This is a genomic window from Streptomyces sp. NPDC054883 (assembly GCF_053610645.1).
In genome coordinates, this window is record NZ_JBSGYT010000057.1 from 1 (window position 1) to 51,340 (window position 51,340).

The following is a 51,340-nucleotide window of genomic DNA, read 5'->3' on the forward strand; positions in this document are numbered from 1 at the left end:
CGATCCGCAAACACCGGCGAAGCCTCCAGCAGCCCCGCACCCATCCCCACCCACTGCGTCCCCTGCCCCGGGAAGACCAGTACGCGACGGCCGGTCTCACCCGCCACCCCGTGTACGGCGGACCGTTCCAGGCGGGTCAGGAATTCCTCGCGGTCGGCCGCCAGGACCACGGCCCGGTGGCCGAAGGTCGTGCGGGCGGCGGCGAGGGTCCAGGCCACGTCGGGGAGGGCCAGCTCCGGGCCGTGCTCGACGCGCGCGCTGAGCTGGGCGGCCTGGTCGCGGAGGCCTTCGGCGGTGCGGCCGGAGACGACGAAGGGGAGCACGGGCAGCCGTCGGCCCGGTACGGCCGCTTCCGCCGCCGGGGCCTCTTCGAGGACGAGGTGGGCGTTGGTGCCGCCCATGCCGAAGGAGGAGACGCCCGCGAGGCGGCGCCGGCCGGGCTCCTCGTTCCACGGTTCCAGCTCGGTCTGGACGCGCAGGTTCAGCTCGTCGAGCGGGATGCCGGGGTTGGCGCTCGTGTAGTTGAGGCTCGGCGGGAGTTCCCCTTCGCGGACGGTGAGCGCGGCCTTGAGGAGGCCGACGAGTCCGGCCGCGCCCTCGAGGTGGCCGACGTTGGTCTTGGCGGAGCCGACCGCGAGGGGGGCCGCGGCGCGGGCTCCGGTCCGGGCCGTGCCGAGGACGGCGCCGAGGGCCGCGGCTTCGACGGGGTCGCCCGCGCGGGTGCCGGTGCCGTGGAGTTCCACGAAGCGGACGTCGCCGGGCCGGACGCCGGCCCGGTCGTAGGCCTCGCGGAGCACCGCTTCCTGGGCGGCCCGGTCGGGGGTGGTCAGGCTCGGCCCGCCGCCGTCGTTGTTGACGGCGCCGCCCTTGATGACGGCGTGCACGGGGTCGCCGTCGGCGAGGGCCCGGCGCAGTGGCTTGAGTACGACGGCGGCTCCGCCCTCGCCGCGTACGTAGCCGTTGGCGCGGGCGTCGAAGGTGTAGCAGCGGCCGTCCGGGGACAGCGCCCCCATGAGCTCCATGACGGAGGTGCTCTCGTCGGCCAGGATGAGGCTGACCCCGCCCACGACGGCGAGTTCCGTCTCCCCTCGGCGCAGGCTCTCGCAGGCGAGGTGGACGGCGACGAGCGAGGAGGACTGGGCGGTGTCGACGGCCATGCTGGGGCCGCGCAGGCCGAGGAGGTAGGAGAGGCGGTTGGCGGCCATGGCGCGGTGCCGGCCGGCCGCGCTGTAGCCGCCGGCGGAGCCTTCGGTGCGCTGGGCGAGGGTGGCGTAGTCGTCGGAGGCGATGGCGACGTACACCCCGGTGCGGGTGCCGGAGAGCCGGGCGGGGACGATGCCCGCGTGTTCCAGTGCCTCCCAGCCGAGTTCGAGTACGAGTCGCTGCTGGGGGTCGGTGGCGGCTGCCTGGGCCGGGCTCATCCCGAAGAATTCGGCGTCGAATTCCCCGTGGTGGTCCAGGGCCGCGCGCCAGGTGCCGTCCTTTTGCCGGGAGACGGACTGGCGGCCGGTGCGGAGCAGTTGCCAGAATTCTTCCGGGTTCGCCGCTCCGGGCAGTCGGCAGGACATCCCCACGACGGCTATGTCGTTTTCACCAACGTGCTGCTCACCGGTCTTGGGGGTCATTGCTTCTCCATGGCCAGGGACGAGACGAAAATGTGCAGGATTCGCAAGCTGTGAAGGACGCCGGAGCGTGGAGGGCGCGAGTACGCAGCGGGCCGGGCGCGCGCCCCGGACGGTTACCAGGCGACGGGGAGTTCCACCGGTCCTCGGACGAGCATTCCCTCGTGCCAGGCGAGTTCGTCGGCGGGGACCGCGAGCCGCAGTCCGGGGAGCCGGGTGACGAGGGCTTCGAGGGCGCACTGGAGTTCGGCGCGGGCCAGTGGTGCGCCGAGGCAGTAGTGGGGGCCCTGGCCGAAGGCGATGTGCGGGTTGTCGGCGCGGTCGAGGACGAGGTCGGAGGCGTTCTCGAAGACGCTCTCGTCGCGGTTGGCGGAGGCGAGGGAGTAGACGACGGCTTCACCGGCGCGGATGGTGACGCCGCCGATCTCCACGTCTTCGGTGGCGATCCGGGTGGGGCCGACGCTGGCCCAGAGGGGGACGACGCGCAGGAGTTCCTCGACGGCGGAGGGGACGAGTTCGGGCCGGGCGCGCAGTTCCTCGTACCGGCTGCGGTCGCGCAGCAGGAGGGCGACGTGGCCGGCGAGCTGTCCGGCGGTGGTCTCGTGCCCGCCGATGAGCATGCCGCCCACCAGCATGAGCAGTTCGTTCTCGCTGAGCTTCTCGCCTTCGTCGTGGGCTTCGACGAGGGCGCTGAGCAGGTCGTCTTCGGGTTGGGCGCGGCGTTCGGCGACGTAGCCGCGCAGGTAGTCGGCGTACTGCTCGGCGGCTTCGGCGACTTCCTGTTCGGTGTAGCGGCTGGTGGACATGAGGGCTTCGGTGAAGGCGCGGAAGACGTGCCGGTCCCCGTGCGGGATGCCGAGCATTTCGCAGATGACGGCGGTGGGCAGCGGCAGGGCGAGGCGCTGGACGAGGTCGGCGGGGCCGCCTTCGGCGACGAGTGCGTCGATGAGTCCGTGGGTGATCTCGGCGATGCGGGGGCGCAGCTCGGCGACGCGGCGGGCGGTGAAGGCGCGGGAGACCAGTCGGCGCAGGCGGGCGTGGCTCTCGGGCGGCATGCCCATAAGGCCGACGGAGTCCAGGCCGCGCGGGGCGGCGCGGGGGACCTCGCGGTCGGCGCCGGCGTGCATGCTCAGCCGCGGGTCGGCCGAGGCCTTCTTGATGTCGGCGTGCCGGGTGAGGAGCCAGGCTTCGCCGCCATAGGGCATGAGCACCCGGGCCACCGGCTCACCGGCCCGCAGTTCGGCGTACGCCGGGTCGAGTTCGAGGTCGACGCGGTCACCGAAGGGGTACGTCCGGACGGATCCGGAAGCGGCGGCATGAGGGCAGGTCATGGCTGGATCTCCTCTGTACGGGACCTTTGCCACCCAACAACAGTGCGCCGTGGTCTCCGCGAGGATGAATGGGAGTATGTCAACTCGGGCGTATTCGCTTTGGGCGGTCGAGCGCCGGTCGAGTCGAATTCCATGGGGAATTGAGAACTCCGGCACAGGGTCGCGGCCACGAGGTCGACCCGTCGGACACTGTGTCAAGTCCGTACTTGCGCCCTGCGGCCGGTCCCCCGTAATTTCCGTTGCATCGACAAGCCATATCCATTTTTGCTTCGAAAGGCTGGCTCGATGGCGCATATCGCCTTCTTCATTCTCCCTGCGGCGGGTCATGTGAATCCGACGCTGTCCGTGGCGCGGGAGCTCGTCGCGCGCGGCCACCGGGTCAGCTACGCCCTGTCGGAGAACTACGCCGAACGGGTGCTCGCGACGGGCGCGGAGTTCCTCCCGTACCCGATGGACCAGGACCGGTTCCTGGCGACGATGGTGCCGCAGCAGGACTCGGCCGCGTACACGGACCAGCAGGAGTTCGTGAACATGATGAAGTGGATGCTGGAGCTGACGCGGCAGACCCTTCCGGCGTTCGAGGCGCACTTCGAGGACGCGCGGCCGGACGTGTTCGTGTGCGATCCGTCCTCGTTCTGGAGCGGGCACATCCTCGCGGCGAAGTGGGGTGTCCCCGTCATCCGCAGCACGCCCACGTACGTGGCGAACGAGCACTGGTCGCTGCACCCGCCGGTGGACACGGCCGAGGAGCAGCAGGAGGACCCGGAGACGGGCGAGCTGTTCGGTGTGGTCGCGGAGCTGCTGGCCGAGCACGGCGTGGACAAGAGCATCGGCGCGTTCGCCGACGACGTCCACTCGGGGCCGGCGCTGGTGTACCTGCCGCGCGCGTTCCAGTACGCGGGGGAAACGTTCGGCGAGGAGGTCGGGTTCGTCGGCCCTTGTACGAGCGCGAACAGCTTCCACGGCGCGTGGGAGGCCCCGGCCACGGGCCGGCCGCTGGCACTGATCAGTCTGGGCACCCTGTACAACAAGCAGCCCTCCTTCTTCCGCGCCTGCGTCGAGGCCTTCGCGGACCTCGACTGGGACGTGGTGATCGCGCACGCCGGCGGAGTGGATCCCGCGGAGCTGGGTGAGGTTCCGGCGCACGTGCGCGTGCACGAGTTCGTACCGCAGGGCGAGGTGCTGCGGCACGCCACCTTGATGATCAACCACGGAGGTACGAGCACGGTGCTCCAGGCCGTCTCCGAGGGAGTGCCGGTGATCTGCGTGCCGCAGATGGCCGAGCTGCACGCGACCGCGACGCGGGTGGAGCAGCTGGGTGTGGGCGCCAAGATCCTGCGCAAGGACATCTCGCCGGAGCTGATCCGCGAGACCGTCCTCGCGGTCGCCGGTGACGCGAAGGTGCGCGACGCGGTGGCCCGGCTGCGCCACGAGATCGAGTCGGCGGGCGGTCCCACGGCCGCCGCGGACGCGATCGAGCGGCTGGTGGCGCCCGTGCCCGCCGCCGCCTGACCCCCGCGCCCTGGCCGGCGCCCCTCCCCCTCCTCCCTCCCGCCCCCCACTTCTGCCGTACCAGAGCTGAGGAAGCCGACATGACGACACAGACCACGGACCTCGCCGCCCAGGACGAGGCCGCCCTGGACGGGGCGCCGGCCGCCGAGGCGCCGCACCCGCTGGCCCAGCCGGAGGGCGCCAACGCCGAGCAGCTGCTGGAGTGGTTCGCGCGCGCCCGTGCCGAGGCGCCCGTCTTCTACGACGCGACGCGCTTCGCGTGGCAGGTCTTCTCGTACGAGGACTACAACACCGTCTCCACGAACCCACAGATCTTCTCCTCGGACTTCTCGCCGGTCTTCCCGGTCCCGGAGGAGCTGGCCCTGCTGATGGGTCCGGGTACCTTCGGCGGCATCGACCCGCCCAAGCACGGTCCGCTGCGCCGGCTGGTCAGCCAGGCGTTCACCCCGCGCCGGATGGCCGCGCTGGAACCGCGGATCGAGGAGATCACCCGGGAGCTGCTCGCGGGTCTGGGCGGCCGGACGGAGATCGACGCGGTCACGGACCTCGCGTATCCGCTGCCGGTGACGGTGATCGCGGAGCTGCTGGGGGTGCCGGCGGCGGACCAGGACCTGTTCCGCGAGTGGGTCGACGTCATCCTCAACAACGAGGGGATGGAGTACCCGAACCTGCCGGACGACTTCGCGGAGACGATGGGTCCGGCCATCAAGGAGTGGGCGGCGTACCTGTACGCGAAGATCGCCGAGAAGCGGGCGGAGCCGACCGACGACCTGATGAGCGGGCTCATCGAGTCCGAGGTCGAGGGCCGGCGGCTGACGGACGAGGAGATCGTCAACATCGTGGCACTGCTGCTGACGGCGGGCCACATCTCCAGTGCCACGCTGCTGGGCAACCTGCTCATCGTGCTGGACCGGCACCCCGAGGCGCAGGCCGAGCTGCGCGCCGACCGTTCGCTGATCCCGGGCGCCATCGAGGAGACGCTGCGTTTCCGGGGCCCGTTCAACAACATATTCCGGCTGCTGACGCAGGACACCGACATCCTGGGCGTGCCGATGAAGGCCGGTCAGATGGTGACGGCGTGGAGCGCCTCGGCCAACCGTGACGGCGCGCAGTTCCCGGACCCGGACACCTTCGACATCCGCCGGTCCGCGAACAAGCACATGGCGTTCGGGCACGGCATCCACCACTGCCTGGGCGCGTTCCTGGCGCGGATCGAGGCCAAGGTCTTCCTGAACCTGTTCTTCGACACGTTCTCCGCGTTCTCGGTGGGCCACGACGAGGCGCAGTTCTACGAGGCCGACGAGCTGACCGCCCGCCATCTGCCGGTCTCCGTCGTCCGCGGCTGAGGCGTCCGCGCCGAGGAACCCGACCGGGTCCGGACCAGGCAACGAGGGAGCGCGATCGCATGTCCGTGGGCATCACCACAGAAGCGAAGGTGGGCAGGGTCAAACCCTGCGCCTTCATCGACTTGGAGCAGCACAACGACGAGCGGGGCAACCTGTCCGTCGTGGAGTCCGAATGGACGGCGGGCTTCCCGATCCGGCGGGTGTACTACCTGCACGACCCGGACCCGGGTTCCTCGCGGGGCGGTCACGCGCACCGGGCGCTGGAGCAGCTGATCATCGCCGTGCACGGCAGTTTCACGATCACCGTGGACGACGGCGAGCGCCGGGCCCGGTACGAGCTGGACGACGCCGGCCGGGGCCTGTACGTCGGCCCGATGGTGTGGCGCGACCTCAGCGGCTTCTCCGAGGGCGCGGTCGCCCTGGTCCTGGCCTCGCTGCACTACGACGAGGCGGACTACTACCGCGACTACGAGGAGTTCCTGGCCGACGCGCGGAGGCCGGGGTGACGGCGACGGCGGTGCCGCGGAGCGCCGCGCCGACGCAGCACCGCGTCCCCTTCCACGACCTGCGGGACCTGCACGCGCTGGACGGGGTACGGGAGGAACTCGACGCTGCGGTGCTGCGGGTGACCCGGTCCGGCCGGTACCTGCTGGGGGCGGAACTGGCCGCCTTCGAGGAGGAGTTCGCGCGGTATTGCGAGAACGCGCACTGCGTGGGACTGGGCAGCGGCCTGGACGCCCTGGAGCTGACGCTGCGGGCGCTGGGGATCGGGGAGGGTGACGAGGTCGTCGTCCCCGGGCACACCTTCATCGCGACGTGGCTGGCGGTGTCCGCGACCGGTGCCCGCCCGGTGCCGGTTGAGCCGGAGCCGGATTCGTTCCTGATCGACCCGGAGCGGCTGGCGGCCGCGATCGGCCCGCGCACCAAGGCGGTCATGCCGGTGCACACGTACGGGCACCCGGTGGACCTGGACGCGATCGACGCCGTGACCGCGCCCCGCGGCATCCCGGTCGTGGAGGACGCGGCGCAGGCGCACGGGGCCCGCTACCGGGGCCGGCGCATCGGCTCCCGCTACGCGGCGGCGTTCAGCTTCTACCCGGGCAAGAACCTGGGCGCGCTGGGCGACGGCGGCGCCGTGGTCACCGCCGACCGGGAGCTGGCGGAGCGGATCCGGTTGCTGCGCAACTACGGCTCCCGCGAGAAGTACCGGCACGAGGCGCGCGGCACCAACTCCCGCCTGGACGAGATCCAGGCGGCGGCGCTGCGCGTGAAGCTGCCCCGGCTGGACGGCTGGAACGCCCGCCGGGACGCCGTCGCCGCCCGTTACGGCGAGGGGCTCGCCGGCCTGCCCGGGATCACCGTCCCGGCCGTCCGCTCCTGGGCGGGGCCGGTCTGGCACCAGTACGTACTGCGCACGCCGCACCGCGACCGGCTGCGGCGTGCGCTGACCGGCGCCGGGGTGGAGAGCCTGGTCCACTACCCGGTCGCCGTCCACCGGTCGGATGCCTACGCGGGCACCGTCGCCGGCGAGCTGCCCCACTCCGAGCGTCTGGCCGCCGAGGTGCTGAGCCTGCCCATGGGGCCGCAGCTGACCGCGAAGGACGTAGAGACCGTCATCACGGCGGTCCGTGACGCCACGGAGAGCAGCCATGATTGAGGTTCCGTCCCTTCCCTCCCTCCCGTCCGTGTCGACGCTCGGCGGCGGCGGACCGCGCCGGCCGCTCAAGGGCATCGTCCTGGCCGGCGGGAGCGGCACCCGGCTGCGGCCGCTGACCGGGACGCTGTCGAAGCAGCTCCTGCCGGTGTACGACAAGCCGATGATCTACTACCCGCTGTCGGTGCTGATGCTGGCCGGCATCCGGGACATCCAGATCATCTCGGCCAAGAACCACCTGGAGATGTTCCGGGCCCTGCTCGGCGACGGCTCCCAGCTCGGCCTCGACCTCAACTACGCGGAGCAGGACGAGCCGCGCGGCATCGCGGAGGCCTTCCTCATCGGCGAGGAGCACATCGGCGACAGCCCGGTGGCGCTGATCCTGGGGGACAACGTCTTCCACGGCCCCGGTTTCTCCTCGCTGATCTCGCAGGCCGCCAGGCGGCTGGACGGCTGTGAGCTCTTCGGGTACCCGGTCCAGGACCCGCAGCGCTACGGCGTCGGCGAGGTGGACTCCGAAGGGCGGCTGGTGTCGCTGGTGGAGAAGCCGGTCAAGCCGCGCTCCAACCTCGCGGTCACCGGCCTGTACCTGTACGACAACGACGTGGTGGAGATCGCCCGCGGGCTGACCCCGTCGGCACGCGGCGAGCTGGAGATCACCGACGTCAACCGGGTCTACCTGGCGCAGGGCCGGGCCCGCCTCAACGAGCTGGGCCGCGGCTTCGCCTGGCTGGACATGGGCACGCACGACTCGCTGCTACAGGCCGGGCAGTACGTCCAGCTGCTGGAGCAGCGCCAGGGCGAGCGGATCGCGTGCGTCGAGGAGATCGCCCTGCGGATGGGGTTCATCAGCCACGAGCAGTGTTTCGCGCTCGGCCGCGAACTCGGCGACTCCAGCTACGGCAACTACGTGCGCCAGCTCGCCGGCCGGGCCGCGGCGGGCAAGGGGGCCGACTCCCCCGCCGCCTGAGCGCCCTCCAGGCCCCTCTCCCACCGCCCAACCCGTTCGCGGAAAGGCCTCTTCCACATGCGTGTCCTGGTGACCGGAGGTGCGGGCTTCATCGGCTCCCACTTCGTCAGAGAGCTGCTCGCCGGGTCCTACCCGGACCTGGGCGAGGGCGAGGTGGTGGTGCTGGACGCCCTCACCTACGCCGGGAACCTCGCGAGTCTCGACCCGGTGCGGGACCATCCCCGGCTGCGGTTCGTGCACGGTGACATCTGCGACGCCGGTCTGGTCGCCGGGCTGATGGCCGGGACCGCTCTGGTGGTGCACTTCGCCGCCGAGTCGCACGTCGACCGCTCGATCGCCGACGCCTCGGAGTTCGTACGGACCAACGTGCTCGGCACCCAGACGCTGCTCCAGGCCGCCGTCACCGCCGGTGTGGGCCGCTTCGTGCACGTCTCCACCGACGAGGTGTACGGGTCGATCGAGACGGGGTCGTGGCCGGAGGAGCACCCGCTGGCGCCCAACTCGCCGTACGCGGCCTCCAAGGCCGCCTCCGACCTCCTCGCGCTCGCCTGCCACCGCACGCACGGGCTGGAGGTGTGCGTGACGCGCTGCTCCAACAACTACGGCCCGTACCAGTTCCCCGAGAAGGCCATCCCGCTGTTCACCACCAACCTGATCGACGGGCTGGACGTCCCGCTGTACGGGGACGGCGGCAACAGCCGCGACTGGCTGCACGTCGACGACCACTGCCGCGGGATCGCGCTGGTCGCGGTCAAGGGCCGGCCCGGCGAGGTGTACAACATCGGCGGCGGCACCGAGCTGACCAACCTGGAGCTGACCGGGCGGCTGCTGGAGCTGTGCGGGCGCGACGCCTCCGCCGTGCGGCGGGTCGCGGACCGGGCGGCGCACGACCGCCGGTACTCGGTGGACATCGCGAAGATCGCCGCGGAGCTCGGGTACGCGCCGCGCGTACCGTTCGCCCGCGGGCTGGCCGGGACGGTGGCCTGGTACCGGGACAACCGCGCGTGGTGGGAGCCGCTGAAAGCGCGGGCGGCGCTGCCGGCGGCGCGCGGGGAGCGGCGGGCGGGGTCCCATGCGGATCGATGAGACCGTCCTGCCCGGTGCCTACCGGATCGTCCCCGACCGGATCGAGGACGAGCGCGGCCACTTCTACGAGGCCGCCCGGCACAGCCTGCTGACCAGCGAGACGGGCCTGGAGTTCACCGTCCGGCAGGTCAACAACTCCGTCTCGCGCCGCGGCACGCTGCGCGGCGTGCACTGCAACGACGTGCCCCCGGACGCGAGCAAGCTCGTCACCTGTGTGCGCGGGTCCGTCCTCGACTTCATGGTGGACCTGCGCGTCGGTTCGCCGGCCTTCGGCCGGCACGTCATGACCCGGCTGGACGCCGAGGACGGCACCGCCCTGTACCTGCCCGGCGGCATCGGCCACGCCTTCCTCGCCCTGGAGGACGGCGCCTGCGTGAACTACCTGCTGTCCGCGGAGTACGTACCCGGCGCGATGGTCGACCTCGACGCCCTGGACCCCGAACTGGCCCTGCCCTGGGGGCTGACCGGGCCTCCCGTCCGGTCCCCGAAGGACGCGGCGGCACCCTCGCTCGCCGAGGTCGTGGCGTCCGGCCGGCTGCCCCGCTACACGCCTCCCGAGGAGCTGAACCGACCGTGACCCTGCCCACCGCCACGCGCGCCCCGGCCGTCACCCGCGACGCGTGGCTGCGCCGCTTCCGCCCGCTCGACTCCGCGGCCGTGCGGCTGGTGTGCTTCCCGCACGCGGGCGGCTCGGCCAGCTCCTACCTCCGCTTCGCCGCCGCACTCGCACCCCGCGGGGTCGAGGTGCTGACCGTGCAGTACCCGGGCCGCCAGGAGCGCCGCTCCGAGCCCTTCGCGCGGAGCGTGGAGGAGCTGGTCGAGGCGCTGCTGCCGGAGCTCCGGCAGTGGACCGGCCGGCCGTTCGCGCTGTTCGGGCACAGTCTGGGCGCCACGCTCGCGTACGAGACCGCCCGGCGGCTGGCCGCGTACGGCGAAGCGCCCGTGCACCTGTTCCTGTCGGGCCGCCGGGCGCCGACCGTACCGCACCGCGACACCGGGCACCTGCTGGACGACGGGGAGCTGATCGCCATGATCTCCCGGTTGCAGGGCACCGATCCGGCGCTGCTCCAGGACGAGGAGCTGCTGCGCATGGTGCTGCCCGCGATCCGCAGCGACTACGAGATGGCGGGCGCGTACGTCCACCGGCCGGGGGCGGCGCTGCGGATGCCGGTGACGGTCCTGACCGGCGACAGCGACCCGAACGTCCCCGTCGGGGACGCCCAGCGCTGGTCGGACGTGGCGGCCGGGGACTTCCGGCTGTGGGTGATGCCCGGTGGGCACTTCTTCCTCAACGACCGTACGGAATCCGTCTGCACCATCATCGAGGAGGCGCTGGAGCATGCTCACTGACACGGCGGCCCGGGCCGCCGACCGGGTGGAGACCGCACGCCGCCTGCTCGTTTCGGCCCGTACCCCGGACAGTCCGGCCATGCCGGTCGGGCAGGTGCCGCCGTGGCTGGCGCAGCGGGCCCGCGCGGGGGAGTTCCGGGTCACGCGGGTGCCGTTCGAGCGGTTGCGGGGCTGGTACTTCGAGGAGGGGACGGGGGACCTGCGGCACGAGTCGGGCCGCTTCTTCGCCGTCGAAGGGCTCCACGTGCACGCCGACGGGCTGCCCGCCGGGGGCTGGAAGCAGCCGATCATCGTGCAGCCGGAGGTGGGCCTGCTGGGCATCGTCGCCCGGGAGATCGACGGCGTCCTGCACTTCCTGATGCAGGCCAAGATGGAGCCCGGCAACATCAACACGCTCCAGCTCTCGCCGACCGTCCAGGCCACCCGCAGCAACTTCACGGGCGTGCACAAGGGCCGCCCCATCCCCTACCTCGACCTGTTCCTGCGGCGCGGGCGGGCCAGGGTGCTGGTGGACGTGCTCCAGTCCGAGCAGGCCGACTGGTTCCTCGCCAAACGCAACCGCAACATGATCATCGAGGTGGACGAGGACATCGAGGCGGGGCCCGAGTTCCGCTGGCTGACCTTCGGGCAGCTGCTGCGGCTGCTGCACCTGGACAACGTCGTCAACATGGACACCCGCTCCATCCTCGCCTGCCTGCCCACGGCCGGCGCCGGTGACGGCACGGCCGCCGACCCGGTGCTGCGCTCCTTCCACGACCCGTCGGCCGCCGCCCGGCACACCATGCCGGAGATCCTCAGCTGGCTCACCGGCATCCGGGCGCTGCGCGAACTGGTCCAGCGCCGGATCCCGTTGGACGCGGTCGCCGAGGACGGCTGGCGGCGCACCGGCGAGGAGATCGGCCACGACAGCGGCCGGCGCTTCCGCGTCATCGGGGCCGACATCCGCGCCAGCAACCGCGAGGTGGCCTGCTGGTCGCAGCCGCTGATCCAGCCGCAGGTGCCGGGGCTGATGGCGCTGGTCGTGAAGCGGATCGGCGGCACCCTGCACGCGCTGGTACAGGCCCGCGTCGACGTCGGCCACCTCAACGTGGCCGAACTCGCCCCGACCGTCCACTGCCGTCCGGCGGACCACACCGGTCCGGGCGGGCAGCCCTTCCCGCCGTTCCTCGCGGACGTGCTGGCCGCCCCGGCCGGCCGCGTCCGCTACGACGCCGTGCAGTCCGAGGAAGGCGGCCGCTTCTACCACGCGGAGAACCGGTACACGATCGTCGAGGCGCCCGACACGTTCGCCGAGGATGTCCCGGAGGACTACGCCTGGCTTACGTTCGCCCAGCTCACCGAGCTGCTCGCGTACGGCAACCAGCTCAATGTCGAACTGCGCACGCTGGTGGTGTGCGCCCACACGCTGTACTGAGGGACGCCCATGCCCACTCCCGTGCGCCTCGGCCTCCTCGGCTGCGGCGACATCGCCGCCCGCCGGACGCTGCCCGCGCTGCTGCGGACCCCGGAGCTCACGCTCGTCGCCGTCGCCGCCCGCGACCCCGCGCGGGCCGAGGCGTTCGCGCAGCGGTTCGGCGGGACGGCCGCCGCCTCCTACGAGGCGCTGCTGGAGCGGCCCGACGTCGAGGCCGTCTACCTGTGCCTGCCGACGATGCTGCACGCCCGGTGGGCGGAGCGGGCGCTGCGCGCGGGCAAGCACGTCCTCGTCGAGAAGCCGCTGGCCACCGGCGCGGCGGACGCCGAGCGGCTGTTCCGGCTCGCCGGACGGCGTTCGCTGGTCCTGCTGGAGAACTTCATGTTCCTCCACCACGCCACCCAGCGGACCGTGTCCGGGCTGCTGGCCTCCGGCAGGCTCGGCACGGTCCGCACCGTGTCGGCGGCGTTCACCATCCCGCCCCGCCCGGACGGCGACACCCGCCACGATCCCGCGGTCGGCGGCGGGGCGCTGCTCGACAACGGCGTCTACCCGCTGCGGGCCGCCCTGCGCTTCCTCGGCGGCGGCCTGTCCGTGGCCGGGGCCGTGCTGCGCCGCAGCGAGCGGTACGGCGTGGACCTCTCCGGCTCCGTGCTGCTGGCCGCGTCCGACGGGGCCGCGGCGCACGTCCGGTTCGGGATGGAGCACCACTACCGGTCCTGGTACGAGGTCCAGGGCAGCGCGGGCACCCTGTCCGTCGACCACGTGTACACGACGGCCCCCGAGCACGCGCCGGTCGTCCGCCTCGCCGTCGGCACGGACCACGGCGAACTGCGCGTCCCCGCCGAGGACCACTTCGAGTCGGTGCTGCGGTACTTCGCCGGCGCCGTCCGGGACGGCGGCGCGCCCGGCCTGCCGCTGCTCGGCGAAGAGTCGCGGCGGCAGGCCGCCCTGCTGGACGAGGTCCGCGGGGCGGCCCGCCACGTCACGGTGTGAGCGTCACGGCGCGAACGGTGCCCCGTCGCGCAGTTCGAGGTGTGTTCCCGTGAAGCCGCGCCGCATCCGCCGGTCGTGCGTGACGGTGACCACCGCGCCCGTGTACTGCGCGAGGGCCTCCTCCAGCTCCTCCACCAGCAGCGGGGACAGGTGGTTGGTGGGCTCGTCCAGCAGCAGCAGGTCCACCGGCCGGGTCACCAGGCGCGCCACGTCGATGCGGCGGCGCTGGCCCACCGACAGCGAGCCGACCGGCAGCTCCAGCTCCGCCTCGCGGAACAGGCCCAGCGCCAGCAGCTGTCCGGCGTACTCGTCGGGGTGTCCGGGCCGGCCCTCGGCGAACTCGGCGAGCACCGAGCGCCGGGGGTGCTTGGGCGTCTCGTCCTGGCGCAGCCAGCCGATGTGCGCGGCCCGGCGTACGGTGCCGCGGTCGGGGGTCAGGTCCCCGGCGAGCACCCGCAGCAGGGTGCTCTTGCCCGCGCCGTTCGGCCCGGTGACCAGGAGCCGTTCGCCCTGGGCGATGCTCAGCGCGTCGATGCGCAGCCGGCCGGTGACCTCGACGCCGGAGATTTCGGTGAGGGCCCCGTCCGGTGCTGGGCCGACCGCCGGGCCGCCGGTCGCCGCGTCGGCCGCCGCCGCGTTCCCGACGGTGAGGGAGGCGGTGAAGCGCAGCGGCTCGGGCGGGGCGGGGACGGGGTTCTCCCGCAGCCTGCGCAGCCGTTCGTTGGCGTTGCGGGCCTTGCCCGAGGTGGCCGTGGAGGAGGACCGGGCGCGGTGGTGCTCGGAGCCGCTGAACGCCCAGGGGCCCTTCGCGGCGATCGAGGCGAGCATCCGGCCGGCGTTCTCGGCGAGCTTCTCCTGGCGGGCGATCTCCTGGAGGTGGTCCTCGTACTCCTGCTCCCAGCGGGCGCGGGCGGCGGCCTTGGCCGTCAGGTAGCCCTGGTAGCCGTTGCCGTAGCGGTTGACGGTGCGCCGGTCGGGGTCGACTTCCAGGATGGCGGAGGTGACGGCTTCCAGGAACGCCCGGTCGTGGGTGATGACGACGACGGTGCCCCGGTGGTCGCGCAGCCGCTTCTCCAGCCAGTCGACGGCCTGGTCGTCCAGGTCGTTCGTCGGCTCGTCGAGCAGCAGCAGTTCGGGGGCGGCGGCCAGGGTGGCGGCCAGCGCCAGGCGCGAACGCTCCCCGCCGGACAGGGTGTCGACGGCCCGGGCCCGGTCGAGGCCGGGCAGGCCCAGGCCGTGCAGGGCGGCGTCGGCGCGGGCGTCCGCCTCGTAGCCGCCGCGCGCCTCGAACTCGGCGAGCAGGTCGCCGTAGGTCTGCAGGAGCCGGGGGTCGTCGTCGACGAGCGCGTCCTCCGCCTCGTGCAGCCGGCGCTCGACGTCCCGCAGGTCCGCGAACGCCCGGTCCAGTACGTCCTTGACGGTGGCGCCGGCGGGCAGCTCCAGGCGCTGGGGCAGGTAGCCCGTCCCGCCGGGCGCGGCGACGGTCACGTCGCCGTTGTCGGCGCTCTCGACGCCGGCGATGAGCCGCAGCAGCGTCGACTTGCCCGAACCGTTGTCCCCGATGACGCCGGCCTTCTCGCCCGGCTTCACCGTCAGCGACACCCGGTCCAGCACCACGTGGTCGTCGTAGCGTTTGGTGACCTCGTCCAGCGAGAGCTGGGAGTGCGCCAGGGACGCGGTGGGTGAGGACATTCGCATAGACATGCTCCTGGTCGTGCGGGTCGGTCCACGGCCGACCCTGTCCCGGGACGCTCGAGCCGCAGTGGACCGGGGCTGGAATACGGGTAGGGGCAGCGGGCGGGCCTCGGCGGCGGGCTCAGGCGGCGGCCCCGCCGCCGGCGACCGTCTCGTACAGGCCCGGCTCGGGCGCGGCCAGTTCGGCGAGTTCCTCGCTGAGCCTGCGGTAGCCGTCTTCTGCGACGGCGGCCCGGTGGGCGTCGGCGTCCTTCCAGACGGACAGCTCCACGAAGACGTCCGCGGCGCCGACGAGGCGCAGCGTCTGGTGGCTGACGCAGCCGGGCTGGGCGCTGAGGAAGCGCGTGAGCCGGCTCCTGGTCGCGAGGAACCGTCCGAGGTCGCCGTGGACGCTGAGCTTGTTGACGAAGGTCACCATGGTGGTCGCTCCTGTCGGGGTTCGGTGCGCGCGGGGCGCGTTCGGCGGGGCCGGGTCAGCTCCCCGGGATGAGGACGCGGACGGCGGATTCCGCGTACCGGCGGGCGCGGTGGAGGGTGGCGGTGCTCGTCGCACCCAGGGTGCGCCGTACGTGGTCGCGGGCCTGGGCGAGGTCGACGCCGGGGCCGAGGAGCCGCTCGATGTCCTCCTCGCGCAGCAGGACGCTGTGCCGGGCCACGGCGGTCAGTCCGCTCTCGTCGGGGATCAGCGACCATTCGCCGGTGTGCGCGGCGAGCGGCAGCGGGCTCCGGGTCTCCTTGAAGACGATCCGCCCGGCGTACGGGAAGCAGACCCGCACGGATTCGGCGGTGTGGGTACGGCCGTCCGCCCCTCGGGTGTCGAGGCTCAGCAGCTGTACGCCGGTGCGGTCCTCGCAGACGTCGGCGCGGATGACGTCGGGCAGGTGGGCGGGCCAGTCCGCGGCCCCGTAGAGGAACTCGTAGACGAGTTCGGCGGGGCCGTGGACGCGCACGGAGTCCTCGAAGGTGAGCAGCAGGTCGTCCAGCCGGGTCCAGCGTTCGGCGGTCTCCTTGAGCCGGGCCAGTTCCGCGCCGCTGTTGGCGTCGGTGGCCCGGGTGACCCAGTCGGCGTCGGCCTCGTTGTCGTCCGCGACGGTGAACTGGTGCAGCAGGGTCAGCCGGGACCGCTCGGGGCCCAGCTCGTCGACGGCCCAGCGGCCGCCCATGGAAGTCGCGGGCGGCGCCGGGACCTCCTGCCGGAAGTCGATGGTCCGGGCGGCGCTGTCCAGGGAGCGGCGGGAGATCCAGGAGGTGACGGTGCCGCCCGCGGTGGCCCACATGCCGAAGCGGTCGTGGGTCCCGTCGAAGTCCAGCCGTTCGACGTGGATGCTCGGCGGGACGAACAGCGGCCACTGGGTGGTGTCCGCGAGCAGCGCGTAGACCACTCCGGCGGGCGCCGCCACCTCCACCGCGTACGACGTGCGACGCACACGCTCACCTGACATCGGCTCACACCTCTCTCGACCCCCGGCCTCCGACCATCGCGGGACGTACCGGAGAGCGGGTCGACGGTGCCTCGAACCGCGCTCGGGTGCCGGCGCGCTACGCGGCGAAGAGGTCGAAGGTGGAGGAGCGGCGCGGCCCGGCGATGACGTCGAGGGCGGGGTCGACGGTCAGCATCGCCTGGTGCAGCCGCTGGAGCTGGGGGCTGGGTTCGACGCCGAGCTCCTCCACGAGCCGGGCGCGCAGCCGGCGGTACACATCGAGGGCGGTGGCCTGCCGGCCGGAGCGGTAGAGGGCGACCATCGCCTGCGAGTGCAGGCCCTCGTGCTGCGGGTGGCGGGCGATCAGCCCGGTGAGTTCCACGATGAGTTCGGCGTGCCGGCCGAGCCGCAGGTCGACGTCGATGCGCCGCTCCAGCGTCACCAGCCGGCTCTCCTCCAGCCGCAGGACCTCGATGCCGAGGACGGGCCCCACGTGTACGTCGACCAGCGCCGGGCCCTGCCACAGGGCGAGCGCCTCGCGCAGCCGGGCCGCCGCGCCCGCGTCGTCACCGGCGTCGAAGGCCTGCTGGCCGGCCCGGACGAGGCTCTCGTACGCGTGGACGTCGACGGAATCGGGGGCGATCTGGAGCAGGTAGCCGCCGTGCCGGGTGGCGATGACGTCCTTGGCCCCGGCGGTGGTGCCGGGGCCCATGGCCGTGCCCAGGCGGCGGCGCAGCTGGAGGATGTAGGTCTGGAGCGTGGTCAGGGCGCTCTGCGGGAGTTCCGTCCGCCAGAGCTCCTCCATGAGGGTGGGAACGGGGACCACCCGTCCCGGATACAGGGACAGGAGCGCCAGTATCTGGCGCGGTTTCCCGGCCGTCGGAACGATCGAGCCGCCGTTGACCTCGGCACTCAACGGACCCAGAACCTGAATCTTCACGGTTTCCTCCGCACCTGGTCGCACTCCGTCGATTTTCGGTCTCGGTGGTCGAACGGTAGCGAAGCGCCGGGCCGCTTCCCGGAATGATCCAGCGCCTTTCCAGGGATTCTCGACCGGGCCTTCGGGAAAGCGACCACACAGACGATGACCTGCGAGATCATCGGGGTTGGGAGCCACTGGGAGACGGAGCTCCACGCCGTGTCAATTCTTCCGGCGGTTTTCTCCGGATTGTGAAAAGTGGCGGGCGTCTGGTCCGGGAACGCCTCTAGCCTGTCCGGAACCGTCCCCTCTATTCGCAAGGGAATTCACGTGGACGAGATCGTCAATGCCCTGCTCTCCGACGACGCGGCGGCGGCCGACTTCGCGGCGCTGGCGCTGCCGGATTCCTACCGCGGGAACGTGGTGCGCCGGGACGAGACGGACATGTTCGAGGGAATGGCCTCGGCGGACAAGGACCCGCGCAAGTCCCTGCGCCTCCAGGACGTCCCGACCCCGCAGCCGGGGCCCGGCGAGGCGCTGGTCGCCGTCATGGCGAGCGCCGTCAACTACAACACGGTGTGGAGCTCGATCTTCGAGCCGCTGCCGACGTTCGGCTTCCTGGAGCGCTACGGGCGCCTGTCGGAGCTCACCAAGCGCCACGACCTCCCGTACCACGTCCTGGGTTCGGACCTGGCGGGCGTCGTGCTGCGCACGGGTCCGGGCGTCAACCGGTGGAAGGCGGGCGACCGCGTCGTCGCGCACTGCCTGTCGGTGGAGCTGGAGTCCGCCGACGGGCACGGTGACACGATGCTCGATCCGGAGCAGCGCATCTGGGGCTTCGAGACCAACTTCGGCGGTCTGGCGGAGCTGGCGCTCGTGAAGTCGAACCAGCTGATGCCCAAGCCGGAGCACCTGACCTGGGAGGAGGCCGCCTCGCCGGGCCTGGTGAACTCCACCGCCTACCGCCAGCTGGTCTCCCGCAACGGCGCCGGCATGAAGCAGGGCGACAACGTCCTGGTCTGGGGCGCGAGCGGCGGCCTCGGCTCGTACGCCACGCAGCTGGCGCTGGCCGGCGGCGCGAACCCGATCTGTGTCGTCTCCAGCCCGGAGAAGGCAGCCATCTGCGAGGCGATGGGCGCGGAGGCGGTCATCGACCGCAACGCCGAGGGCTACAGGTTCTGGAAGGACGAGCACACCCAGGACCCGCGCGAGTGGAAGCGCTTCGGCAAGCGCATCCGCGAGCTGACCGGCGGCGAAGACGTGGACATCGTGTTCGAGCACCCGGGCCGCGAGACCTTCGGCGCATCGGTCTACGTCACCCGCAAGGGCGGCACGATCGTCACCTGCGCCTCCACCTCGGGGTTCCGGCACGAGTACGACAACCGCTACCTGTGGATGTCCCTCAAGCGGATCATCGGCTCCCATTTCGCGAACTACCGCGAGGCGTGGGAGGCCAACCGCCTGATCGCCAAGGGCAAGATCCACCCCACCCTGTCGAAGGTGTACTCCCTGGAGGAGACCGGCCAGGCCGCCTACGAGGTCCACGCCAACCTCCACCAGGGCAAGGTCGGCGTCCTCGGCCTGGCCCCGGAGGAGGGCCTGGGCGTGCGCGACCACGAGCTCCGCGCGAAGCACCTGGACGCCATCAACCGCTTCCGCCCGCAGCCCGCCCCGCGGTAGCCCGCCGGCCGGTTCAGCCGACGCGGACCAGCCGTTCGTCGGGGTTCTGGACGGGCGCGGCGGGCTGGGCGGGTGCGGACCCGGCAGCGGCGGCCGCTTCCGGACCGGCCATGAGGATCGAGCGCTGGAGCCGGCGCAGCGCCACGGACGGCTCGATGCCGAGTTCGCGCACGAGGGTGGCGCGCAGCCGCTGGTACACGTCGAGCGCTTCGCCGCGGCGGCCGGAACGGTGCAGGGCGAGCATGAACTGGCCGTGCAGGTTCTCGTGGGTGCGGTAGCGGCTGGCCAGCACGGTCAGTTCGGCGAGCAGCTCGCGGTGCCGGCCCAGCCGCAGGTCCGCCTCGATGCGCTGGTCGAGGGCGCACAGCCGGGTCTCCTCCAGGCGGCGGCACTCCATGTCCAGCTGTACGCCGCCCGTCACGTCGGCGAACGCGGGCCCGGACCACAGGGCCAGCGCCTCGCGCAGCAGCCGCGCCGCGCCGGGGTGGTCGCCGGCGTCCATGGCCCGGTAGCCGAGGCCCGCGAGCCGGTCGAACTCGCGGACGTCGCTGGTGCCGCCGTTGCTGTCGAGCAGGTAACCGCCGGGCAGGGTGACGAGGACGTCCTTCGCCGTCCGGCTGCCGTCGCCGCCCCGTTCGAGGGCGGTGGTGATCAGGGACCGGAGCTGGAGCACGTACGTCTGCAGGGTGGTGCGGGCGCTGCGCGGCGGTTCGCCGGCCCACAGTTCCTCGATGAGGGCCGACACGGGCACGACCTGGTCGGCGTGCAGGGCCAGGAGTGCCAGGACCTGCCGCGGCTTGAGGGCGGTCGGCGTGATGGAGACTCCGTGCTCCCGCACCGCCAGTGTGCCAAGTACTTCGATGTCCACGCGTACTCCCCTGTCCGTGGATGAGCCTGCCTCAGTAAAAAACAGGCCCCACGGTTTGTCAATATCAAACCAACTGCGCCGTTTTCATCTGGGGTTATCGTGTGGCACGCGGCTCGGCACTCGACATCCGCCCGCAGGGCACTTCACAACAGCCCCAGCAGGGCGATCGATCCCGCCTGATGGACACTCAAAAACAGACCGTCAGGTCTGTATTCCGGTGCGCTCAGGACATGAGAAAGGGCGGCGGGACACCCGCCGCCCTTCCCGCCGCCTCCCGCGCCGCCGGTCACGGCCGGTCGGCGGCCTCCTTCGCCGGGGCCGCCACGGGCGCGGGGCGCGCGCCGCGGGTACGGGACACCGCCACACCGCCGAGGCAGATCGCGCCGCCCAGCAGGGTCAGCCAGCCGGGCACCTCGTCCAGGACGAGCCAGGCGATCAGCACCACCACGGCGGGCACCGCGTACGTGGTCGCGCCCATCTTCCCGGCCGTGGTGCGCGACAGCGCGTACGTCCAGGTGGTGAAGGCCAGGGCGGTCGGGAAGAGGCCCAGGTAGACCATGTTGAGCGTGGCGGTCAGCGGCGCCTCGGGGAGCTGCGAGAACAGCTGCCCGGCGAACGGCAGGGTGGCCGCCGTACCGACGAAGCAGCCGTACGTGGTCACCTGGAGCGGACTCGCGTGCCGCAGCGCCGGCTTCTGCGAGACCACCCCGGCCCCGTAGGTGAGCGCGGCGAGCAGACAGAGCAGCACCCCGGACAGGGAGGAGCCGCCGCCCTTGGAGGTGGACATCCCCACGACGGCCGCGCCGACGAAGGAGACGGCCATCCCGGCCAGCAGCATCGGCGGGAAACCCTCCTTGAGGATCCACCCGCTCAGCAGGGCGATGACGATGGGACCGATGTTGACGATCATCGCCGCCGTGCCGGCGTCGACACCCTGCTCGCCCCAGTTCAGCGCCACCATGTAGAGCCCGAACCACAGCACGCCGGAGGCGAGGATCCCCGGCCAGGCCTGCCGTGCCGGCAGCGGCACCCGTTTGACCAGCAGCACCGCGCCGAGTGCGATCGAAGCGGTCAGGAGCCTGCCCAGAGCCAGGGCGCCGGGCCCGAAGTGCTGGGCCGAGGCACGGATGGAGACGAATGCGGAGGCCCACATCACGACGGTGACTGCAGCCGCTGTGAGGGCACGGTGATCGGTTCTGGGAGCGCCAGCCGTTTGATCCATGCGAGCAACGTACCGACGCCCGGCCACCGTGCCCAGGTCGTCACTCCCGATCCGGCCACCGGTGGGAGGCCCCGGCTACCCCGGCGGACCGGCCGGCGCCGGACGGGCGGCGGTGAAGGCCGCCAGGTCCGCTACGAGGGCCCGGATCACCGCCTCGCGCCGGTCGTTGAGGTAGAAGTGGCCGCCCGGGAAGGAGCGGAAGGTGAAGGCGCCCTCGGTCAGCTCCCGCCAGGCCATGGCCTCAGCGACGCTGACGCGCGGGTCGGACTCGCCGGTCAGCACGCTGACGGGCGTGCGCAGCGGCGGACCCGGCTCGTGCCGGTAGGCCGCGACCGCCTTGTAGTCGCCGCGCAGCGCCGGCAGGATCAGCTCCCGGAACGCCGGATCGGCCAGCAGCCGGGCGTCGGTCCCGGCCAGTGCGGTCAGCGTCCCGATCAGGGCGTCGTCGCCCTGGAGGTGGACCTCCTCCTCCCGGTGCAGGAGCGCCGAGCGGCGCCCGGAGAGGACCAGTCCGCGCGGGCCCGTGCCGCAGCGCTCAAGGCGGCGCGTCAGCTCGTAGCCGACCAGCGCGCCCATGCTGTGCCCGAACACCGTCAACGGCCGTTCCCGCCAGGGCCGCAGGGCCTGCGCCACCCCGTCGACCAGGGCGCCGATGTGCTCGGGCACCGGCTCCCCGAGCCGCTCCTGGCGGCCGGGGTACTGGGCGATGAGCACCTCGGCGTGCGCGGACAGCGCCGGGGAGAACGGGCGGTAGTAGGCGGCGTTCCCCCCCGCGTGCGGCAGCACCAGCAGGACGGGTGCGTCCGGTGCGGGCGGTCCGGCGTCGAAACGGCGCAGCCAGGCACTGCCCGTGGCCCGGGCGGCGCGGTGCAGCCCGTTCACCGTCCCTCCCCCGGCCGGCCGTCGGCCCCGTCCGCGAGCAGCAGCCTCTTCTGCGGCTTGCCCATGGCGTTGCGCGGCAGCGACGCGACGAAGCGCACCTCGCGGGGGCGTTTGTGCACCGACAGGTGCGCGGCGACGAAGTCGGTGAGTTCGGCGCCGGTGACGCCCTCGGCGACGACGAAGGCCACGATGCGCTGCCCGAGGTCCGCGTCCGGGACGCCGACCACGGCGGCCTCGCTGACCTTGGGGTGGTCGAGCAGGGCGTTCTCGATCTCGCCCGCGCCGATCCGGTAGCCGCCGGACTTGATCATGTCGATGGAGGCCCGGCCCACGATCCGGTGGACGCCGTCCTCGTCGACGGCGGCGATGTCGCCCGTACGGAACCACCCGTCCTCGGTGTACGCGGCCGCCGTCGCCTCCGGGCGGCCCAGGTACCCGGCGAACAGGGTGGGCCCGGTGAGCTGGAGTTCGCCGATCTCCGCGCCGGGTTCGGCGGCGATCCGGGTGCGGACGCCGCGCAGCGGGGTGCCGACCGTACCGGGGCGGACCTCGCCGCCGGCGCGGCCGCTGACGGTGATCAGGGTCTCGGTCATCCCGTACCGCTCGACGGGCCGGTGGCCGGTCAGGGCCTCCAGGTCCCGGAACACGGGTGCGGGGAGGGCGGCGCTGCCGGAGACGAGCAGCCGCGCCCCGGACAGGGCGGCGGCGGCCCCGGGTTCGGCGGCGACGCGGGACCAGACGGTCGGCACCCCGAAGTACAGGCTGCCGCCGGCCGCAGCGTACGCCTCGGGGGTCGGCCGGCCGGTGTGCACGAGGCGGCTGCCCGTGCGCAGCGCGCCGAGGACGCCGAGGACGAGGCCGTGCACGTGGAACAGGGGCAGGCCGTGCACGAGGGTGTCCTCGGCGCTCCACTGCCAGGCCTCGGCGAGGGCGTCGAGGTCGGCGGCGATGGCCTCCCCGGTGAGCACCACGCCCTTGGGCGGGCCGGTGGTGCCGGAGGTGTACAGGATCAGCGCGGGATCCCGGTCCGCGGCGGCCCGCCGTCCCCCGTCGGGGGCCTTGCGCGCGAAGTCGACGCCGATCTCGGCCGCCCCGGAGTCGCGCAGGATGTGCTCCCGCTCGGCGCGCCCGGCGTCGGGCGGCAGCGGTACGAGGGGCACCCCCGCCAGCAGCGCGCCGACGGCGGCGGCGACGGTCTCCAGCGAGGCGGTCGCGGTGACGGCGAAGGCGGGGGCCCCGCTGTCGGCCGCATCGGCCGCCACCGCCCGCGCGGCGCCCAGCAGTTGCTCGTACGAACAGACCCGCCCGGCAACGCTGAGCGCGTCCGCCCGGTCCCCGTACACCCCGTCCAATGCGGTCAGCACGCGCGACTCCCTGGTAGTAGTCCCCCCAGGCTACGACCCCGACCTTGCGCGCCCCCTGCGCGCCCCTTCCGGCCCGCCGGGGTATCCACTCCGACGTCCCCCCGGATGCCGAACGCCAGGTCGAATTCCCGCCAGCTTCCGGCGCTGGTGCCGGCAATGCTCAGTGCCATGAACCGAGTTGAAGGAAACGTTGCCTTGATCACCGGCGGAAGCCGGGGTATCGGTGCCGCTGTGGCGTTGCGACTGGCCGAAGAAGGCGCCGACGTCGTCCTGACCTATGAAAACAGCGCGGAACGCGCCACCCAGGTGGTGGAACGGATAAAGGCCAGGGGGCGCCGGGCCCTTGCCATCCAGGCCGACAGCGCGGTCCCCGAGGCACTCACGGCCGCGGTGGACGAGGCCGCCGCGATGTTCGGCAGACTCGACATCCTGGTCAACAACGCCGGCGTCTTCCTCGTCGGCCCCCTCGAAGACCTGGGGGCGGCGGAGATCGATCGCACCCTGGCGGTGAACGTCCGGGCGCCGTTCGCAGCGTCCCGGGCGGCCGTGCGTCACATGGGCCGGGGCGGCCGCATCATCAGCATCGGCAGCAATGTCGCCGAGCGCGCGGTCTTCCCCGGACTGGCGCTGTACTCGATGAGCAAGACGGCTCTGGTCGGGATGACGAAGGGCCTGGCCCGAGAACTCGGTCCGCGAGGAATCACCGTCAATCTGGTGCATCCCGGCCCCACCGACACGGATGCCAACCCCGCCGACGGGCCGAATGCCGAGATGATCGCCGGTTTCACCGCTGTCGGCCGCTTTGCGGAAGCGGCCGAGATCGCGGCAACCGTCGCCCACCTGGCAAGTGCGGAGGGCGCCTACATCACCGGCGCCTCCATCCACGTCGACGGCGGCTTCACCGCCTGACACGCGAACTCGACTTCGCAACGCAGCTGAGGGCCCACCCCGCGAGAGGGACGGCCACCGCGTGATCACGGGGGGCGTGCGGGCTCCCGAAGACCGCGCGGTGGCCGCGGGCCATAGGCCGGTGCAGCGCCTGCCGCGCTTCGCCCCTCGGGACGCCGATGCGGTCCGCGACGACCTGCGTGCCCGTGCCGGCGAAGCCTCGGCACCGACGGCGGCTTTCTCGTTGCCGACGGAGATGACCGAGGGCCGGTTCCCCGGACCGCCCCGTCCGCCGGTCGGCTGACGCGCTCCCGCCGCCCGGCCGCAGGGCGGAGCCCCGTCCCGCCCGGCGGGGCTGGAGTGGGGCCGGGGCCCGTTCGCGTGACGGCGTCGCGGACGCGCCCCGGCTGCCGGGGGGTTACGGCGTGTGGGCCGGGGTCAGATGACGCCCTGGGCCAGCATCGCGTCCGCGACCCGCTCGAAGCCCGCGATGTTCGCGCCGGTCACGTAGTCGCCCGGCGCCCCGTACCGCTCGGCGGTCTCGTACGACACCGCGTGGATCGACCGCATGATGCCGGCCAGTTCCTCCTCCACCCGCTCGCGTCCCCACGCCACGCGCCCGGCGTTCTGCGCCATCTCCAGCGCGCTGACGGCGACGCCGCCCGCGTTCGCCGCCTTGCCCGGGCCGAACGCGACGCCCGCCTGCTGGAGCACCCGTACCGCCTCCGGCGTCGTCGGCATGTTCGCGCCCTCCGAGACGGCCTTGACCCCGGCCGCGACCAGCGTGCGCGCGTCGTCCTCGCCCAGCTCGTTCTGCGTCGCCGACGGGAAGGCCACGTCCGCCGGGACCTCCCAGACCCGGCCGCCCTGCACGAAGCGGGCCGAGGCCCCGCGCCGGGCCGCGTACTCGCCGATGCGGCCGCGCTCGACCTCCTTGATCTGCTTCAGCAGCGCGAGGTCGATGCCCTTCTCGTCCACGACGTAGCCGGAGGAGTCGGAGGCCGTCAGCGGGTTGGCGCCCAGCTGCTGGAGCTTCTCGATCGTGTAGAGGGCGACGTTGCCGGAGCCCGAGACGACCGCGCTCAGGCCGTCCAGGGACTCGCCCCGGACCTTGAGCATCTCCGCGGCGAACAGCACGGAGCCGTAGCCGGTGGCCTCCGGGCGGATCGCGGAGCCGCCCCAGCCCTGGCCCTTGCCGGTGAGGACGCCGGCCTCCCAGCGGTTGGTGATGCGCCGGTACTGGCCGAACAGGTAGCCGATCTCGCGGCCACCGACGCCGATGTCACCGGCCGGGACGTCGGTGTGCTCACCGATGTGACGGGAGAGCTCCGTCATGAACGACTGACAGAAGCGCATGACCTCGGCGTCGGACTTGCCGTGCGGGTCGAAGTCGCTGCCGCCCTTGCCGCCGCCGATGCCGAGGCCGGTCAGGGCGTTCTTGAAGATCTGCTCGAAGCCGAGGAACTTCACCACGCCGATGTCCACCGACGGGTGGAAGCGCAGGCCGCCCTTGTACGGGCCGAGCGCACTGTTGAACTCGACCCGGAAGCCGCGGTTGACCTGCACCCGGCCCCGGTCGTCCGTCCACGGCACCCGGAAGAGGATCTGCCGCTCCGGCTCGGTGATCCGCTCGACCAGCGCCACGGCCGGGTCGGCGTACTCGGGGCGGGCGGCGAACACCGGGGCGAGGCTGTCGAGGACTTCCCGTACGGCCTGGTGGAACTCGGGCTGGGCGGGATTGCGTCGCTCGATGTCGGCCCGGAGGGCGTCCAGCCTGTCCTTGGGGTCCATCACGGCGTGTTTCCTCTCGGAGGGTGGCAGGCGGGCGTGCGGGCCCAGGCGGGAGAGTACCGTGCGCCGCCATGACCGTGGAGAGGGCTTCCGCCCCCTGGAACACCCCCTGTTTTCCCCTCGCGTCGCGCTGGAGCGGCGCGCGTTCGCCCCGGCCCGTGGCGTACGGGGCCCGTAGGATCGGCGGGACGCATGGGGCCGGTCGACCGGGGGAGAGCACCCGTATGGAAATGGCACGTTCGGCGTCGCTCGTTGCCGCCACGATCACCATGGGGCTGGTCAGCGGCCTCTTCTACGGGTTCGCCGTATCCGTGATGCCCGCCCTGCGGCGCACCGGCGACCGGACCGTCATCGACGTGATGCAGCGCATCAACGTCGCCATCCTCAACGGCTGGTTCGTCCTCGGCTACATCGGCGCCCTGCTCTTCACCGGCCTCGCCCTGGTCCTGCACGCCCTGTCCGCCCGCGGCACCGTGCTGGTCCCGCTGGCGGCGGCGTTCGGGTGCTGCCTGGCCGCGATGGCCGTCACGGCCCGGGTCAACATCCCGCTGAACAATGCCCTGGACAAGGCCGGTCCGCCCGCCGGGATCGCCGACCCGGCCGCCGTCCGCCGCGCCTTCGAGGGGCCGTGGGTGCGCGCCAACGTCTGGCGCACGCTGCTGTGCACGGCGGCCACCGGCCTGCTGGGCTGGGCACTGCTGCTGACGCCCTGACTCCTTGACGCCCGGCCGGCCTGGCGCCGCCGCGCGCGGCTCACCGGTGGACGTGCAGCGGCTTCCCGGCCAGCGCCAGGTGGGCCTCGCCCAGGGCCTCGGTCTGCGTCGGGTGCGCGTGGACGAGCTGCGCCACCTCGGACGGCCGGGCCTGCCAGTTGCAGATCAGCTGGGCCTCGCCGACCTGCTCGCTGACCCGCGAACCGATCATGTGCAGCCCGACGACGGGCCCGTCGAGCAGCTGGACGAGCTTGATCTCGCCGGCCGACTTGAGGATCTTGTACTTGCCGGTGCTGCCCGCGTTGAACTTGCTGACGACCACCCTGTCCTCGCCGTACCGCGCCTTGGCCCCGGCCTCGGTGAGGCCGACGGAGGCGACCTCCGGCTCGCAGTAGGTGACGCGCGCGACGCCGTCGTAGTCGACCGGTGTGACCGGCAGGCCGGCGAGGCGCTCGGGCTCCGTCACAACCCGCTCCGTCACGACGCGCCCCGGCCCTGCCGCCCCGCCCGTCAGACGGCGCGCACCACCATGGCCGCGTTGAAGCCGCCGCGGCCGCGCGCCAGGACCAGTGCGGTACGCAGCCGGCCTGGCCGGCGCACCTCGGTGACCAGGTCGACCGGGCAGTCGGCGGCCGGCGGCCCCGCGTTGACGGTCGGCGGGACCACCCCGTCCCGCAGCGAGAGCAGGGCCGCGGCCAGGTCCAGGGAGGCGCCGCCCGCGGCGAGCCGGCCCGTCATCGTCTTCGGGGCGGTGACGGGGACGCCGTACGCGCCGAAGAGCGCCGCGAGGGCCTCGGCCTCCGCGCGGTCGGCGGCGCGCCGTCCGGCGGCGTCGGCGAAGACCACGTCGACGTCGCGGGGGTCCAGCCCGGCGTCCCGCAGGGCGAGCCGGGCGGCGGCCCCGAGGCGGGAGGTGCCCCCCGAGCCGGGGGGCGGGTCGAAGGTGGCGGCGTACCCGGCGACGGCCCCGTACACGCGGGCGCCGCGCTCGCGCGCCGCGTCCGCGTCCTCCAGGACGAGCAGGGCCCCGCCCTCGCCCGCGACGTGGCCGGCCGCGTCGGCGGAGAACGGCAGGTACGCCCGGTCCGGGTCCTCGGCGGTGCTCAGCTCGCCCCCGGCGAGGTGCGCCGCCCAGCCCCACGGGCACAGTGAGGAGTCCACCCCGCCGGTGACCAGCAGCCGTACGCCGCTCTTGCGGAGCCGGCGGCGGGCGTGGGCGACCGCGTCGAGGCCGCCGGCCTGCTCGGTGACCAGGACGCCGCTCGGGCCGCGCAGCCCGTTCCTGATGGATATCTGGCCGGTGTTGACGGCGTAGAACCAGGCGAAGGACTGGTAGGCGCTGACGTACTGGGCGCCCTTGCTCCACAGTTCCTGGAGTTCCTTCTGGCCGAAGGCGTACCCGCCCGCGGAGGCCGCGGTGATCACCCCGGCGGAAAACTCGGGCAGGCCGGACACGTCGACGGCCGCGTCGGCGAGGGCCTCGTCGGCGGCGGTGAGGGCGAGCCGGGTCATGTGGTCGGTCTGGGGCAGCAGTCGGCCCGGGAGGTGGTCGGCGGCATTGAAGCCGGGCACCTCCCCGGCGAGGCGGGCGGGGTACGGTCCGGCGTCGAACCGGCTGACCGGGCGGATGCCGCTCTCGCCGCGCAGCACCGCCCCCCACCACGCCTCGGTGCCCAGGCCGTTCGGCGCGGCCACGCCGATGCCGGTGACGACCGGAGCCGTGGAACCGGTGGCCGGGCGGGCGGTGGCGGGGGCGGGGGCGGTGGTCATGCGGCATCTCCCAGGCGCGGGCGGGTCAGGATCATGGCGCTCTGGAAGCCGCCGAACCCGCTGCCGACGCTGAGCACGGTGTCGGTGCGCTGCTGGCGCGCGACGAGCGGGGTGTAGTCCAGGTCGCAGGTGGGGTCGGGGGTGTGCAGGTTCGCGGTGGGCGGCACCGTGTCGTGCTCGATGGCCAGGGCGCAGGCGGCCACTTCCAGGGAACCGATCGCGCCGAGCGAGTGCCCGATCATCGACTTGATGGAGCTGACGGGCACGTCATAGGCGTGCCGGCCGAGGCTGCGCTTGAAGGCGGCGGTCTCGTGGCGGTCGTTCTGCTTGGTGCCGGAGCCGTGGGCGTTGACGTAGTCGACGGCGGTGGGGTCGAGCCGGGCCTCGTCCAGGGCGCTGTCGATGGCGGCGGCCATCTCCGCGCCGTCGGAGCGCAGTCCGGTCATGTGGTACGCGTTGCAGCGGCCGGCGAAACCGGCGATCTCGGCGTAGACGTGGGCGCCGCGGCGGCGGGCGCTCTCCAGTTCCTCCAGGACGAGTACGGCCGAGCCCTCGCCGAGGACGAAGCCGTTGCGGGAGGCGTCGAAGGGCCGTGAGGCGGTCTCCGGGTCGTCGTTGCGCGGCGAGGTCGCCTTGATGGCGTCGAAGCAGGCCACGCTGATCGGGGAGATGGGTGCTTCCGTCGCACCGGTGACCATCACGTCGGCGCTGCCCTCGCGGATCAGCTCGGCGGCGTGGCCGATGGAGTCCAGGCCGGAGGTGCAGCCGGTGGAGACCATGGAGACGGGGCCCTGGGCGCCCACCCGCCAGGCCACTTCGGCCGCCATCGAGCTCGGTACGAAGTAGTCGAACAGGTGCGGTGCGGCCAGCGTGTGGTCCACCTGCCAGGTGCTGCCGCCCAGGCTCACCGCGTTGTACTGGTCGTCCAGGCCCATGGTGCAGCCGACCGCGCTGCCGAGGGTCACCCCGGTGCGCTCCGGATCGGGCCCCGCCGCGGAGAGCCCGCTGTCGCGCAGCGCCTCGTCGGCGGCGACCAGGGCGAACTGCGCCGCCCGGTCGAGGCGCCGGGCGTCTTCGGCGGTGAAGCCGTGGGCGAGGGGGTCGAAGTCGACTTCGGCGGCGATGCGGGAGCGGTACCCGGTGGCGTCGAAGAGGCTGATGGGGCGGGTGGCGGTCTTCCCGGAAGTGAGCAGGGACCAGTACTCCTTGGTGCCCACTCCCCCGGGCGCGACCACGCCGATTCCGGTGATGACGACGCGTCGGCTCATTGGGTGTTCCTTCACGGGTGAGTCCTATGGGTGGCGAGCTTGGCCAGCTCCGCTCGACGGCAGGTCGAGCGCGGGTGGTGGGCGCCCGCGGACCGGTCCGTGGCCCCCGCCGCGCGGGGGCCACGGACTCGCCACGGATCGCACCCCGCACTCACCGCGGACGCGCCCGTCACGTACTCGCAGCCGCGGACTCAGCGCGGCGCGGCGAGGGCGGGCCGGCCGCCCGCCGGGCTGTTCGGCGAGCCGAGGACGTTCCGGTGGATCTCCAGCGTCGCCGTGGAGCGGTTGAGCGTGATGTAGTGCAGGCCCGGCGCTCCCTCCGCGAGCAGCCGCTCGGCCATGGCGGTGGCGTAGTCCACGCCGATCCGGTGGCCCTCCGCCGGGTCGTCGCGCGCCGCTTCGAGGCGCTGCGCGAGGGCCGGCGGGAAGGCGGCGCTGCTGAGCTGCGCGAAGCGCCGGATCTGGCGCACGTCGGTGGCGGGCATGATCTCCGGGATGATCGGGGTGTCACAGCCCGCCGCGGCGACCCGGTCGCGCAGCCGCAGGTAGTCCTCGGCGTGGAAGAACATCTGCGTGACGGCGTAGTCGGCGCCGGCCCGGCACTTGGCGACGAAGTGCCGGATGTCGCTGTCCCAGTCCGGCGAACGGGGGTGCCGCTCGGGGAAGGCCGCGACGCCGACGCTGAACTCGCCGGACTTCCTGACCAGTGAGACCAGCTCGTGGGCGTGGTGGAAGCCCTCGGGGTGCGCGGTCCAGGGGGCGTTCGGGTCGCCGGGCGGATCGCCGCGCAGGGCGAGGACGTCGAGGACGCCCGCGTCCGCGTACTGGCCGAGGATGTGGCGCAGTTCGGCGACGGAGTGGCCGACGGCGGTGAGGTGGGCCACGGGCCGCAGGGTGGTCTCGGCGGCGATCCGCTTGGTGACCTCGACCGTCCGGTCCCGCGAGGAGCCGCCGGCCCCGTACGTGACGGAGACGAAGGTCGGCGAGAGCGGTTCGATCCGGCGGATCGCGTCCCACAGCACGCGCGAACCCGCGTCGGTCCTGGGCGGGAAGAACTCGAAGGAGTACGAGGGCGCCCCGCTGCGCAGGGTCTCGCGCAGTGCCGTCATCCCCGGCCCCCGGTTCCGGTCGGCGTCCCGGTCACGCGCGCCCCGCCAGGCCGGGCTCGATCTCCCGCGCGGCGGCGCTGCCGTACCCGCGGTCGATGCGGGACAGCAGGTCCGAGGGGAGCAGCTTGTACTCCTGGGTGCCGACCGATTCGAGTACCACCGTGGCCAGCGCGCAGCCCAGTTGGGCGGCCCGCTCGTACGGCAGGCCCCAGGCCAGGGCGGCGAGGAAGCCGGCGCGCAGGGCGTCGCCCACGCCGGTCGGGTCGGCCGCGGCGTCGGTGAGTACGGCGGGGACGTCCAGGCGGGGGGCGCCGGCCGTCAGGATCGACACGCCGTCGGCGGCGCGGGTCACGATCCAGGTGCCGACCCGCTCCAGCACCTGGTCCTCGTCCCAGCCGGTGCGTTCGCGCAGCAGCGCGCTCTCGTACTCGTTGGTGAAGAGGAGGTGCGCCCTGTCCACGAGCAGCCGGGTCTGCGCGGTGTCGAGCCGGGCGAGCTGCTGGGACGGGTCGGCGGCGACGGGGATCCCGAGGGCGTGCGCCGCGGCGGTGTGGCGCAGCATGGCGGCGGGGTCGTCGGCGCCGACGAGGACGAGGTCGAGGCCTCCCACGCGCTCGTGGACCTCGGCGAGGTCGATCTTCCCCGCCTCGGCCATGGCGCCCGCGTAGAAGGTCGCGATCTGGTTCTGGTCGTCGTCCGTGGTGCACACGAAGCGCGCCGTGTGCAGGGTGTCGCTGACCCGGACGGAGGTGGTGTCGACGCCCGCTTCGCGCAGCCGGCCGCGGTACTCGGTGAAGTCGAGACCCGCGGCGCCGATGAGCAGCGGCCGCAGGCCCAGCCGGCCGAGGCCGACGGTGATGTTGGCCCCGACGCCGCCGTGGCGGATCTCGAGGCGGTCGGCGAGGAACGACAGCGAGACCCGGTCCATCTGTTCGCTGATCAGCTGGTCGGCGAAGCGGCCGGGGAAGACCATGAGGTGGTCGGTGGCGATGGAGCCGGCCACGGCGATACGCACAACAATTCTCCTTGGACTGTGGCGGGGCCAGTCGGCGCGGGCCGGTGTCTACCGGCCGGCGGCGGCGCGCAGGGCGTCGACGCGGTCGGTGCGTTCCCAGGTGAAGTCGGGGAGTTCGCGGCCGAAGTGGCCGTAGGCGGCGGTCTGGGCGTAGATGGGCCGCAGCAGGTCCAGGTCGCGGATGATCGCGGCGGGGCGGAGGTCGAAGACCTGGCCGATGGCCTCCTCGATCTTCGCGGTGTCGACCTTGGCGGTGCCGAAGGTCTCCACGAACAGGCCGACCGGCTCGGCCTTGCCGATGGCGTACGCGACCTGCACCTCGCAGCGCGCGGCGAGACCGGCGGCGACCACGTTCTTGGCGACCCAGCGCATCGCGTACGCGGCGGAGCGGTCGACCTTCGACGGGTCCTTGCCGGAGAACGCGCCGCCGCCGTGGCGGGCCATGCCGCCGTACGTGTCGATGATGATCTTGCGGCCGGTCAGGCCCGCGTCACCCATCGGACCGCCGATCTCGAACCGGCCGGTCGGGTTCACCAGCAGCCGGTAGCCCTCGGTGTCCAGCTTGATGCCGTCCTGCGCCAGCCGGTTCAGGACGTACTCGACCACGTGCTCGCGCACGTCGGGCGTCAGCCGCGCGTCGAGGTCCACGTCGGCGGCGTGCTGCGAGGAGACCACGACGGTGTCCAGGCGGACGGCCTTGTCGCCGTCGTACTCGATGGTGACCTGGGTCTTGCCGTCGGGGCGCAGGTACGGGACGGTGCCGTCCTTGCGGACCTCGGTCAGCCGCCGCGAGAGCCGGTGCGCGAGGTGGATCGGCAGCGGCATCAGCTCGGGCGTCTCGTCGCAGGCGTAGCCGAACATCAGGCCCTGGTCGCCGGCGCCCTGCTTGTCCAGCTCGTCTCCTTCTCCGCCTGCGGCGGCGCCCTCGACGCGCTGCTCGTAGGCGGTGTCGACGCCCTGCGCGATGTCGGGGGACTGCGCGCCGATGGACACCGACACGCCGCAGGAGGCGCCGTCGAAGCCCTTGTTCGAGGAGTCGTAGCCGATCTCCAGGATCTTGTCGCGGACGAGCTGCGCGATCGGCGCGTACGCCTTCGTCGTCACCTCTCCCGCGATGTGCACGAGACCGGTGGTGATGAGGGTCTCCACGGCCACCCGTGAGGCCGGGTCCTCGGTGAGGAGGGCGTCGAGGATCGTGTCGCTGATCTGGTCAGCGATCTTGTCGGGGTGGCCCTCGGTCACGGACTCCGAGGTGAACAGGCGACGGGACACGGGCGGATTCCTTCTGCGGTGTGGGCGGGAGGCGACAGTCTCCGACCCCTCTGGAGATCCACTCGAGCACCGGAAGCGGCCCTGCCCCGCGGCGGTGTGTCCCGCCTCACCAGGCGAGGCCGCCGTTGACCTCCAGGACGTGCCCGTTGACGTAGGAACCGCCGTCGCCGGCGAGGTAGACCGCGGCCTCGGCGACCTCCCGGCCGGTGCCCATCCGGCCCAGCGCGACCTTCGGCGCGTACCTGCTCCACACCGCCTCGTTCTGCTTGAGCAGCCGTCCCATGCCCGCGTCGATGAAGCCGGGCGCCAGGCAGTTGACGACTATGCCCTTCGGCGCGAGCTCCAGTGCGATGACCTTGCTGAACATCTCCACCGCCGCCTTGGTCGCGCAGTACGCGGACGCGCCCGGGGCGGGCCGGCTGCCCAGTGCCGAGGACATCGTGAGGATCCGGGCGGCCGTGCTCCGCTCCAGGTACGGCACCGCCGCCCGCACGCAGTGGAAGAGGCCGTTCACGTTCGTGTCCACGACGTCGGCCCAGTCGGTCACGGCCAGCCCCGCCGCCGGTCCCGGCCGGCTCAGACCGGCGTTGGCCACCAGGATGTCGATCCCCGCGAACCGGTCCGCCGCCGCCCGCATCAGCGCGCGCACGGAGCCGGGATCGCGTACGTCGGTCTGCCGGAAGACGGCACGGCCGCCCAGGTGCGCCAGGGCCTCGTCCGCCCCGGCCGCGCCGCGCGCGCCGACGACGACGCTCGCGCCCTCCGCGACGAACGCCTCGGTGATCTCGAGTCCGAGGCCCTTCGTCCCGCCGGTCACCACGGCGACCCTGCCCTCCAGTGCCGCCATCAGGTACCGGACCGCACCGCGAACCGTTCGCCCGCGGCCCGGGGGCCCGCGGCGGCGGGCGGCCCGGGGGCGCGCCGGGGGGCGGGGCTCAGCAGCCGGGCCTGGAGCTGCCTGAGCTCCGGCGAGGGTTCCATGCCCAGTTCGTCGGCGAGGACCCGGCGGACGTCCTGGTAGGCCCGGACGGCCTCCGCGCGCCGGCCGGCGGCCACGAGGGCCGTGATGAGCCGACTGTGGAACCACTCGTTGAGCGGGTAGTCGCTGATGAGCTTGCGCAGCTCGGGGATGGACTCGCGGTTCAGGCCCAGCTGTTCCTGCGCCTCGATGCGGATCTCGAAGGCCCGTACGCGCAACTCGTTCAGGTGGACGAGGTGGCCGCTGAGCACGTCGCCCACGGGGTGGTTCGACAGGGCGGGGCCGCGCCACAGGTCGAGCGCCTGCCGGACGCCGCGCAGCGCCGCGGCCGGTTCGCCGTCCGCGAGTTCGGTACGGGCCCGGGCGACGAGCCGTTCGAACACCCGGATGTCGATCTCGGCGTCGTCGGCGAGGATGCGGTAGCCGGGCGGGCTGGTGACGATCAGGGAGCGCCCGGGCGGCGCCAGGTTCTCGCGCACCAGCATCCGGCGGGCGTGGTACACGTACGTCTGGAGGGTGGTGACGGCGCTGCGCGGCGGCTCGTCGCCCCACAGCTCGTGGATGAGCGCTTCCGCCGTGACGATCTCATGGGGCCGGGTGAGCAGCAGCGCCAGCGTCTGGCAGACCTTCGGGGTTCCGGGCCGGTACACCCGTCCGTCGTCGGAGACGATCTCGAACGGGCCGATGAGATTGAAACGCATGGAACGTGGCTCCTCGTCAGCAGGACAGCGGCGGCGGCCGGGCGGCCGCCGACGGATGGGGCCGCCCCGCCGGATCGCTCCGGCGGGGCGGCCGTCACCGCGGGGTGCGCGCTGTCACTCCTCGCCGAGCAGGTAGCGGATGTGCTTGACCAGCTCGCCGATGTCCTCGCGCAGCAGGCTGTAGTGGTCGGCGTCGAGGTCGATGACCGTCGGCGGCTCGGCCGAGTAACCGCTGCTGTTCTCGAGGAACGAGTAGTCGTCGCCCACGGCCTTGAAGATGCTGATCGGCGCCTGGAGGGTGCGCTCGGCCAGCTCGTGGAAGGAGTACTCGAATTCGTAGGTCTGGCCCACGACCGAGATGATCCGCCGGGCGAGGTCGATGTCGATGCCCTTGAGCTCGCTGATGAACTCGGCGAAGGACGCCTCGTCCGTCACGGTCTCCAGGCACTTCTCCAGGTCCGGACCGGAAATGGTGCCGGTGAAGACGGAGAAGAGGATGGTGGTGTAGCCGCGGTTGGCGAAGGACGCCTCACGGCCCCACACCTTGCCGTTCTCGGCGCGCACCTTCGGGGAGCCCGGCGCGATCAGGAACAGGTTGTCCACCTTCTCGCCGGCCTGCTCCAGCTGGTAGGCGGTCTCGAAGGCCACGCGGGCGCCGAAGGAGTAGCCCCACAGCGTGTAGGGGCCGGTCGGCTGGAGCTCCTTGATGGCCTCGATGTCCGCCTTCGCCATCTCGACGATGGTCTCGTACGCGGTCTCGCCCTCGTTGATGCCGTGCGACTGGACGCCGTAGAACGAGCGGCCGAGGCCGATCTCGCCGGCCAGGGAGCGCAGGTTCATGGGGTAGCCGCCGAGGCCCGGCCAGCAGATCACGGGGTTGGCCTTGCCGGTCTCCGCGTGCAGCCGCACCAGGCGGGAGGACTCCTGCGCGACCTCGCGCTCCAGACGCCGGGCGAGCTTCTCGACGGTCGGGGACTCCAGCACGCTCTGGAGCGGCAGGGAGACGCCTAGCCGGGAGTTGACCTCGCGGATGAGACCGACGGCGATCAGCGAGTTGCCGCCGGACTCGAAGAAGTCGTCCTGCACCGAGACGCTCTCGCGCCGCAGGGACTTCGCCCAGATCGCGCTGATCTCCTTCTCGGTCTCCGTGCGCGGCGCGACGAAGGGACGCTCGACGAGTTCGGCGTTGACCTGCTCGGAGGCGGCCAGTGCCTTGACGTCGACCTTGCCGTTGGCGGACAGCGGCATCCGCTCGAACACCACGACCCGGTTGGGGATCATGTAGTCGGGCAGGAAGCTGACGAGGTCGTCGCGGATGAGCTCGGCCGGACCGCGCATGTGGACGCTGTCCTCGCGCATGCCCTCGTGGCCGAGCTGCTCGTCGCTGATGCGGCCGCCGACGAAGAAGTACATCGGGCCGCTCTCGACGCCGTTCGCGGCGAGGACGGCGTCCATGCGGCGCGAGGCGGGCAGCGGGTTGCCGGTCTTGGAGCTGTAGCCCGACGACATGAAGCCCAGGTTCAGCCCGTTCATCATCAGGTGCTGGAGCTTCTTGCCGAGGGTGATGTACCGCAGCCACTCCTCGGGGGCCCGGCTGTAGACGCTGATGCCGAAGCTCGCGGCCTGGTACACGGACTGGTTGATCGCGATGACGTGCTTCTTGAGGACGATGTCGTCCGAGAAGCGGGCCAGCTCGCCGTCCGCGTAGCGGTACAGGCCCTCCGGCAGGCCGGCGATCTTGCTGCCGTGCGTCTGGACGTAGACCTCGGCGTGGTCCGCGCGCGGGCCCGCGTGCGGGACGAGCTCGAATGTGCCCAGGTAGTAGTCCTCGTCGGCGACGTCCAGCCGCTCGCGGACGGCCGGCTCGTAGGCGCGGTCGTGGATGTCGAGGCCGTAGCCGGGCAGGATCTGCTCGAAGAGGCCGACCATGTGGCCGGTCTCGATCTCCAGCACCTCGACGATGTTGTTCTTGTAGACCGGCTCGATGCCGCTCTTCTTGCCGATGAAGTGGATCTGCGCGGTGGGCTTGCCGGTGGCCTCGCGCTCGCTGATCAGCACGAGCTGGTGGCGGACCGGCTGGTAGTAGTAGTAGCCCGGCTTCAGCCCGCCGACGCCCTCGAGCTCGAAGTACATCTGCGTCGCGTACAGCGCGCCCGGTGAGGCGTAGCCGTACTTCGGCAGCAGCCGCTCCTCGCTGACGTACTGGCCGAACCAGCGCAGGATCTGGCCCAGTTCGGCGGGGGCCAGATCGGCGGCCTTGCGCGAGTAGCCCGCGGTGACCTTGGCGCCGAGCAGGTCGAGCAGGTCGTCCTGGGTGACGGCGCCGCCCTCGTAGAAGCGGTACGTCTTGCGGGCGAAGACCCGGGCGCGCTGCTCGGGGGTGGGCTCGGAGCCCGGCAGGTCGTAGGTGGTGCGGGCGGCCAGCTCGGCGTCGTCGCGCAGGCCCGGGTTGGACAGCTGCGCCTTGACCTGGAGCTTGCTCTTCTTCGAGGCGTGGTGCGAGCCGTGGTTGCCCTGGTCCATCAGGGCGGCTTCCTTCTCGCTCAGCTCGACGCAGGCGATCAGGTTCTGGAAGCCGGTGCGGCCGTCGTTCTTGACGATGACGGCCGCGTTGCGGACCCACTCGTGGTTCTCGATGGCGAGGGAGATCTCGTCGAGTTCGACGCGGTAGCCGCGCAGCTTGACCTGGTTGTCGGCGCGGCCGGCGAACTGCACGGTGCCGTCCGGGTTCCACTGGCCCAGGTCGCCCGTCTTGTAGAGGCGGGTGGGGGCGCCGTCGTCGGTGACCGCGATCTCCAGGAAGCGGTCGGCGGTCAGGTCGGGGCGGTGCAGGTAGCCGCGGGCCAGCTGGACGCCACCGATGTACAGCTCGCCGATCTCGCCGACGCCGACGGGCCGCAGGTCCTTGTCGAGGATGTGGTACTCGGTGCGGTGGACGGGGCTGCCGATCGAGATCGACTGCGGGCCCTCGTCCAGGGCCGCGGGGTCGACGGTGTACGAGGAGGAGTTGATGGTGCACTCCGTCGGCCCGTACAGGTTGATCAGGGCGCGGCCCGGCATCTCGCGGGTGACCTGGATCGCGAGGTTGCGGGAGAGCGCCTCGCCGCCGCTGAATATCTGCTCCAGCGTGGAGCAGGCGTCGAACTTCTCGGTGTCGATGAGCGCCTGGAGCAGCGTCGGGACGCACTGGAGGGTGGTGACGCCGTGCTTCTGGATGGTCTCGATGAGGCCCTCGGGGTCGGCGTAGACGCCGGGGGCGCCCATGACGACGGTGGCGCCGTTGGCCGGGGAGAGGATCTCCCACTGGGCGGCGTCGAAGCTCATCGGGGTCTTCTGCAGGACGACCTTGCTGCGGTCGATCCCGTGCGCCTCGCGCAGCCAGCCGAGCTGGTTGACGACGCTGCGGTGCTCGATCATCACGCCCTTGGGCCGGCCCGTGCTGCCCGAGGTGTAGATGACGTAGGCGAGGCTGTCGGGGTGGGCGCCTTCGACGGCGGGTGCGGGCGTGCCCTCGGGCAGCACGAACGCGTCGGAGTCGCGCAGGGTGACGACGGTGACGTCCTTCGGCGCGAGTTCGCGCAGCCGGGACACCAGGCGCTGCTGGGCCAGGATGATCTTCGCCTGGCTGTTCTCGATCATGTACCGGAGCCGGTCCTCGGGGTACTCCGGGGACAGCGGCAGGTAGGCGCCGCCGGCGGACAGGATGCCCCAGGCGCCGATCATCAGGTCGAGCGACGGCTCGACGAAGAGGCCGACGCAGTCGTCCGCCGAGACACCGAGATGTCTCAGGTACTCGGCCAGGGCCGAGCTTCTGGCCGCCAGTTCGCGGTAGGTGAGGCTCTGGTCGCGGTAGACGACGGCGGTCGCCTCCGGGTGCTCCGCGACCCGCTCGGCGAGCAGGTCCGGCAACGCCTTGGTTCCCAGAAGGGTGGGCTCGAGCACGCTGGTCTCCTGAAAGGTCATTTCTCGCTTCCTTACTTCCTTCGTGGAACAACGGGCGTGCCCGACGCCCGCGCGACCGGGCCGCGCCAACGCGGCGGACCCGGTCTGCAGCGGCTCACCGCGGTACGGACGGCACCCGCGGGCCGGGGTACACCGCGGGGGTGAGCCGGAAGAGCCGGGCGGCGGCCCGGCATGAAGAAACCGACGGACAGGGAACCAGTGCCGCTCCCCCGGAAGAGCCGCCGGGACGGTGCGCCGTGGGCGCACGGTCCCGGAGTGCGGGCGGGCCCCCTCGGCCCGCCCGCCTGCTCTACCGGTCCTGGAGCAACCGGGTCACCGATCCGTTCTCGAACACCTCACGGGCGGCGCCCGCGATGAGCGGGGCGATCGACAGGACGGTGACCTTGTCCAGTCCGAGCGCACCGGGCACCGGCAGGGTGTCCGTGAAGACGAACTCGCTGACCCGCGAGTTCTTCAGACGGTCCGCGGCGGGGCCGGACAGCACCCCGTGCGTCGCCGCCACGATGACGTCCCGCGCGCCCTGGGCGAAAAGGGCGTCGGCGGCGGCGCAGATCGTGCCGCCGGTGTCGATCATGTCGTCGACCAGGACGCAGTCCCGGCCCTCGACGTCGCCGACCACCTCGTGCGCGGTGACCTGGTGGGCCACGTCCTTGTCGCGCCGCTTGTGGACGATGGCCAGCGGCGCGCCCAGCCGGTCGCACCAGCCGTCGGCCACCCGGACGCGCCCGGCGTCGGGCGAGACGACCGTGAGGTTGTCGCGGTCGGCCTTGGCTCCGATGTGGTCCGCGAGGACCGGCATCGCGAACAGGTGGTCCACCGGCCCGTCGAAGAAGCCCTGGATCTGGTCGGCGTGCAGATCGACCGTCAGGATCCGGTCCGCGCCCGCGGTCCGCAGCAGGTCCGCGACCAGGCGGGCCGAGATGGGCTCGCGGCCGCTGTGCTTGCGGTCCTGGCGGGCGTATCCGTAGAACGGCAGGATCACCGTGATGCTGCGGGCGGAGGCCCGCTTCAACGCGTCGATCATGATGAGCTGTTCCATGATCGCCTTGTTGATGGGGGCGGTGTGGCTCTGGATGACGAAGCAGTCCGCACCGCGCACCGAGGCCTGGTAGCGGATGTAGATCTCGCCGTTGGCGAAGTCGATCGCCTTCGTCGGGACCAGCGTCGTCCCCAGCTCGGCCGCCACGGCCTCCGCCAGCTCGGGGTGCGCGCGCCCCGAGAACAGCAGCATCTGGCCCGGGCCGCTCACGCGGATCCGGCCGCGGCCTCGGCCTCGGCCAGCGTCGGGTAGTCGGTGTAGCCGCGGTGGTCGCCACCGTAGAAGGTGGTGGTGTCCAGCGCGTTGAAGGGACCGCCGGCGCGCACCCGCTCCGGCAGGTCCGGGTTGGCCAGGAAGGCCGCGCCGAACGCGACGGCGCAGGCGACACCGGCCTCCAGTGCCTCGGTGGCGGTCTCGGCGGTGACCTGGACGCCCAGGTTCTCCGGGTGCGGGGACAGGATGATGGTGCCGGTCCACTGGGCGCGCAGCGCCTCGGTCTGGCTGCGGTTGCCGCCCTCCAGGACGTGCAGGAACGCCAGCGGCGGCAGGGCCGCGACGAGCGCCTCGTACAGGGCGGCGGTGTCGCCCTCGACGATGTCGTTGTACGGGTTGGCGGGCGAGATGCGCACGCCGACGCGGTCGGCGCCGATGCGCTCGGCCACCGCCTCGATGACCTCGACGGCGAACCGGATGCGGTTCTCGATGGAGCCGCCGTACCGGTCGGTGCGCTGGTTGGTGTTCTCCGCGAGGAACTGGTGGAGCAGGAAGCCGTTGCCCGCGTGGACCTCGACGCCGTCGAATCCGGCCTCGACGGCGTTCTGCGCGGCGTCCGCGAACTCCTTGACGGTGTCGGCGATCTCCTCGGCCGACAGCGCGTGCGGCTCCTGGTACTCCAGCGGGCCCTCGGGGCCGAAGCACTGGCCGGCCGCGGTGACGGCCGACGGCGCGACGGACTGGTGGGCGCTCGGGTACAGGGAGGGGTGTCCGATGCGGCCGGCGTGCATGAGCTGGGCGACGATCAGCCCGCCGGCGCGGTGCACGGCGGAGGTGACCTGCTTCCAGGACTCGGTCTGCTCCTGCGAGTACAGACCGGGGCTGTTCATGAACCCCTGGCCGACGACGTTGGGCTGGACGCCCTCGCTGATGATCAGGCCGGCGCCGGCGCGCTGGGCGTAGTAAGTGGCCATCAGCTCGGTGGCGAGGCCCTCGGGTGTGGCGCGGTTGCGGCTCATGGGCGCCATGACCATGCGGTTGCTCAGGGCCAGCTTCCCCAGGGTGACCGGCTCGAACAGCTTCTCGGACATCGTGTGTCTCCTCATTGAGGTCTTTGCGTGGTGCGGAGGTACGGCGGCGGAGCGGGCCCCGGCGGGGTCAGCGGCCCGCGCGTTCGGCGCGGTGCTCGGCGTGGGCGACGGCGAGCCGGCCGGCGGCCTCGGCGCAGGAGGCGAGGACGGCCATGTTGGCGCGCGCGGAACGCCCGTCGGTGGCGGCGTCCACGGCCCGCATCAGGTACTTGGTGATGCCCTGGCCGGAGACCCCGTCGGCGGTGGCCTGGGCGACGGCGGCGCGGATGGCCGTGTCGACCTCGGCGGAGTCGATGGCGTCCTCCTCCCGGACCGGGGTGGTGATCAGGAAGGAGCTGTTGTTGCCGAGCGCCCAGTGGGCCTCGACGGCACGGGCGATGACCCGCTCGTCGTCCAGGCGGTGGGGCGCCCGGTGCCCGCTGGTGCGGCAGTAGAAGGCGGGGAAGTCGTCCGAGCGGTACGCGACGACCGGGACGCACTGCGTCTCCAGGTACTCCAGCGTCAGCCCCAGGTCGAGGATCATCTTCGCTCCGGCGCAGACGACCGCGACCTTGGAGCGGGTGAACTGGATGAGGTCGGAGGAGACGTCCCAGGTCTCCTGCGCACCGCGGTGCACGCCGCCGATGCCGGCGGAGGAGAAGAACGGGATCCCCGCGAGCTCGGCCGCCACGACGGAGGACGCGACGGTGGTCGCGCCGAGGCCGCCCTTGGCCAGTACGAGGGGCATGTCCCGGCTGGAGACCTTGGGGATGTCCGGCAGGGAGGCGAAGCGCTCGATGTCCGAGTCCGACATGCCGACCCGGATCTCGCCCCCCTCGACGCAGATCGTCGCGGGTACCGCGCCGCCGGCCCGTACGGCGTCCTCCACCTTGCGGGCGGTGGCCGCGTTGTCGGGGTAGGGCAGGCCGTGCGTGATGACGTTGCTCTCCAGGGCGACGACGGCCGTGCCGTCGTGGAGGGCCTCGCGGACTTCCTCGGTGTAGCGGACGGGGATGCCGCTGCTTGCGCTCATCGAAGGTCTCTCACTTCTCGTTCCAGTAGCCGGGCGGCTTGACCAGCAGGTCCCGGCGGGCCGCTATCTCGGTGAGGACGTGGGCGTCCCAGTCCTCGGGTTCGACCGGCTCCAGCGAGATCGAGACGGTGTCCTCGCCGGTGGCGAAGGTCCGCGTCACCGCGGCGGTGACCGCGTCGTCGATCGCCCGGAGCTGTTCGGCCGTGAATTCCCTCGGGTAGTGCCGGACGTGGATGTGGGGCACGGACTCGGTTCCTCTCCTGATCGGTGGCGGACGGGTGGCACACCGAGGACGGGGGAGACCTCGGTGTGCCACCGCCACTCCCGGCCCCCACCAGGGGGGTTTCGGTGGGGCGGGGAGTTCGGGAGGAGCTCCGCCGCGTCAGGCGTCGACGGGCTCCCGCGCACTGGCCCTGGCCGCCTGCCGCCTGGCCCGGCCGGGGCGGGGCTGGGCCAGGATGACGGCGGCGACCACGGTGAGGGCGCCGACGAGCTGGAGCGGCGACAGGGCCTGGTCGAGGACGAAGTAGCCGAGCAGGGTGGCCGCGAGCGGCGAGGCGAAGCTGAGGAACGACACGGCGAGCGCGGGCAGCCGCTCCATGCCGCGGAACCAGATCGCGTAGGCGAACAGGGCCCCGATGATGCCGAGGTAGGCGAAGCCCGCCAGGTTCTTGCCGGTGATCGTGTCGGGCAGGCCCTCGCCGATCAGCGCGACCGGCAGGAGCACGAGACCGCCGACGGTCAGCTGCCAGCCCGTGAAGGTCAGCAGGCCCACCCCTTCGGGGCGGCCCCAGCGCTTGGTCAGCACGATGCCGGAGGCCATGCTGAGCGCGCCCAGCAGACCGGCGATGACACCGGTGGTGTTCAGGCCGGCGTTCGGCTGGAGGACCAGCAGGGCCACTCCGGCGGCGCCGAGCGCGCAGGCGGCCAGGTGGATCTGCTTGATCTTCTCCTTGAGCAGCAGGGCGCCCAGGAGCAGCACGATCATCGGCTGGATGGACATCACCAGCGCAGCGACCCCGCCGGGCAGGTGGTACGCCGCGACGAACAGCAGGTAGAAGAAGGCGCCGATGTTCAGGACACCGAGGACGAGCGCACGCCACCACCAGATGCCGCGGGGCAGGGTGCGGCCGATGAGTACGAGGACCAGGCCGGCCGGCAGTGCGCGCAGCATGGCCGCCAGCAGCGGGCGGCCCTCGGGCAGCAGCTCGGTGGTGACCAGGTACGTCGAACCCCAGATGGCCGGTGCGAGCGCGGTGAGCGCCGAGTCGGTCAGTGCGCGGTTCTTCATCGGACCACTGCCGAGTCGGTGGTGCCGAAGAAGCGGTCGCCGAAGTCGCCGATGCCGGGGATCATGAACGCGTTCTCGTTGAGCCGTTCTTCGACCGACGAGGTGACGATCTTGACCGCGGGGTGCTTGGCGTGGACCGCCTCGATGCCCTCGGGCGCGGCGAGGAAGTTGACGAACACGATGTTCTCCTCGTGCACGCCCGCTTCGAGCAGCAGGCCGATGGCGGCGTTGGCGCTGCCGCCGGTGGCGAGCATCGGCTCCAGCAGCAGCACCTGCCGCTCGGCGATGTCGTCCGGCAGGTTCTGGTAGAGGTAGTGCGGGAGCTTGGTGGCCTTGTCCCGCTGGATGAGTATCTTGCCGACGCGGATGTTGGGTACGACGGCGCGCAGTTCGTCCACCATCGAGTCCCCGGCCCGGATCACGGGCACGGCGCACAGGTTGGGCGTGAACTTCAGGCCCTCGTAGGTCTCGCCGACCGGCGTGATCACCTTCTGCTTGTCGAACGGCAGCAGGTCCAGCGCGGATTCCAGCAGGAGGCGGATGATGCGCCGGGAGTAGAAGACGAAGTCCGCGCGCGAGGCGTCACGGTCTCGGATGATGGTGTGCATCGCCCGCAGCTGGTTGGTCTGCGGCAGCGGGTGGACGTTGAAGTGGCCGGTCGCCATGAGAACCTGCTTCTCGTCGGTCGGTGGAGACGGGCTGCGGCCGGGGCCCGGTGGGGGGTGCCCAGGGCGGCCGCAACCCGGGGTCGGGCGTTCTGCCTGGGTCAGGCGGTCTCGCCGGCGATCTCGGCGAACGCCTTGCGCGACTCGGCCACGAACTTGGCGACCTTGGCGCGGTCCTTGCGGCCGTCGGCGCCTTCGAGGCCCGTGTGGGCGTCGACGGCGGCGGGCTTGACGAAGCGGATCGCGTCGGCGACGTTCTCCGCGTTCAGGCCGCCGGCCATCATCAGGGGCTTGGGGGAGCGGCGGACGAGCTCGGCGCTGACGTTCCAGTCGTGGGTGAGACCGGTGGCGCCCTTGGCTCCGGTGGCCGGGTTGAAGGTGTCGGTGATGAACATGTCCACCGCGTCGGCGACGTCGTCGACGAGCTGGAGCAGCTCCTCGGCGTTGTCCTCCTTCACGACCAGGCTCTTGAGCACGTACAGGTCGGGACGGTTGGCCTTGAGCTTGCGCAGCTGCTCCGGCTCCACGTCACCGTGCAGCTGGACGGCCTTGACGCCGAGCTGGGTGGTGAAGGCGCTGATCTCGTCGGCGTCCGTCATGTAACTGATGAGGACGCCCTCCTGGGGGGCCTTCAGGCCTGCGATGATCTCCGTCGCCGCCGACTCGGAGATGTCGTCCTTGCCCGACGGGAGGCGGAGCGGGAACCCGAACCAGTCGACGCCCTCCTCGGCCAGCAGCGCGGCCTCTTCGGCGTCGATGATCCCGGCGACCTGCACCAGATCCTTCACGTCACTCATGTGTGTTTCCTTTTCAGGGCGAAGCTGAATGAACAGAACATTTACGGGCAGTGATACGACAGGACGTGGTCCGGTATGACGGTTTTCGGTACACGTCGCGGGATGCTCTCCAAAAGCCTCGTTGGTACCCATCCATGGGTCAATGAGCTCTATGTCAGATCCGTGTCAACCTTCGCCACGTCTGTGTCAGGGACCGTCAGGTACCGGCCAACCGCCCCCGAATCCAAGGCCGTTGGGCCAAGGTGGGGGCGCCGGAGGGGGTGCCGGAGGTTCAGCGGCCACGGCGGGCGGCGCGGCCCCGGACGAGCGCGATCCCCCAGGCGGCCCGGCGGCGCATCAGGGTGGTCAGGGGCGGCCCGGGGTGGCCCGGCGCGGGATAGGTCAGCTCGGGAAAGCGGAGGGCGGCGCGCTGCCGCGCGGTGTCGCGTACGGGTTCGCGGACCGGCCTGCGGCGCGCGGGGACGAGGTGGCCGGTGATCCCGGTGCTCACCACTGCACTCCGGTCAGCTCGGGCAGGCGGTCCCCGGCGTCCCACACGACGTGGAAGGCGACGCGGTCCAGCCGCCAGCCGGCCGGCGTGCGCACGGCCCGGGCCTGGCAGTACCCGCCCACCTCGAAGGGTGCCGCGGGCCCGGCCCCGGGCCGGTGCAGGTGCCGGGTGAGCTGCTGGACGCGCAGCGTGGCCCGGTCGCCGTCGAGCCGGATGTCGTGGTTGGCGCTGATGTGGTGGGTGCGCGACCAGCGCGCCCCGGCCTCCCGGCGCAGCACGGCGAAGCCCTCGGCGCCGGTGCAGGTGCCGATGGGGAAGACGAAGGAGGCGTCCTCGGTGAACAGCTCGTCGAACGCCACCGCGCCGGCTCCGGCGCGGGCGCGGGCGCCGGTGTCGAGGGCGCTGACGTAGCGGTCGAAGAGGTCCCGCAGCTCGGCTCGGTCGCGCAGGACCCGTACCTGCGCGGACAGATCCGCGAGCTCGTCGTGGATCGATGGCATGGCCGCTCCTGGTTCGAAGGGGGAGATCCGGCCCGGTGGGAATCCAGGTACGGGCCTAGGTGTGGGACGCCACGAACTCCTTGACGGAGGCGATGACGTAGTCGAGCATCTCGTCGGTCAGCGCCGGGTACACCCCCACCCAGAACGTCTGGTCGGTGACGATGTCGCTGTTCGTGAGGTCGCCGACGACGCGGTGCGGTTCGCCGATGTAGGCCGGGTGCCGGGTCAGGTTCCCGGCGAACAGCCGGCGCGTGCCGATCTTGCGGTCCTCCAGGAAGTCCACCAGGGCGGCCCGGCTGTAGGGCGCCGCGGGGTCCACGGTGAGCGCGAAGCCGAACCAGCTCGGGTCGCTGCGCGGGGTGGCCTCGGGCAGGATCAGGTGGGGCACGCCGTCCAGGCCCTCGCGCAGCCGGCGCCAGTTGCGGCGCCGGGCCGCGCAGAAGCCGTCCAGCTTGTCGAGCTGGGTGAGGCCGAGCGCCGCCTGGATGTCGGTGGCCTTCAGGTTGTAGCCGACGTGCGAGAAGATGTACTTGTGGTCGTAGCCCTCGGGGAGGGTGCCCATCTGGTACTTGAAGCGCTTGAGGCACTTGTTGGTCTCGCCCGGCTCGCACCAGCAGTCCCGGCCCCAGTCGCGCAGCGATTCCACGATCCGCGCGAGCGCCAGGTTCGAGGTCAGCACGCAGCCGCCCTCACCCATCGTCAGGTGGTGGGCCGGGTAGAAGCTGACCGTCGTCATGTCGCCGAAGGTTCCGGTGAGCTGCCCGTCGTACGTGGAGCCCACCGCGTCGCAGTTGTCCTCGATGAGGAACAGGTCGTGGTCGGCGGCGAGCCGGGCGATCTCGGCGACCTCGAAGGGGTTGCCGAGGGCGTGCGCGATCATGATGGCGCGGGTCTTGGGGCCGATCGCCCGCGCGACCCGGTCCGCCGTCGTGTTGTAGGTGCCCAGCTCGACGTCCACGAAGACCGGGACGAGCCCGTTCTGGATGATCGGGTTGACGGTGGTGGGGAAGCCGGCGGCGACCGTGATGACCTCGTCCCCCCGCTTGAGGCGCCGGTCCTCCAGCAGGTGCGAGGTGAAGGCCGTCATGGCCAGCAGGTTGGCGGAGGAGCCCGAGTTGGTCAGGTGCGCCTTGCGGTGTCCCAGCTTGCGGGCGAAGCGCGACTCGAACCTGCGCGAGCTGGGTCCGGCGGCGATCCGCATCTCCAGCGCCGCCTCGACCAGCGCCGTGCGGTCGCGTTCGTCCAGTACCGCGCCGGCGGGCCAGATCTCGGTGGTGCCGGGGACGAAGGGCCGGTCCACCTGTGTGTCCTGGTGGAACTTCACGGTCTCGTCCAGTACGAGTCCCTTGTGGATGTTCATGACGTGATCCCTTCCCGGCGCTCAGGGCCGAAGGTGTCACCGCGCTCGCCGCGGTCGCTTGGGTGTGTCACGGTCGCGGGCCGGTGACGGGTCCTGTCGCCGGTCGTACGGCGCGGATCAGGCGGTCCGCGGTGCGGGGGAGTTGTCCCGCCAGGTGCGCGCGCCGCCGAAGGCGCGGTGGCGCTCGGGGCGGTGCCAGCTCGCGCGGGCGGGCCCGGCGCCCGCCGTGCCGCCGTACTGGCCCTCGTAGGCCGCGGCCCGGGCCAGTACGACGGCCGTCAGGGCGGCCAGTTCGTCGGCGTCGGGCCGGCCCTTCTCCACGCGGATGAACCGGCCGGGGTCGTGCCTTCTCACAGGGTGCTCCTCGTCTCGTGACGGCCGTCAGACCGCGGTGTCGCTCGGCGCGTCCACCGCGGGGACCGGCCGCGCGGCGGTGTGCGTCGTGTGTACGTGGGCGTCGGGCAGGATGCGCCGGACCAGGCCGCCGAGCACCCGGCCGGGCCCCACCTCCACGAACCGGTCGGCGCCCGAGGCGGCGAGCGCCGCGACGGCTTCCGTCCAGCGCACCGGCCGGGTCAGCTGGCCGCGCAGCGCGACGACGGCCTCCGCGGCGCTCTCGATCCGCCCCCCGGTGACGCTGGAGACCAGCGGCAGCACCGGATCGCGGAACGTGGTGGCGATCAGGGTCTCGGTGAACTCGGCCTCCGCCTCGCGCAGCAGGCTGGAGTGGAAGGGGCCGCCGGCCCGCAGCGGCCGTACCCGGGCCCCGGCCGCGCGGGCGGCCGCGGTCAGGTGGGACACCGCCTCGGCCTCCCCGGAGACCACCGTCTGGCGGGGTTCGTTGTCCCCGGCCACCTCCACGACCCGGTCCGTGGCCGCGCGCGACTCGGCGCACAGCCGCACCAGGTCGCGGCGGCTGAGGCCGATGACGGCCGCGGTGGCGCTGCCGACCCGGTCCCCGACGGTGGCGACGAGTTCGCTGCGCAGCCTGACCAGCCACAGCGCGTCGGTCCACTCCAGGACGCCCGCGGCGACCAGCGCCATGTACTCGCCGAGGCTGTGCCCGGCGACCGCGTACGGCTCCAGGCCTTCCCCGCGCAGCACTTCCAGGGCCGCCAGGCTCGTCAGGAACACGGCCGGCTGAGCCACGACCGGATCCTCCAGGTCCCGGTCCGAGCCGTCCCGGCAGATCCGGGCCAGCGGGATCCCGAGGATGTCGTCGGCGGCGCGGAAATAGGTGCCGGCGAGTTCCGGACGCCGGGCGAGCAGCTCTCTGCCCATGCCGGCGCATTCGGAGCCCTGGCCGGGGAAGACGAATGCGTTACGGGTCATCCGGTCACGTCCTTAGTCTGCGGTCAACTGGCGAGGGGCGTGCGGTCCGGCCAGGGGGCGGACGCACCGCACGCGGAACCTCCGGCGGCCAGCCAGCTGTCGGGAACCCAGCGGACGTCGACCACCGCGGGAGCGGGCCCGGCCACCGCCACGGCGGCGGCGTGGGAGGTGTCGGCGGGGATGCCGACCATGGTCCAGTCGTCCGGGTGCCGGTCGTGGTCGGTGCCGAGGTAGTCCTCGGCGGGTGAGCGGCTCAACCCTGTCCCGAGTCCCTTGAGAAACGCTTCTTTTCGAGTCCAGATCTGGCCGAAGAGCTGTCGGCGGGCCTCGCCGGCCGCGGCCCGGGCGATCTCGAGCTGCTCGTCCGGGTGCAGCGCTTTCGAGCAGATGTCGACGGTCTCCACTCCCGGCAGCTTCTCCACGTCGACGCCGAGCGGCACGGTGCCCACGCCCACCAGCGCGACTCCCCCGCTGTGCGAGAGGGAGTAGTGCAGCGGTGGCGGCGGCGGGGACAGCGCGGGGCGGCCGTGCGGTTCGCCGCAACCCGGGCAGGGCTCGCGCATGAAGCGCACGTCCTGCGGCAGGGTCGCCGTGTACCGGCCGAGCAGCCGGCGCACCGCCACGTGGGCGGCCGCGTAGAGCAGGCCGTCGGAGCGCCTGATGAAGGCGTCGGTCCGCTTGCGTTCCTCCGCGTCCAGCTCGGCCACGGCCAGCGCTTCGGCGTCGGCCCCGGTGGGGCGGCGCACCAGCCACAGGTCGACCCGGTCCGGGGAGAGGGTGAAGTCGGCGTCGGGCAGGTCGAGGTGGTTCACGACCGGGCGGGTGGCCGGCCGCAGGGTGGTCGTCGTCATGCCGGCACCGCTGCCCCGTGCAGGTGCGACTCCGGGCCGAACTGGCCGACGAGGCAGTCGATGAGCTCCTGTGCGCTGTTCGCCGTGAGCAGCCGCTGGAGGTTCAGGTCGACGCCCAGCACCGCCTCCATCCGGTACTGCAGTTCGATCCCGGAGATCGAGCCGATGCCCAGGCAGCCCATCGGGCGGCCGGTCGTGTCGACGCGGTGCGGTTCGATGCCGAGGATGCGGCCCAGCTCCTCGCGTACGTACTGCTCCAGGATCCGGGTGCGTTCGCGCCTGCCGACGGTGTGCAGCAGGGTGACGTCGGGCGGGCTGATGTGGACCAGCCCGGTATCCGTCTCATATGTGTGCGACATGTGAAGTGTGGTCATGATGCTTTCCGGGGTCACGGCGTACGGGTGTCCCCGTACGCCCGAGGGGCGGGGAGGTGGGGAAGTCGGTTGCGGCCGGTCAGCGCCCCGAGGGCGACGCCCGCGCCGGTCAGGCCGACGGCCGTGACCAGCCCGAGCGCCGCGCCCCGGTGCGCCGGGTACAGCGCGGCCACGGGAACGGCCGTCAGGGCGGCGCCCAGTTGGACGCAGGTCTGGTAGAGCCCGCCGGCCGGCTGCCGCAGCCCGGGCGGGAGACCGCTCGTCGCCTGGAGGTGCAGTGCGGTGAAGGCGAGGACGAAGGCGGCCCCGACGCAGCCCGTCGCGGGCAGCAGGTCGGCGAAGCCCAGCCCGTCGGGCGCGGCCCGCGGGTAGAGGGCGTAGCCGAGCGGCGCGGCCGCGGCGCCCGCGGCGACGGCCCGGGCGGGCCCCAGCCGGTCGGCGATCCGGGCCGAGTACAGGGCGCTCACCGCGAGCGGGGCGCCGGCCGGCAGGAAGGCGAGCGCGGTCCGCCACGGCGTCGCGCCGGCCCGGTGCAGGTCCGAGGTGGCCACCAGCAGGAAGGCCACGTACGAGCCGTTGAGCGCGGCCGCCCCGATCGCGGAGCGCACCAGCGGCGCGTGCCGCAGCAGCCCGGCGGCGAGCAGCGGGCGCGGGGAGGCCCGTTCGGCCGCGACGAAGACGGCCCCCGTCAGCAGCGCCCCGGCGAAGGCGGCCCCCGCGCGGGCGGGTTCGCGGCCCGCTCCGGCCGCGCAGGAGAGCCCGTACAGCAGCAGCGCCACCGTGCCGCCGAGGCCGAGGCCGGCCACCAGCGCCGGGCGGGTGGCTCCCGTCCCGGGCCGCGGGCCGGTCCCGGCGCGCGGGATCAGCCGCAGTCCGGCGACGAGCAGGACGGTTGCGACGGGGGCCGGGAAGGCGAGGGTCCAGCGCCAGCCGACGCCCGTCAGCAGGCCGGACAGCAGCAGGCCCGCGCAGAAGCCGGCGGCGCCGAAGAAGGAGTACAGCGAGACCGCCCGGCGCCGGGCAGGGCCTTCGGGGACGGCGGAGAGGAGGATGGCGAGCCCGGTGGGCGCGGTCAGAGCGACGCAGCCGCCCTTGACGGCCCGGGTGGCGACGAGCAGCGCCGCGCTGTCGGCGAGGGCGCCCGCCAGCGAGGCCGCGGCGAAGAGCAGCAGGGCGACGAGGTAGACCCGGCGGCGTCCCAGGCGTTCGACGAGCCGGCCGCCGAGCAGCACCAGCGAGCCGAACCCGGCGGCGAAGGCGCTGACGACCCACTGGGCGCCGGGCACCGGCAGCCCGAGGCCGTCGCCGACCTGCGGCAGCGCCACGAGGGTCGCCGACACCTCCAGGGCGTCGACCAGCATGTTCGCCGAGAGTACCGAGACCAGGGCCCAGCGGGTCCCGCTGCGTCCGGCGCCGGCCGGGGAGGTGGTCGAGGACTGCATGCTCTCGCTTCGCCGTGAGGAGGGTGGAACGTGCGGGGCGGGGCCGGCGGGGGGGGGTGGCCCGCCCGGGGGCCCCCCGCCC

Annotated in this window: 47 protein-coding genes and 1 pseudogene; 13 read left to right on the forward strand and 35 right to left on the reverse strand. The window is 72.6% G+C overall.

The window, feature by feature from the left end; translation table 11 throughout:
• Positions 1-1,625: type I polyketide synthase (locus ACWGH1_RS30440; protein ID WP_453409194.1), on the reverse strand; the 1,625-nt coding region annotated here is incomplete at its 3' end.
• 113 nt (positions 1,626-1,738) lie between these two features.
• Positions 1,739-2,953 carry a cytochrome P450 gene (locus ACWGH1_RS30445; RefSeq protein WP_453353830.1) on the reverse strand — a complete coding sequence of 405 codons (1,215 nt, stop codon included), beginning with the start codon at positions 2,951-2,953 and terminating at the stop codon, positions 1,739-1,741.
• A 285-nt stretch (positions 2,954-3,238) separates the two neighbouring features.
• Here ACWGH1_RS30445 and ACWGH1_RS30450 point away from each other — a divergent pair, with 285 nt between their 5' ends.
• The 10 genes from ACWGH1_RS30450 to ACWGH1_RS30495 all read left to right on the forward strand — a co-directional run bounded on the left by ACWGH1_RS30450 (position 3,239) and on the right by ACWGH1_RS30495 (position 13,281).
• Positions 3,239-4,465: a macrolide family glycosyltransferase gene (locus ACWGH1_RS30450; protein WP_453353829.1), complete on the forward strand. Its 1,227-nt coding sequence runs from the start codon at positions 3,239-3,241 to the stop codon at positions 4,463-4,465.
• An 80-nt stretch (positions 4,466-4,545) separates the two neighbouring features.
• Entirely contained in the window at positions 4,546-5,811 is a 1,266-nt protein-coding gene (locus ACWGH1_RS30455; protein WP_453353828.1) for a cytochrome P450, read from the forward strand.
• Between the two features lie 59 nt (positions 5,812-5,870).
• Positions 5,871-6,317, forward strand: a complete 447-nt coding sequence (locus ACWGH1_RS30460) for a sugar 3,4-ketoisomerase (RefSeq protein WP_453353827.1) — start codon at positions 5,871-5,873, stop codon at positions 6,315-6,317.
• The gene (locus tag ACWGH1_RS30465) at positions 6,314-7,468 is read left to right on the forward strand and encodes a DegT/DnrJ/EryC1/StrS family aminotransferase (protein WP_453409195.1); all 1,155 of its coding nucleotides are present in this window, start codon (positions 6,314-6,316) and stop codon (positions 7,466-7,468) included. Before ACWGH1_RS30460 ends, ACWGH1_RS30465 begins: the two co-directional genes overlap by 4 nt.
• On the forward strand, positions 7,461-8,435 hold the full coding sequence (rfbA, locus tag ACWGH1_RS30470; RefSeq protein WP_453352005.1) for a glucose-1-phosphate thymidylyltransferase RfbA: 975 nt from the start codon (positions 7,461-7,463) through the stop codon (positions 8,433-8,435). The genes ACWGH1_RS30465 and rfbA overlap by 8 nt, the downstream gene beginning before the upstream one ends.
• A 57-nt stretch (positions 8,436-8,492) precedes the next feature.
• Positions 8,493-9,521: a dTDP-glucose 4,6-dehydratase gene (rfbB, locus tag ACWGH1_RS30475; RefSeq protein ID WP_453352004.1), complete on the forward strand. Its 1,029-nt coding sequence runs from the start codon at positions 8,493-8,495 to the stop codon at positions 9,519-9,521.
• Positions 9,508-10,098, forward strand: coding sequence for a dTDP-4-dehydrorhamnose 3,5-epimerase family protein (locus tag ACWGH1_RS30480; protein WP_453352003.1), 591 nt, complete (start codon positions 9,508-9,510; stop codon positions 10,096-10,098). The genes rfbB and ACWGH1_RS30480 overlap by 14 nt, the downstream gene beginning before the upstream one ends.
• Entirely contained in the window at positions 10,095-10,871 is a 777-nt protein-coding gene (locus ACWGH1_RS30485) for a thioesterase II family protein (RefSeq protein WP_453352002.1), read from the forward strand. The genes ACWGH1_RS30480 and ACWGH1_RS30485 overlap by 4 nt, the downstream gene beginning before the upstream one ends.
• On the forward strand, positions 10,861-12,285 hold the full coding sequence (locus ACWGH1_RS30490; RefSeq protein WP_453352001.1) for an NDP-hexose 2,3-dehydratase family protein: 1,425 nt from the start codon (positions 10,861-10,863) through the stop codon (positions 12,283-12,285). The genes ACWGH1_RS30485 and ACWGH1_RS30490 overlap by 11 nt, the downstream gene beginning before the upstream one ends.
• Before the next feature lie 9 nt (positions 12,286-12,294).
• Complete coding sequence (locus tag ACWGH1_RS30495) at positions 12,295-13,281, forward strand: Gfo/Idh/MocA family protein (RefSeq protein WP_453352000.1); 987 nt, start codon at positions 12,295-12,297, stop codon at positions 13,279-13,281.
• 3 nt (positions 13,282-13,284) lie between these two features.
• On the opposite strand, the gene abc-f is transcribed toward ACWGH1_RS30495, so the two are convergent.
• The 4 genes from abc-f to ACWGH1_RS30515 form a co-directional block, all read right to left on the reverse strand.
• Positions 13,285-14,952 carry a ribosomal protection-like ABC-F family protein gene (gene abc-f / locus ACWGH1_RS30500; protein WP_453352007.1) on the reverse strand — a complete coding sequence of 556 codons (1,668 nt, stop codon included), beginning with the start codon at positions 14,950-14,952 and terminating at the stop codon, positions 13,285-13,287.
• 145 nt (positions 14,953-15,097) lie between these two features.
• Complete coding sequence (locus ACWGH1_RS30505; protein ID WP_453351999.1) at positions 15,098-15,394, reverse strand: antibiotic biosynthesis monooxygenase family protein; 297 nt, start codon at positions 15,392-15,394, stop codon at positions 15,098-15,100.
• Between the two features lie 55 nt (positions 15,395-15,449).
• On the reverse strand, positions 15,450-16,403 hold the full coding sequence (locus ACWGH1_RS30510; protein WP_453351998.1) for an aromatase/cyclase: 954 nt from the start codon (positions 16,401-16,403) through the stop codon (positions 15,450-15,452).
• 112 nt (positions 16,404-16,515) lie between these two features.
• On the reverse strand, positions 16,516-17,337 hold the full coding sequence (locus ACWGH1_RS30515) for an AfsR/SARP family transcriptional regulator (protein ID WP_453351997.1): 822 nt from the start codon (positions 17,335-17,337) through the stop codon (positions 16,516-16,518).
• A gap of 309 nt (positions 17,338-17,646) precedes the next feature.
• Here ACWGH1_RS30515 and ccrA point away from each other — a divergent pair, with 309 nt between their 5' ends.
• Positions 17,647-18,996 carry a crotonyl-CoA carboxylase/reductase gene (gene ccrA, locus ACWGH1_RS30520; RefSeq protein ID WP_453351996.1) on the forward strand — a complete coding sequence of 450 codons (1,350 nt, stop codon included), beginning with the start codon at positions 17,647-17,649 and terminating at the stop codon, positions 18,994-18,996.
• A gap of 13 nt (positions 18,997-19,009) precedes the next feature.
• Here the strand turns inward: ccrA and ACWGH1_RS30525 are convergent, their stop codons facing one another.
• From ACWGH1_RS30525 to ACWGH1_RS30540, 4 genes are all read right to left on the reverse strand, one after another.
• Positions 19,010-19,864, reverse strand: a complete 855-nt coding sequence (locus ACWGH1_RS30525; protein WP_453351995.1) for an AfsR/SARP family transcriptional regulator — start codon at positions 19,862-19,864, stop codon at positions 19,010-19,012.
• Positions 19,865-20,150: 286 nt separating this feature from the next.
• On the reverse strand, positions 20,151-21,086 hold the full coding sequence (locus tag ACWGH1_RS30530) for a DMT family transporter (RefSeq protein WP_453351994.1): 936 nt from the start codon (positions 21,084-21,086) through the stop codon (positions 20,151-20,153).
• A gap of 75 nt (positions 21,087-21,161) precedes the next feature.
• Positions 21,162-21,968, reverse strand: coding sequence for a thioesterase II family protein (locus ACWGH1_RS30535; RefSeq protein WP_453351993.1), 807 nt, complete (start codon positions 21,966-21,968; stop codon positions 21,162-21,164).
• Complete coding sequence (locus ACWGH1_RS30540) at positions 21,965-23,332, reverse strand: AMP-binding protein (RefSeq protein ID WP_453351992.1); 1,368 nt, start codon at positions 23,330-23,332, stop codon at positions 21,965-21,967. The genes ACWGH1_RS30535 and ACWGH1_RS30540 overlap by 4 nt, the downstream gene beginning before the upstream one ends.
• Positions 23,333-23,500: 168 nt before the next feature.
• On the opposite strand from ACWGH1_RS30540, the gene ACWGH1_RS30545 reads away from it, so the two are divergent.
• A complete protein-coding gene (locus ACWGH1_RS30545; protein WP_453351991.1) occupies positions 23,501-24,241 on the forward strand; it encodes an SDR family NAD(P)-dependent oxidoreductase in 741 nt (246 codons plus the stop codon).
• Positions 24,242-24,658: 417 nt separating this feature from the next.
• Here ACWGH1_RS30545 and gdhA read toward each other — a convergent pair whose 3' ends face one another.
• The gene (gene gdhA, locus ACWGH1_RS30550) at positions 24,659-26,011 is read right to left on the reverse strand and encodes an NADP-specific glutamate dehydrogenase (RefSeq protein WP_453351990.1); all 1,353 of its coding nucleotides are present in this window, start codon (positions 26,009-26,011) and stop codon (positions 24,659-24,661) included.
• Positions 26,012-26,235: 224 nt separating this feature from the next.
• On the opposite strand from gdhA, the gene ACWGH1_RS30555 reads away from it, so the two are divergent.
• On the forward strand, positions 26,236-26,724 hold the full coding sequence (locus tag ACWGH1_RS30555) for an anthrone oxygenase family protein (protein WP_453351989.1): 489 nt from the start codon (positions 26,236-26,238) through the stop codon (positions 26,722-26,724).
• A 40-nt stretch (positions 26,725-26,764) separates the two neighbouring features.
• Here ACWGH1_RS30555 and ACWGH1_RS30560 read toward each other — a convergent pair.
• The 24 genes and pseudogenes from ACWGH1_RS30560 to ACWGH1_RS30675 form a co-directional block, all read right to left on the reverse strand.
• Positions 26,765-27,178: pseudogene (locus tag ACWGH1_RS30560) on the reverse strand (dihydrolipoyl dehydrogenase); the annotation flags it as partial.
• A 56-nt stretch (positions 27,179-27,234) separates the two neighbouring features.
• Positions 27,235-28,494, reverse strand: coding sequence for a ketosynthase chain-length factor (locus ACWGH1_RS30565; protein ID WP_453351988.1), 1,260 nt, complete (start codon positions 28,492-28,494; stop codon positions 27,235-27,237).
• On the reverse strand, positions 28,491-29,762 hold the full coding sequence (locus ACWGH1_RS30570) for a beta-ketoacyl-[acyl-carrier-protein] synthase family protein (RefSeq protein ID WP_453351987.1): 1,272 nt from the start codon (positions 29,760-29,762) through the stop codon (positions 28,491-28,493). Before ACWGH1_RS30570 ends, ACWGH1_RS30565 begins: the two co-directional genes overlap by 4 nt.
• A 191-nt stretch (positions 29,763-29,953) precedes the next feature.
• Positions 29,954-30,871: a methylenetetrahydrofolate reductase [NAD(P)H] gene (gene metF / locus ACWGH1_RS30575; RefSeq protein ID WP_453355330.1), complete on the reverse strand. Its 918-nt coding sequence runs from the start codon at positions 30,869-30,871 to the stop codon at positions 29,954-29,956.
• A gap of 31 nt (positions 30,872-30,902) precedes the next feature.
• Positions 30,903-31,886 carry a carbohydrate kinase family protein gene (locus tag ACWGH1_RS30580; protein ID WP_453355329.1) on the reverse strand — a complete coding sequence of 328 codons (984 nt, stop codon included), beginning with the start codon at positions 31,884-31,886 and terminating at the stop codon, positions 30,903-30,905.
• Positions 31,887-31,934: 48 nt separating this feature from the next.
• Positions 31,935-33,158, reverse strand: coding sequence for a methionine adenosyltransferase (gene metK / locus ACWGH1_RS30585; RefSeq protein WP_453409196.1), 1,224 nt, complete (start codon positions 33,156-33,158; stop codon positions 31,935-31,937).
• A 106-nt stretch (positions 33,159-33,264) separates the two neighbouring features.
• Positions 33,265-34,005, reverse strand: a complete 741-nt coding sequence (locus tag ACWGH1_RS30590) for an SDR family NAD(P)-dependent oxidoreductase (protein ID WP_453357179.1) — start codon at positions 34,003-34,005, stop codon at positions 33,265-33,267.
• Positions 34,005-34,838, reverse strand: coding sequence for an AfsR/SARP family transcriptional regulator (locus ACWGH1_RS30595; RefSeq protein ID WP_453357178.1), 834 nt, complete (start codon positions 34,836-34,838; stop codon positions 34,005-34,007). The genes ACWGH1_RS30590 and ACWGH1_RS30595 overlap by 1 nt, the downstream gene beginning before the upstream one ends.
• A gap of 114 nt (positions 34,839-34,952) precedes the next feature.
• Entirely contained in the window at positions 34,953-38,801 is a 3,849-nt protein-coding gene (locus tag ACWGH1_RS30600) for an amino acid adenylation domain-containing protein (protein ID WP_453356510.1), read from the reverse strand.
• Between the two features lie 289 nt (positions 38,802-39,090).
• Entirely contained in the window at positions 39,091-40,032 is a 942-nt protein-coding gene (locus tag ACWGH1_RS30605) for a ribose-phosphate diphosphokinase (RefSeq protein WP_453353264.1), read from the reverse strand.
• Positions 40,033-40,046: 14 nt separating this feature from the next.
• Positions 40,047-41,144: an alkene reductase gene (locus ACWGH1_RS30610; RefSeq protein ID WP_453353263.1), complete on the reverse strand. Its 1,098-nt coding sequence runs from the start codon at positions 41,142-41,144 to the stop codon at positions 40,047-40,049.
• Between the two features lie 67 nt (positions 41,145-41,211).
• Positions 41,212-42,156 (reverse strand): pseudouridine-5'-phosphate glycosidase, encoded by a 945-nt coding sequence (locus tag ACWGH1_RS30615; RefSeq protein WP_453353262.1) that lies wholly within the window; start codon positions 42,154-42,156, stop codon positions 41,212-41,214.
• A 10-nt stretch (positions 42,157-42,166) separates the two neighbouring features.
• A complete protein-coding gene (locus ACWGH1_RS30620; protein ID WP_453353261.1) occupies positions 42,167-42,400 on the reverse strand; it encodes a tautomerase family protein in 234 nt (77 codons plus the stop codon).
• Positions 42,401-42,538: 138 nt separating this feature from the next.
• The gene (locus ACWGH1_RS30625) at positions 42,539-43,447 is read right to left on the reverse strand and encodes an EamA family transporter (protein WP_453353260.1); all 909 of its coding nucleotides are present in this window, start codon (positions 43,445-43,447) and stop codon (positions 42,539-42,541) included.
• Positions 43,444-44,112 carry a uracil phosphoribosyltransferase gene (upp, locus tag ACWGH1_RS30630; protein ID WP_453353259.1) on the reverse strand — a complete coding sequence of 223 codons (669 nt, stop codon included), beginning with the start codon at positions 44,110-44,112 and terminating at the stop codon, positions 43,444-43,446. Before upp ends, ACWGH1_RS30625 begins: the two co-directional genes overlap by 4 nt.
• A gap of 101 nt (positions 44,113-44,213) precedes the next feature.
• Positions 44,214-44,909, reverse strand: coding sequence for a phosphoribosylanthranilate isomerase (locus ACWGH1_RS30635; RefSeq protein ID WP_453353258.1), 696 nt, complete (start codon positions 44,907-44,909; stop codon positions 44,214-44,216).
• A gap of 271 nt (positions 44,910-45,180) precedes the next feature.
• The gene (locus ACWGH1_RS30640; protein WP_453353257.1) at positions 45,181-45,399 is read right to left on the reverse strand and encodes a hypothetical protein; all 219 of its coding nucleotides are present in this window, start codon (positions 45,397-45,399) and stop codon (positions 45,181-45,183) included.
• Entirely contained in the window at positions 45,396-45,899 is a 504-nt protein-coding gene (locus ACWGH1_RS30645) for a nuclear transport factor 2 family protein (RefSeq protein WP_453353256.1), read from the reverse strand. The genes ACWGH1_RS30640 and ACWGH1_RS30645 overlap by 4 nt, the downstream gene beginning before the upstream one ends.
• A gap of 55 nt (positions 45,900-45,954) precedes the next feature.
• On the reverse strand, positions 45,955-47,259 hold the full coding sequence (gene rfbH / locus ACWGH1_RS30650; RefSeq protein ID WP_453353255.1) for a lipopolysaccharide biosynthesis protein RfbH: 1,305 nt from the start codon (positions 47,257-47,259) through the stop codon (positions 45,955-45,957).
• 117 nt (positions 47,260-47,376) lie between these two features.
• Positions 47,377-47,613, reverse strand: coding sequence for an acyl-CoA carboxylase subunit epsilon (locus tag ACWGH1_RS30655; RefSeq protein ID WP_453353254.1), 237 nt, complete (start codon positions 47,611-47,613; stop codon positions 47,377-47,379).
• Between the two features lie 27 nt (positions 47,614-47,640).
• Positions 47,641-48,591, reverse strand: coding sequence for an ACP S-malonyltransferase (locus ACWGH1_RS30660; RefSeq protein ID WP_453353253.1), 951 nt, complete (start codon positions 48,589-48,591; stop codon positions 47,641-47,643).
• A gap of 23 nt (positions 48,592-48,614) precedes the next feature.
• On the reverse strand, positions 48,615-49,442 hold the full coding sequence (locus ACWGH1_RS30665; RefSeq protein WP_453353252.1) for a 4'-phosphopantetheinyl transferase family protein: 828 nt from the start codon (positions 49,440-49,442) through the stop codon (positions 48,615-48,617).
• Positions 49,439-49,801, reverse strand: a complete 363-nt coding sequence (locus tag ACWGH1_RS30670; RefSeq protein ID WP_453353251.1) for an acyl carrier protein — start codon at positions 49,799-49,801, stop codon at positions 49,439-49,441. Before ACWGH1_RS30670 ends, ACWGH1_RS30665 begins: the two co-directional genes overlap by 4 nt.
• A 29-nt stretch (positions 49,802-49,830) precedes the next feature.
• The gene (locus tag ACWGH1_RS30675) at positions 49,831-51,258 is read right to left on the reverse strand and encodes an MFS transporter (RefSeq protein ID WP_453409197.1); all 1,428 of its coding nucleotides are present in this window, start codon (positions 51,256-51,258) and stop codon (positions 49,831-49,833) included.
• Positions 51,259-51,340 lie beyond the last annotated feature (82 nt).

What these genes read in the sequence shown, in the direction of transcription:
- ACWGH1_RS30660 (WP_453353253.1), bottom strand. Translation starts at nt 48,591, where the DNA reads ATGACCCGTAACGCATTCGTCTTCCCCGGCCAGGGCTCCGAATGCGCC.
- ACWGH1_RS30625 (WP_453353260.1), bottom strand. Translation starts at nt 43,447, where the DNA reads ATGAAGAACCGCGCACTGACCGACTCGGCGCTCACCGCGCTCGCACCG.
- ACWGH1_RS30455 (WP_453353828.1), top strand. Translation starts at nt 4,546, where the DNA reads ATGACGACACAGACCACGGACCTCGCCGCCCAGGACGAGGCCGCCCTG.
- ACWGH1_RS30480 (WP_453352003.1), top strand. Translation starts at nt 9,508, where the DNA reads ATGCGGATCGATGAGACCGTCCTGCCCGGTGCCTACCGGATCGTCCCC.
- ACWGH1_RS30635 (WP_453353258.1), bottom strand. Translation starts at nt 44,909, where the DNA reads ATGAGTGACGTGAAGGATCTGGTGCAGGTCGCCGGGATCATCGACGCC.
- ACWGH1_RS30615 (WP_453353262.1), bottom strand. Translation starts at nt 42,156, where the DNA reads ATGAGCGCAAGCAGCGGCATCCCCGTCCGCTACACCGAGGAAGTCCGC.
- ACWGH1_RS30545 (WP_453351991.1), top strand. Translation starts at nt 23,501, where the DNA reads ATGAACCGAGTTGAAGGAAACGTTGCCTTGATCACCGGCGGAAGCCGG.
- ACWGH1_RS30445 (WP_453353830.1), bottom strand. Translation starts at nt 2,953, where the DNA reads ATGACCTGCCCTCATGCCGCCGCTTCCGGATCCGTCCGGACGTACCCC.
- ACWGH1_RS30645 (WP_453353256.1), bottom strand. Translation starts at nt 45,899, where the DNA reads ATGCCATCGATCCACGACGAGCTCGCGGATCTGTCCGCGCAGGTACGG.
- ACWGH1_RS30595 (WP_453357178.1), bottom strand. Translation starts at nt 34,838, where the DNA reads ATGCGTTTCAATCTCATCGGCCCGTTCGAGATCGTCTCCGACGACGGA.
- ACWGH1_RS30555 (WP_453351989.1), top strand. Translation starts at nt 26,236, where the DNA reads ATGGAAATGGCACGTTCGGCGTCGCTCGTTGCCGCCACGATCACCATG.
- ACWGH1_RS30495 (WP_453352000.1), top strand. Translation starts at nt 12,295, where the DNA reads ATGCCCACTCCCGTGCGCCTCGGCCTCCTCGGCTGCGGCGACATCGCC.
- rfbA (WP_453352005.1), top strand. Translation starts at nt 7,461, where the DNA reads ATGATTGAGGTTCCGTCCCTTCCCTCCCTCCCGTCCGTGTCGACGCTC.
- gdhA (WP_453351990.1), bottom strand. Translation starts at nt 26,011, where the DNA reads ATGGACCCCAAGGACAGGCTGGACGCCCTCCGGGCCGACATCGAGCGA.
- ACWGH1_RS30570 (WP_453351987.1), bottom strand. Translation starts at nt 29,762, where the DNA reads ATGAGCCGACGCGTCGTCATCACCGGAATCGGCGTGGTCGCGCCCGGG.
- metF (WP_453355330.1), bottom strand. Translation starts at nt 30,871, where the DNA reads ATGACGGCACTGCGCGAGACCCTGCGCAGCGGGGCGCCCTCGTACTCC.
- ACWGH1_RS30610 (WP_453353263.1), bottom strand. Translation starts at nt 41,144, where the DNA reads ATGTCCGAGAAGCTGTTCGAGCCGGTCACCCTGGGGAAGCTGGCCCTG.
- ACWGH1_RS30670 (WP_453353251.1), bottom strand. Translation starts at nt 49,801, where the DNA reads ATGTCGCACACATATGAGACGGATACCGGGCTGGTCCACATCAGCCCG.
- ACWGH1_RS30450 (WP_453353829.1), top strand. Translation starts at nt 3,239, where the DNA reads ATGGCGCATATCGCCTTCTTCATTCTCCCTGCGGCGGGTCATGTGAAT.
- ACWGH1_RS30605 (WP_453353264.1), bottom strand. Translation starts at nt 40,032, where the DNA reads ATGCTGCTGTTCTCGGGGCGCGCGCACCCCGAGCTGGCGGAGGCCGTG.
- ACWGH1_RS30590 (WP_453357179.1), bottom strand. Translation starts at nt 34,005, where the DNA reads ATGGCGGCACTGGAGGGCAGGGTCGCCGTGGTGACCGGCGGGACGAAG.
- ACWGH1_RS30665 (WP_453353252.1), bottom strand. Translation starts at nt 49,442, where the DNA reads ATGACGACGACCACCCTGCGGCCGGCCACCCGCCCGGTCGTGAACCAC.
- ACWGH1_RS30565 (WP_453351988.1), bottom strand. Translation starts at nt 28,494, where the DNA reads ATGACCACCGCCCCCGCCCCCGCCACCGCCCGCCCGGCCACCGGTTCC.
- ACWGH1_RS30675 (WP_453409197.1), bottom strand. Translation starts at nt 51,258, where the DNA reads ATGCAGTCCTCGACCACCTCCCCGGCCGGCGCCGGACGCAGCGGGACC.
- ACWGH1_RS30530 (WP_453351994.1), bottom strand. Translation starts at nt 21,086, where the DNA reads ATGGATCAAACGGCTGGCGCTCCCAGAACCGATCACCGTGCCCTCACA.
- ACWGH1_RS30490 (WP_453352001.1), top strand. Translation starts at nt 10,861, where the DNA reads ATGCTCACTGACACGGCGGCCCGGGCCGCCGACCGGGTGGAGACCGCA.
- rfbB (WP_453352004.1), top strand. Translation starts at nt 8,493, where the DNA reads ATGCGTGTCCTGGTGACCGGAGGTGCGGGCTTCATCGGCTCCCACTTC.
- upp (WP_453353259.1), bottom strand. Translation starts at nt 44,112, where the DNA reads ATGGCGACCGGCCACTTCAACGTCCACCCGCTGCCGCAGACCAACCAG.
- ACWGH1_RS30600 (WP_453356510.1), bottom strand. Translation starts at nt 38,801, where the DNA reads ATGACCTTTCAGGAGACCAGCGTGCTCGAGCCCACCCTTCTGGGAACC.
- ACWGH1_RS30460 (WP_453353827.1), top strand. Translation starts at nt 5,871, where the DNA reads ATGTCCGTGGGCATCACCACAGAAGCGAAGGTGGGCAGGGTCAAACCC.
- rfbH (WP_453353255.1), bottom strand. Translation starts at nt 47,259, where the DNA reads ATGAACATCCACAAGGGACTCGTACTGGACGAGACCGTGAAGTTCCAC.
- ACWGH1_RS30505 (WP_453351999.1), bottom strand. Translation starts at nt 15,394, where the DNA reads ATGGTGACCTTCGTCAACAAGCTCAGCGTCCACGGCGACCTCGGACGG.